The 57,671-nt window shown below is 43.6% G+C and carries 46 protein-coding genes and 1 tRNA gene (2 of these 47 only partly in view); 24 read left to right on the top strand and 23 right to left on the bottom strand.

Annotation, left to right across the window (positions count from 1 at the left end; translation table 11 throughout):
* On the top strand, nt 1-309 hold the end of the coding sequence (locus PNC201_RS04735; protein ID WP_199539685.1) for a helix-turn-helix domain-containing protein. The gene continues 924 nt to the left of window position 1, outside the view; 309 of the gene's 1,233 nt are visible here — the last part of the coding sequence; the start codon falls outside the window, past its left edge; its stop codon occupies nt 307-309.
* Between the two features lie 14 nt (nt 310-323).
* Here the strand turns inward: PNC201_RS04735 and PNC201_RS04740 are convergent, their stop codons facing one another.
* Nucleotides 324-1,283 carry a hypothetical protein gene (locus PNC201_RS04740; RefSeq protein WP_102056338.1) on the bottom strand — a complete coding sequence of 320 codons (960 nt, stop codon included), beginning with the start codon at nt 1,281-1,283 and terminating at the stop codon, nt 324-326.
* Nucleotides 1,284-1,320: 37 nt separating this feature from the next.
* On the bottom strand, nt 1,321-2,091 hold the full coding sequence (locus tag PNC201_RS04745; protein WP_102056339.1) for an NAD(P)H-dependent oxidoreductase: 771 nt from the start codon (nt 2,089-2,091) through the stop codon (nt 1,321-1,323).
* 91 nt (nt 2,092-2,182) lie between these two features.
* Here PNC201_RS04745 and PNC201_RS04750 point away from each other — a divergent pair, with 91 nt between their 5' ends.
* Nucleotides 2,183-3,088, top strand: coding sequence for a LysR family transcriptional regulator (locus PNC201_RS04750; protein WP_102056340.1), 906 nt, complete (start codon nt 2,183-2,185; stop codon nt 3,086-3,088).
* Here the strand turns inward: PNC201_RS04750 and PNC201_RS04755 are convergent.
* Nucleotides 3,069-4,418 (bottom strand): MFS transporter, encoded by a 1,350-nt coding sequence (locus PNC201_RS04755; RefSeq protein ID WP_010607839.1) that lies wholly within the window; start codon nt 4,416-4,418, stop codon nt 3,069-3,071. The genes PNC201_RS04750 and PNC201_RS04755 overlap by 20 nt on opposite strands.
* A gap of 384 nt (nt 4,419-4,802) precedes the next feature.
* Between PNC201_RS04755 and PNC201_RS04760 the strand changes: the two genes are divergently transcribed.
* Both PNC201_RS04760 and PNC201_RS04765 read left to right on the top strand, forming a co-directional pair.
* On the top strand, nt 4,803-5,591 hold the full coding sequence (locus PNC201_RS04760; RefSeq protein ID WP_102056341.1) for a CPBP family intramembrane glutamic endopeptidase: 789 nt from the start codon (nt 4,803-4,805) through the stop codon (nt 5,589-5,591).
* Complete coding sequence (locus PNC201_RS04765) at nt 5,588-6,652, top strand: helix-turn-helix domain-containing protein (RefSeq protein WP_102056342.1); 1,065 nt, start codon at nt 5,588-5,590, stop codon at nt 6,650-6,652. The genes PNC201_RS04760 and PNC201_RS04765 overlap by 4 nt, the downstream gene beginning before the upstream one ends.
* A 266-nt stretch (nt 6,653-6,918) precedes the next feature.
* On the opposite strand, the gene PNC201_RS04770 is transcribed toward PNC201_RS04765, so the two are convergent.
* Nucleotides 6,919-9,471, bottom strand: coding sequence for an Ig-like domain-containing protein (locus tag PNC201_RS04770; protein ID WP_102056343.1), 2,553 nt, complete (start codon nt 9,469-9,471; stop codon nt 6,919-6,921).
* 197 nt (nt 9,472-9,668) lie between these two features.
* On the opposite strand from PNC201_RS04770, the gene PNC201_RS04775 reads away from it, so the two are divergent.
* The 3 genes from PNC201_RS04775 (at nt 9,669) to PNC201_RS23390 (ending at nt 10,824) form a co-directional block, all read left to right on the top strand.
* Nucleotides 9,669-10,142, top strand: a complete 474-nt coding sequence (locus PNC201_RS04775; RefSeq protein WP_010607842.1) for a VOC family protein — start codon at nt 9,669-9,671, stop codon at nt 10,140-10,142.
* Nucleotides 10,143-10,386: 244 nt separating this feature from the next.
* On the top strand, nt 10,387-10,554 hold the full coding sequence (locus tag PNC201_RS23385; RefSeq protein ID WP_017217813.1) for a hypothetical protein: 168 nt from the start codon (nt 10,387-10,389) through the stop codon (nt 10,552-10,554).
* A gap of 111 nt (nt 10,555-10,665) precedes the next feature.
* Entirely contained in the window at nt 10,666-10,824 is a 159-nt protein-coding gene (locus PNC201_RS23390) for a hypothetical protein (RefSeq protein ID WP_167310207.1), read from the top strand.
* Nucleotides 10,825-10,893: 69 nt separating this feature from the next.
* Here the strand turns inward: PNC201_RS23390 and PNC201_RS04780 are convergent, their stop codons facing one another.
* Nucleotides 10,894-11,910: a UDP-N-acetylglucosamine 2-epimerase gene (locus PNC201_RS04780; RefSeq protein ID WP_102056344.1), complete on the bottom strand. Its 1,017-nt coding sequence runs from the start codon at nt 11,908-11,910 to the stop codon at nt 10,894-10,896.
* 113 nt (nt 11,911-12,023) lie between these two features.
* The gene (locus tag PNC201_RS04785; RefSeq protein WP_199539695.1) at nt 12,024-13,061 is read right to left on the bottom strand and encodes an NAD(P)H-dependent flavin oxidoreductase; all 1,038 of its coding nucleotides are present in this window, start codon (nt 13,059-13,061) and stop codon (nt 12,024-12,026) included.
* A gap of 100 nt (nt 13,062-13,161) precedes the next feature.
* On the opposite strand from PNC201_RS04785, the gene PNC201_RS04790 reads away from it, so the two are divergent.
* Nucleotides 13,162-13,341 (top strand): hypothetical protein, encoded by a 180-nt coding sequence (locus PNC201_RS04790; RefSeq protein ID WP_095727329.1) that lies wholly within the window; start codon nt 13,162-13,164, stop codon nt 13,339-13,341.
* Nucleotides 13,342-13,352: 11 nt separating this feature from the next.
* On the opposite strand, the gene pgsB is transcribed toward PNC201_RS04790, so the two are convergent.
* Genes pgsB through PNC201_RS04825 form a run of 7 tightly spaced genes read right to left on the bottom strand, consistent with a single transcriptional unit; the run spans nt 13,353 to nt 31,886 of the window.
* Nucleotides 13,353-17,420 carry a poly-gamma-glutamate synthase PgsB gene (gene pgsB, locus PNC201_RS04795; RefSeq protein WP_102056346.1) on the bottom strand — a complete coding sequence of 1,356 codons (4,068 nt, stop codon included), beginning with the start codon at nt 17,418-17,420 and terminating at the stop codon, nt 13,353-13,355.
* Nucleotides 17,410-21,633: a hypothetical protein gene (locus tag PNC201_RS04800; protein WP_102056347.1), complete on the bottom strand. Its 4,224-nt coding sequence runs from the start codon at nt 21,631-21,633 to the stop codon at nt 17,410-17,412. The genes pgsB and PNC201_RS04800 overlap by 11 nt, the downstream gene beginning before the upstream one ends.
* A complete protein-coding gene (locus PNC201_RS04805; protein ID WP_019647400.1) occupies nt 21,612-22,364 on the bottom strand; it encodes a hypothetical protein in 753 nt (250 codons plus the stop codon). The genes PNC201_RS04800 and PNC201_RS04805 overlap by 22 nt, the downstream gene beginning before the upstream one ends.
* Nucleotides 22,351-24,603, bottom strand: coding sequence for a hypothetical protein (locus PNC201_RS04810; RefSeq protein ID WP_102056348.1), 2,253 nt, complete (start codon nt 24,601-24,603; stop codon nt 22,351-22,353). Before PNC201_RS04810 ends, PNC201_RS04805 begins: the two co-directional genes overlap by 14 nt.
* Entirely contained in the window at nt 24,590-27,694 is a 3,105-nt protein-coding gene (locus tag PNC201_RS04815; protein WP_102056349.1) for a poly-gamma-glutamate biosynthesis protein PgsC/CapC, read from the bottom strand. Before PNC201_RS04815 ends, PNC201_RS04810 begins: the two co-directional genes overlap by 14 nt.
* Nucleotides 27,695-29,668, bottom strand: coding sequence for a hypothetical protein (locus PNC201_RS04820; protein ID WP_102056350.1), 1,974 nt, complete (start codon nt 29,666-29,668; stop codon nt 27,695-27,697). It lies immediately after the preceding gene.
* A gap of 13 nt (nt 29,669-29,681) precedes the next feature.
* Nucleotides 29,682-31,886 carry a CapA family protein gene (locus PNC201_RS04825; RefSeq protein WP_199539686.1) on the bottom strand — a complete coding sequence of 735 codons (2,205 nt, stop codon included), beginning with the start codon at nt 31,884-31,886 and terminating at the stop codon, nt 29,682-29,684.
* A 290-nt stretch (nt 31,887-32,176) separates the two neighbouring features.
* Here PNC201_RS04825 and tyrR point away from each other — a divergent pair, with 290 nt between their 5' ends.
* The gene (gene tyrR, locus PNC201_RS04830; RefSeq protein WP_010607852.1) at nt 32,177-33,733 is read left to right on the top strand and encodes a transcriptional regulator TyrR; all 1,557 of its coding nucleotides are present in this window, start codon (nt 32,177-32,179) and stop codon (nt 33,731-33,733) included.
* A gap of 29 nt (nt 33,734-33,762) precedes the next feature.
* Here tyrR and PNC201_RS04835 read toward each other — a convergent pair whose 3' ends face one another.
* On the bottom strand, nt 33,763-34,329 hold the full coding sequence (locus PNC201_RS04835; protein ID WP_102056351.1) for a hypothetical protein: 567 nt from the start codon (nt 34,327-34,329) through the stop codon (nt 33,763-33,765).
* A 199-nt stretch (nt 34,330-34,528) separates the two neighbouring features.
* Between PNC201_RS04835 and PNC201_RS04840 the strand changes: the two genes are divergently transcribed.
* Entirely contained in the window at nt 34,529-35,062 is a 534-nt protein-coding gene (locus PNC201_RS04840) for an acyl-CoA thioesterase (RefSeq protein ID WP_102056352.1), read from the top strand.
* A gap of 74 nt (nt 35,063-35,136) precedes the next feature.
* Here PNC201_RS04840 and PNC201_RS04845 read toward each other — a convergent pair whose 3' ends face one another.
* Nucleotides 35,137-35,787: an OmpW/AlkL family protein gene (locus tag PNC201_RS04845; RefSeq protein ID WP_102056353.1), complete on the bottom strand. Its 651-nt coding sequence runs from the start codon at nt 35,785-35,787 to the stop codon at nt 35,137-35,139.
* A gap of 259 nt (nt 35,788-36,046) precedes the next feature.
* Here PNC201_RS04845 and dapE point away from each other — a divergent pair, with 259 nt between their 5' ends.
* The 4 genes from dapE (at nt 36,047) to PNC201_RS04865 (ending at nt 39,087) form a co-directional block, all read left to right on the top strand.
* Nucleotides 36,047-37,228, top strand: coding sequence for a succinyl-diaminopimelate desuccinylase (gene dapE, locus PNC201_RS04850; protein WP_010607856.1), 1,182 nt, complete (start codon nt 36,047-36,049; stop codon nt 37,226-37,228).
* Between the two features lie 156 nt (nt 37,229-37,384).
* Nucleotides 37,385-37,831 carry an Hsp20 family protein gene (locus PNC201_RS04855; protein ID WP_010607857.1) on the top strand — a complete coding sequence of 149 codons (447 nt, stop codon included), beginning with the start codon at nt 37,385-37,387 and terminating at the stop codon, nt 37,829-37,831.
* Nucleotides 37,832-38,094: 263 nt separating this feature from the next.
* Complete coding sequence (locus PNC201_RS04860; protein ID WP_010607858.1) at nt 38,095-38,391, top strand: hypothetical protein; 297 nt, start codon at nt 38,095-38,097, stop codon at nt 38,389-38,391.
* A gap of 27 nt (nt 38,392-38,418) precedes the next feature.
* Entirely contained in the window at nt 38,419-39,087 is a 669-nt protein-coding gene (locus PNC201_RS04865; protein WP_102056354.1) for a hypothetical protein, read from the top strand.
* A 56-nt stretch (nt 39,088-39,143) separates the two neighbouring features.
* On the opposite strand, the gene PNC201_RS04870 is transcribed toward PNC201_RS04865, so the two are convergent.
* The 3 genes from PNC201_RS04870 to PNC201_RS04880 are packed head-to-tail and all read right to left on the bottom strand — an operon-like array spanning nt 39,144 to nt 41,850.
* The gene (locus PNC201_RS04870) at nt 39,144-39,665 is read right to left on the bottom strand and encodes a hypothetical protein (RefSeq protein WP_102056355.1); all 522 of its coding nucleotides are present in this window, start codon (nt 39,663-39,665) and stop codon (nt 39,144-39,146) included.
* Complete coding sequence (locus PNC201_RS04875; RefSeq protein WP_102056356.1) at nt 39,662-40,840, bottom strand: peptidyl-prolyl cis-trans isomerase; 1,179 nt, start codon at nt 40,838-40,840, stop codon at nt 39,662-39,664. Before PNC201_RS04875 ends, PNC201_RS04870 begins: the two co-directional genes overlap by 4 nt.
* Nucleotides 40,840-41,850 (bottom strand): phospholipase, encoded by a 1,011-nt coding sequence (locus PNC201_RS04880; RefSeq protein WP_102056357.1) that lies wholly within the window; start codon nt 41,848-41,850, stop codon nt 40,840-40,842. The genes PNC201_RS04875 and PNC201_RS04880 overlap by 1 nt, the downstream gene beginning before the upstream one ends.
* Before the next feature lie 212 nt (nt 41,851-42,062).
* Here PNC201_RS04880 and PNC201_RS04885 point away from each other — a divergent pair, with 212 nt between their 5' ends.
* Nucleotides 42,063-42,878, top strand: a complete 816-nt coding sequence (locus PNC201_RS04885; RefSeq protein WP_010607863.1) for a MipA/OmpV family protein — start codon at nt 42,063-42,065, stop codon at nt 42,876-42,878.
* Nucleotides 42,868-43,266, top strand: a complete 399-nt coding sequence (locus PNC201_RS04890) for a DUF3019 domain-containing protein (RefSeq protein ID WP_010607864.1) — start codon at nt 42,868-42,870, stop codon at nt 43,264-43,266. Before PNC201_RS04885 ends, PNC201_RS04890 begins: the two co-directional genes overlap by 11 nt.
* Before the next feature lie 25 nt (nt 43,267-43,291).
* Here the strand turns inward: PNC201_RS04890 and PNC201_RS04895 are convergent, their stop codons facing one another.
* The 5 genes from PNC201_RS04895 to PNC201_RS04915 form a co-directional block, all read right to left on the bottom strand.
* Nucleotides 43,292-44,851 (bottom strand): cryptochrome/photolyase family protein, encoded by a 1,560-nt coding sequence (locus PNC201_RS04895; protein ID WP_010607865.1) that lies wholly within the window; start codon nt 44,849-44,851, stop codon nt 43,292-43,294.
* The gene (locus tag PNC201_RS04900; protein WP_102056358.1) at nt 44,851-46,155 is read right to left on the bottom strand and encodes a DASH family cryptochrome; all 1,305 of its coding nucleotides are present in this window, start codon (nt 46,153-46,155) and stop codon (nt 44,851-44,853) included. Before PNC201_RS04900 ends, PNC201_RS04895 begins: the two co-directional genes overlap by 1 nt.
* A gap of 59 nt (nt 46,156-46,214) precedes the next feature.
* Nucleotides 46,215-46,727, bottom strand: a complete 513-nt coding sequence (locus PNC201_RS04905) for a hypothetical protein (protein WP_010607867.1) — start codon at nt 46,725-46,727, stop codon at nt 46,215-46,217.
* Nucleotides 46,728-46,875: 148 nt separating this feature from the next.
* Complete coding sequence (locus tag PNC201_RS04910) at nt 46,876-47,346, bottom strand: hypothetical protein (RefSeq protein ID WP_102056359.1); 471 nt, start codon at nt 47,344-47,346, stop codon at nt 46,876-46,878.
* A 209-nt stretch (nt 47,347-47,555) separates the two neighbouring features.
* Nucleotides 47,556-48,335, bottom strand: a complete 780-nt coding sequence (locus tag PNC201_RS04915; RefSeq protein WP_102056360.1) for a delta-class carbonic anhydrase — start codon at nt 48,333-48,335, stop codon at nt 47,556-47,558.
* A 366-nt stretch (nt 48,336-48,701) separates the two neighbouring features.
* Between PNC201_RS04915 and PNC201_RS04920 the strand changes: the two genes are divergently transcribed.
* From PNC201_RS04920 to pnp, 8 genes are all read left to right on the top strand, one after another.
* Nucleotides 48,702-48,778 (top strand) — tRNA-Met (locus PNC201_RS04920).
* Nucleotides 48,779-49,048: 270 nt separating this feature from the next.
* Nucleotides 49,049-49,504: a ribosome maturation factor RimP gene (gene rimP, locus PNC201_RS04925; RefSeq protein ID WP_010370818.1), complete on the top strand. Its 456-nt coding sequence runs from the start codon at nt 49,049-49,051 to the stop codon at nt 49,502-49,504.
* A 39-nt stretch (nt 49,505-49,543) separates the two neighbouring features.
* On the top strand, nt 49,544-51,043 hold the full coding sequence (nusA, locus tag PNC201_RS04930) for a transcription termination factor NusA (RefSeq protein WP_010607870.1): 1,500 nt from the start codon (nt 49,544-49,546) through the stop codon (nt 51,041-51,043).
* A 25-nt stretch (nt 51,044-51,068) separates the two neighbouring features.
* The gene (gene infB, locus PNC201_RS04935) at nt 51,069-53,756 is read left to right on the top strand and encodes a translation initiation factor IF-2 (RefSeq protein WP_010607871.1); all 2,688 of its coding nucleotides are present in this window, start codon (nt 51,069-51,071) and stop codon (nt 53,754-53,756) included.
* An 82-nt stretch (nt 53,757-53,838) separates the two neighbouring features.
* Nucleotides 53,839-54,243 (top strand): 30S ribosome-binding factor RbfA, encoded by a 405-nt coding sequence (rbfA, locus tag PNC201_RS04940; RefSeq protein ID WP_010370823.1) that lies wholly within the window; start codon nt 53,839-53,841, stop codon nt 54,241-54,243.
* Nucleotides 54,243-55,190, top strand: coding sequence for a tRNA pseudouridine(55) synthase TruB (gene truB, locus PNC201_RS04945; protein ID WP_102056361.1), 948 nt, complete (start codon nt 54,243-54,245; stop codon nt 55,188-55,190). The genes rbfA and truB overlap by 1 nt, the downstream gene beginning before the upstream one ends.
* Nucleotides 55,191-55,295: 105 nt before the next feature.
* The gene (gene rpsO, locus PNC201_RS04950) at nt 55,296-55,565 is read left to right on the top strand and encodes a 30S ribosomal protein S15 (RefSeq protein ID WP_010370825.1); all 270 of its coding nucleotides are present in this window, start codon (nt 55,296-55,298) and stop codon (nt 55,563-55,565) included.
* A 224-nt stretch (nt 55,566-55,789) separates the two neighbouring features.
* Nucleotides 55,790-57,671, top strand: the 5' portion of a protein-coding gene (gene pnp, locus PNC201_RS04955; protein ID WP_010370826.1) for a polyribonucleotide nucleotidyltransferase. 245 nt of this gene lie beyond the right edge of the window; only the first 1,882 of its 2,127 coding nucleotides appear in the window; it begins with the start codon at nt 55,790-55,792; its stop codon lies off the right edge, out of view.

Genomic DNA, 57,671 nt, shown 5'->3' on the forward strand with positions numbered 1-57,671 from the left:
GGGTTAAAAGTTGCTGACTTAGCTCAGCAATTTAATGAACCTGAATACAAGATAAGTCGAGTGATACGACAAAACCTGCAAGCGCGAAATTTCAGCCAATTGGTCAATGAGTTGAGGGTTGAACATGCCAAAGTGCTGTTACAAGACCCCGCTAAACAGCATTGGCCAGTACTTGTCGTTGGACTGGAAAGTGGTTTTGCGTCGGTTGGACCATTTACTAGAGCATTTAAAATCGCCACTGGAACCACGCCAAATCAATTTAGAAAGCAAAATGGTCAAACGCAAGTGCTACGTGAAGCACAAGAGTAAGTGGCAATTAGGGCCTAATCTAGCTTAGTCAGTTTGTATTGTAGCTGCTGAATAGGCAGCTCTATCGTCTGTGGGTCAAGCTCTGGCGTAATATCACTGACAGGAAAGACGTTATCTATTTCCACCGAATTCGCGATAGCGTTAGTATCGCCATTGGATAAAAAAGTAAGTTGGGTGTAATCACTGGGCTGTAAGTCATACCGAGCCAGCGTTGCCTTTAAGTCTATACTGTATTCGTATGCGGCTAATAGGCTACCTGCGTTATCGTTGTATCTGCAGATCCGCCATTGATAGCTACTTTTGATAAACTCCAGCGCCCAAATCCCACCTTTATCTTGGATCATTTGTTGTGGTTGTTGGCAGGGCTGTGGTAGGGGCAGTAAACGGCTATGAGACCAAAGCCCCTCGTGGTTTTGGCACAATAAGTCGCCCTTACCAAGGTCGATAATATGCGAGCTTAGACCATATTGGCAAAACTGGGAGGCGGGAATGAAAAAGGGAGCGCTGTGCTTGTTAAGCGCGCCAAACGCAATATAGCCCATTAATACCTCAGTGTTGGTCATCCAGCCAAGGTAAACATATTCATCATCTTGCCAGTTTATTGATGCGATTTTCCCCTGTTTAACGGTGTTAGTCAGCGTGAAGTGGTCGCTTTTACCATTAAATGTACAAGTCAAACTGCCTTGTGTAGCGTCGATGTTGCATGATTGCTGAACTTGCTCCTGTGATAACCGCTTTATTTTAGAATTTGGCGTTTGATGGGTTAGCGCTGAGGTGAACTTAGCCGCAGCAGACAACAGGCCGGTTTGATCTTGTTTAAAACGACATTTAGGCTGTATCTTTGAGGAATTGAGCACGACACTACCATCAAGTACAGCAAGCTCACAGCTATTGGCTATGGTACAAGCCGCGAGCAACATAACGCCACCAAAGGCAATCCAAGTGTTTTGCAAATCACAATACCCATCAGTCATCAGCTACATTCTATAAACATAGCTGATAACACCTTGATTAAGCAATATGTGCAGCAATACCCGATTTTCCCATAGCGACTTCGGCTTTTAGTACTTGGCCGTTGATGTAATCGCCACTATTTTGCTTTCGGTAGGGGATTGGCTTTTCACTAAATACGTGTGTTAAGCGCTCTGACCAATTGGCAATTTCATCAGTTATACGTTGATTAGGCTCGCCTTTTGCGTCGAAAATAACATGGTTTTGTAGAACGTCCATACCTGGGAAAAACAAAGTCCCGTGCGTGATCGGAAATAGTAATTCGTCCATTGTGCCGTTTATCCCTAAAGGAGAGTAATCCTCATATCCACCACCTGTGGTTACACAAATTAACGCTCGTTTTCCCTGTAAAACTCCCTCGCCGTAGCGCAATTGGTTCCCTTTGTTTTGATAACCGTAAGCAAAGCCATAGGCATAGACTCTATCGAACCAGCCTTTAAGTATGGCAGGCACGCTGTACCACCAAAGCGGAAAATGAAAAATAACCAAGTCGGCAGCCAGCAATTTTTGCTGCTCTTGAATAACGTCTTCGGTTAGGGTGTTTGAGTGATATGCCTTGCCAGACGCTGCAATAATCGCAAGTGGTGCTTGAGAGTCATCTTGCGGGAAGTCGGTTGCGTCAACCACAGCCTTCCAGTCCATTTGGTATAGATCTGAAGTTTGAACTTGCAAGCCCATGCGCGTTAAGGTTTCGACACTTGTTTTGGCGAGTGTCTGGGTTAAGGAAGTCGGCTCTGGATGTGCCGATACCACTAGTGCGGATTTGGTCATGATAAGTGCTCTGTAACGAATAGGAGTTGTTACTATCTCTCTAATCTTGCTATAAATGAAATTGAATATTTTTACCCTAGGTATAAATTAAATGGATAGCAAAAAGGTGGACTTAAACCTGCTTCAGGCTTTGGTGGTGCTACTGGAAGAGTGCAATGTGACCAAAGCGGCAGATAGGCTGAACCTCAGCCAGCCAGCAGTAAGCACTCAGCTAAGTCGGCTGCGCGGGCTATTTGGTGATCAGTTATTAGTCCCTATTCATAAAGGCATGCTACCAACTGCCAAAGCGCTTGCTTTGCTGCCGGAACTTCGCGCTGCGATGAAGCTTGTAAGTAACGTGTTAGTAGAGCATCAAGACTTTATCCCTGAAACGGCCAATTTAACCTTTAAAGTGGCATGTACCGACTATTTACAGCTGGTGGTGATGACAGAGGTGATACGGCGTTTAAAAATAGCTGCGCCCAATATCAAGGTCGTGCTTTGCCACTTAACAATAGCAACACTTGCAGCCCAGCTACAACACTCAGAACTCGATTTGGCATTAATGTCGCCGGAATGTGGGCCTGATTCGTTAAGATTTAAAACCTTATATCAAGAGAAGTATGTCTTGATTGGCAGAAAACACCATCCACAGCTAACGCCAGAAATGACAATAGCAGATTATGTAAAGCTTGAGCATATTGTGGTGTCTTTTGAAGGAAATAGCACCTCAACATTCGTTGATTCAATCTTGCAGCAATATGGTGTATCGAGGCAGGTGATGACGTCAGTGCCCTCATTTTTATTGGTGCCGGAACTAGTGAGAAATACCGAGTTGGTTGCACTGATTCCGGCTCGTCAGGCATCAAAACTCGAAGCAGATTTTACCCTCGTTGAAAATCCGATACCTGACTGTGCTTTTGACGTCGCTATGGTGTGGCACGAAGTACAGCATCAATATCCTGCACTTCGTTGGTTACGAGCGTTTATCAGTCAGACTATGGCTGAGGTTTGTTAGTTATTTCGTCCAACTCCTCGGTTGGCTCGCTATTTTGCTCATTGTCGTCGAGTTCATCGTCGTTATCGCGAGGCGTGTCTTCGTCAACGACAAGCAGCTGTTCGTGTGCTGTTTTTTCTTCGATACGCGGGTCCATGGTGGCTGCGAGCGGTGAGCTGGTAATATCAGAAGTCGCAGCAACATAGTCGCTAGGCTCTGGTTGCTCAGCTTTTTGTCTGGCGTTGATAAAGTGGAGCAGTAAGAACATGACAACGGTTAGTGCGCTTAACGAAGCATATAGGGCTTGATGACCAAAATGGGACATGATCTGTGCAATAGCGGCCGAGCCAACACAGGCACCTCCGCCAAATGCCACCAACAGTGCAGAAGAAACGCCAACACGGTCTTCATCATCAACGCGGGAGTTTGCTAGTGCCGAAGAAAGTGGATACATGGTAAATGCGAATAACCCAAAGCCAAAAGTCAGCCAGAGACTGTAGCTTGGACTCAGTGGAAGCAAAAATATACAAAGAGAAATCAAACCGATAAAAACAGCGTTACTGCGCAGTAAGATACTTCTGCGAACTCGGTCAGAGATAATGCCCATTGGCCACTGCGCAAGCAAACCTGCAAAAATCGTTACCGACATATACATAGCAATTTCTTCGGCATTAAATCCTGACTGGCTGGCAAAAGTCGGGGCAAGGCCATAAAAACTACCATTAATCACTCCGGCAAAACAGACCGCCGTGAGAGACTGAGGCACTTTTTTGAAGTAGGTAAACAGACTTACTTGAATAGGCTTAAGTGGCTTAGGGTGGATCCGCCTCGTCGTTGAAATAGGGATAATTCCAAAGGATAAGGCAACAACAATTAAAAACAGCGGCGCATAGCCAAGCTCAGGAAAATTAGAAAGCGCAAATTGCCCTGTTACCATACCGAGGTAGGAGGTGAGCATGTAAAAAGAAAATACTCGTCCCCGCTGCTCAGGCGCTGCTTGTTCATTTAGCCAGCTTTCGAGCACCATAAAGTTACACATCATGCCAAGACCCACCACAAGTCGTAGTCCAAGCCAAAGATAGATATTGTCACTCACCCCATGTATTGCTACGCAGGCTGTCACTGCCGCTGTGCTTGCCGCAAACGCGCGAATATGTCCAACTGATTTGATCAGGTGATAGCCTAATTTGGCACCGAGCAACAAACCTAAGTAATAAAACGAGGTAAGCAAGCCAATCCAAAACGTACTGACGCCGTGCTGGCCTAAATAAAGCGCTAAGTAAGTAGTCAGCAGGCCTGTCCCACCGACTAAGAATAGATTTGTTAAATAAAGCGATGGAAAAGATTTCATATCGACCTTGGGACTCATTATGGATTTGCGTGTAACGCTATAATAGTAGGGGACAAATAGTTTATTTCCAAGCAATCTTTGGTGTTTGGCTTAGGTTCTACCTAGTACATTTTTGTTCAGGTTTTCAGCTTGTGGCTGGGGGGATCTGATAAGGCGTTGAATAACGAGAGTGAGCCTTCTTTATTTAGGGCTAGCATTTAAAAATAACTGTGCTCAAAAACCAAAGTAACGAGTGCATAGGCGGAGAAAATGTATGAGTTAAAGCTCTTTTAACTAATTGAAATAGAAAGTTACTTTTTTATATTTACTCCAATTAACTAGCAGGACGTATAAATTGAGCTAGTGCGGTAGATTCATTGCTCAAGTTTATAAAGGAGTAACAGAATGCGTTTCAATTTTTCGCAGCGAGCAATTTATATTCAGGTCTTTCTAGCATATCTTGGAGCTATTTTAGTACAGCGACTAGGGTGGGAGTTAGCAGGATGGTTTAGTGGATCTCCACATTGGCGTAACTTTACTGAGAATTTACTCGGTGTAGTGTTTGTCATTTTAATTGCTAGATACTTAAAAGTCTGGGAAAAAATATATTGGTTAACCGTAGATGCCAAACAATACTGGTATCTTTTTGTATTGCCACTGGCATACGTATCAATCAATATTTCTCAGTGGTACCCGCATTCGTTTTCGGAAATTGCTATTGGTAGTATCTCAACCCTTTTCACTGGAATTTTAGAAGAGGTGTTATGCCGAGGTATTGTAGTGTACATATTACTTTGCTGTTATGTCAGTGGTGGCGCTCGGCGTCCAGTGTTGAAAGCTGCATTCTTCTCTGCGCTTTCGTTTGGTATAGTTCATTTGGTGAACGTGTTTGAAAAACCGGATTCAATTGGTGTAATAATTGGACAGGTTATTTATGCGACCTTTATTGGTATGGGGTTTGCGGCATGTTACCTAAGAACTAGAAGCTTAATTCCGCTTATTGTTATACATATACTCATTAATTGGTTTAGCTTTATGGGTCATGATCCTACGAAGGCTGAAGCTGCCTCTTTTATTGCCACCGTTCCTGCTATCATTGTGTGTTTTCCGCTGTTTGTTTACGGCGTGATGATCCTTTATAAATCGGAAGAAGCGGTGCTCAAGCGTTGGTTAGTGAATAAGGAAGTAAATTGATAGATTGGAAGACCTTGCCGCTATTTATTGCCAGTATTTTATACATACTACTTGCTGTGCGACTAATGCGATTGAGGTATGCTCAGCTTGATGATGAGCATACCTCGGGTCACCTGATTGGACTGTTTGTTGTTTTGGCTACTTTGTTGGCGGATGAGTTTTTTGTTCAAAACAGACTTTTGACGGAAGGTCAGGGTTATTGGGCGTTACTTATTACCAGCCTAAACCTAGTACTCGGGCCTTTGACCTATTTATATGCATCGGCACTATGTAAACGTTTTAGTTGGAGTAAAGTGGTACTGCACTTAAGTCCGATTATGATGTTTTTCATACTGAGTATTTGCGCTCAAAAGATATATCCAGAATTACAGCAAAATAGGTTGTTTCTCACTTTTTTTAGTTTACTTTTTTTGGGAAGCTTATTGCCATATCTCATGTTTACGTTTGCACTATTGAAGGAATATCTCGACTCTATTAAGGCACACTTCTCAAACGTGCAACGTCATGATGTTAGCTGGTTTAAGTGGTGGCTCTACTTAATTACGGCGATGGCGATTTTAGTCTGTACATCGCCATTTATGCCTCAGCTCTTTTGGCTTGATACACATTGGCTGTTGTTTATTTTTGCTCTGTTACTAAGCACCAAAGTTGATTTTATTGCTCCTTCTGCAATTGCCCCTTTAGATACTCAAGTGACGGTAGAAAAGGAGGCGTTAAAGGGCATTGAGAAGGTGTTCACTAAAATAGATAGCGAAGTTAAGAAACAGAAATTGTATCTGCGCAACGGTTTAACGCTTAACGAGTTAGCCAATGCGTGTGTGATGACTACCCACGAAGTGTCTCAAGCGATAAACCTGATCTATCATTCAAACTTTTATGATTATATGAACAACCTTAGGGTAGAAGAGTCAAAGCGTTTATTACTGCGAACACCAGCCCAACAAGTTACAACAATAGCTTATGAATCAGGGTTTAACTCTAAATCTTGTTTCTATAATATTTTTAAGCAGCGAGTGGGTTGCACGCCCACAGAGTATCGTAAAAAGTCGGTATTGAATTAGCTTAAGATGACAGGCTAGTTTGCAAATTTCAAGAGCTGTGCTTGATTGGCATTTCTACATTTTGCCAGCCTGCCGGGCTGAGTGGACTGTTGTAAAAGCCAGCTTGAAAATGAACACTTCCTTGTGTTCATAAACAATAGTGATATTTATGTGGCTTAGTATCAGTCCTGTTCGAGGAATAATACCAATTGAAGTAATTCTCCAATACTTAAAATAGCTGGTATAAAAATCACACAATCAGGGCATCTCACCCTGAGCAGTTGGTATTAATTCCCCTGATTCATCTGCGTTAATTTATCACCAATGGGTTGAGAGAAGTTATAGCCATCGTATTTGTCCCAGTTAATCGACCATGTCATCACGCCACCAAAGTTCGGATAAGTCTTACTTGGTTGGATAGTGCCACATCCTGTACCTTTGGTTAAACAATCTAAGGCATTGATGATATTGCCGATAGGCGCTTGACCTGAATTTGCCGACTGTGGACCAGAAGGTAGACCGATGGCTACTTGGTCATCCCTAAGTGGTGCAAAGCGGGTGCCATCAGCAAGATCAAATCCCTCAATCAACATTTTTGCATGGGCAACCATCATGTTCACTGAGCCCTCAGGGGCGCTTCCCGGTTCGTATGGGTTAGGTAGGCCGCCATTGTTGTATAGCTGTACGTGAAGTAAATCTAATGTATCGCGTAGCTCGTTTATAAGTGGAATATAAGCGCCCCAAATACCTGAATAGGCAATCATGCCACCATGTACATAGGGATGCTCGGGGGCCATGGTAAGTACCATATTGCCACCAATATTTTGTTCAATTTGCTTTAATGCTCTAGGCAGCCGAGCTTGGATCTGAGAGCCATGCACAAGGTTCGAGCCACTCTCTAAGTCGATATCGAGCCCGTCAAATCCCCATTGTTGAATAATATCGGTGAGGCTACTAACAAATGCCGCTTCATCGGCATCCGTATTGAGGGTAATTGTGCCTTCTGCACCACCAAGGCTTAGCACAAAAACTTTACCTTGCGCTTGTAGTGCCTGCATGTCGGATTTGAATTTTACCGGATCGATAGGCGGGCAGTTAGAGCGAATGTCTTTTTCAAATGGTGTGAAGTGCACTGTACCATTCGAGTTTCTATCATTTTCAGCAAAGGCAATATCTATGATGTCCCAAGCAGTAGACATCTGATCAAGTGGAATAGGGCAACCAGCTGGATTGACAAAGTTATGCCAATAGCCAATCAGTTTGTGCTTTTTACCGATGGGTTTGTCGATGACTTGAACAGTCACGCCGCTACTGGACAGCTGATCATTATTGTCGTTGATGGCCGTGGCATAAAGTGTTTTTGTGCCGATTGAGGCCGGTGCATAACTATATTCGTAGGGTGGCGTTGTGTCTGTATTGAGTAACACGCCATCAGCATAAAACTGTACTTGAGTGATTTGTCCAACAAAAGAGGATGCTTGTGCAATCAATTGAGTGGAATTACCCAAGGTAATTTGGCTGCCGCTAGTGGGGGCGAGTAAATCAACGGCAATCGGTTTATCTGTAACATTCACTGTAATTGTTTGCTCGCTTTGATTACTTTCGTTATCCACGGCAATGGCTTTTAAACTCACCGGATTGAGGGCTGTCGGTGTCCAGCTGTGACTAAGTGTTCCTTGATTGGCTGTGGCAAGGAGTGTGTTGCCGGCATAGAGTGACAGTGTAGCAATACTGCCGTCTGTATCTTGAGCACTGACAGAGATAGTGGTGGGCGCATTGACCAAAACAGTACCATTATTGGACGGGCTTTCGAACGTTACGGTTGGCGCGATTGCACAGATCCCTAAATCGCTCCATGCATCGCTCCAATACTGGCCTGCACCTGGCTCATATGCCCATTGCGCGTTTGAGCTACACCAACCTGCAATATCACAGCGATATTTATGATTATTATGAGCGACGAGTTCACCAGCCTGGTAATTTTGTCCAGCGCTATATGCTCTAAGGCCTAGGCAGCCACCTCCCACTTTTGTTAGCACATCGATGGCAAGGTTTGCCTCACTTACCAAGCCTTGATTGTCCATCGCTTTTACATTTAGTTGGTTCACGCCAACTTGCTCCGCTTGGAATTGGAACTCAAAAGGAGAGGTTGTTAGGTTCGCGACAAGCTGATTGTTCAGGCTAATTTCCACTCTCGCAATAGTACCGTCGCTATCTTCAGCTGTGACGCTGATCCCTACCATATCGCCTTGATAGAACTGCTGGCCGTTGGTTGGCGCTACAATGGATACGTTCGGTGGTAAATTTCCTCCGCCCGGTTTTACTGTGATCCGTGCTGATTGCGAACTTCCGGTTAGCCCTTGGGCATCGGTGGCAATTGCACTGATATCGTATTCGCCAAGTACTGCGTTCCAAGTGGTTTGAAATGGCGCGGTAGTGTCCGTAGCGATAACTTGCCCATTTACTAAGAATTCGACATAAGCCAGGTCACCATCGACATCATTGGCATTAGCGGAAAAAACAGCGCTGTCATTTTCGCCCAGCACAGCGCCATTATTTGGGCTGGTGAGTACGACACTCGGTGCTTGACCTGACCCCGTTGCACAAGTCCCCAATGACCGCCAGACATCATAAGGACCGGAGTGGCCTGCTGGATTGTCGTTCTGACTATACCACTTTGCTTCATATGCTTGGTTTTGGGACTGTGTGATATCCCCTTGTCTGTAGACTTGTTGTTCAGACCAAGGGCTTAAATTACTACAGTCGTAGGAGTTTGCTTGGCCTGCGAGGATGAGAGCACCACTCGTCCAAGCCAATCGTAATATAGAAGTTGGTTTCATACTGATCCCTTACATGTTGTTGTGTGTTTTATGAACAAAACCAAATTAGCATATAGGTAAATAATTCGTTAATCAACACTCGAGTTATGAGTAAATCTCATCGCTGCAATAACCTGAGCATCGCAATTTTAATTCGCATATTTCAAATAATCGGCTAGGTTTAGAGGGAATTTAACGGACTTTATAGGATCCATATAATGGCGACTTCTTCAATTCCCTCCGGTTATCATTCACTCACGCCTTACCTCATTGTGGCTGGTGCAGCAAAAGCTATCGAATTTTACCGAGCTGCTTTTGGCGCGAGCGTAAAGCTTCAGTTACCTATACCAGATGGAGGAATAGCACATGCGGAGCTGCTGATTGGTAACTCTTATGTGATGCTTTCAGATATGTGCCCTGATATGCACTTTAAAGATCCCAGTGAGCTTGGTGGTACGCCCGTTAGCTTGATGTTGTATGTTGACGATGTGGACACTGTGTTTGCGGGGGCAATTGAATTGGGGGCACAGCAAGTCACGCCCGTTTGTGATCAGTTTTATGGTGATAGGGCGGGAACGCTACGAGACCCATTTGGTCATGTCTGGACGATTGGCACGCATAAAGAAGATCTCACAGAAACCGAGTTACTCGCGCGTATGGCTGATTTTATGGATAAGCAACAAGATGCCTAGTTGAGGTAAGCTTATCTCATTAGATTGCAGATTTATTAATTTTTTGTTTGTTTTTGACGGTGCGTTTCTTTGAGGTGCTTGGTTAGAAGTTATTATTTAACATGTGGTTAAGTGTTGTATTTGTGGTGAGTGAATTTTAAAGTTGATTTTATTGTTAATAATGTTGAATTTTTTATTTTTTCATGGCAGCTTAAGAATTAGTGATAAATTTTGATCACTAAACGACTATTTCAAGGAAATGATAATGAAATTAAAATTAAAAAAATCAGCGTTGAAGCAACTAGATAAAAACCAAAACCTACCTTTACAGCAAACCCCTCAAGTAGCTGGCGGTGCTGAGCCAAATACCAGAATCCCATGCCGTTTAACGGAAACGTTGACTGGTACGGATTATGGTCAGTGCCGTTGTTAGTATAGTCGAGCAGTGTTTTAGGTTAGCCTGATGAGGTGGAGAATCTACTTGTTGGACTATCAACCTTAAACAACATAATTTATAAATTAAGATTAACTCAAGGATAATAAGATGAAATTGAAATTTAAAAAAACAGCATTAAAACAATTAGATAAACAACAAAGCTTGCCTCAAGAGCAAACACCAAACATCGCTGGTGGTGCGACAGGTATTCGTTGTCGTCCGCCTTTGACGGAAACTGGTAACCAATACTGGCAGTGTGAGTGTTAAGGTTAGTGATAAATTAACTTGCATAAGCTCACAGTAAAGTGAGCTTTTTTATTTCCGAAAGTTACCAGTTTATTTTATTTTCATATAATTCAATGATTTACGTATTTTGTAACGCCTCAATAAGTTAAGCGGTTTACGCTTTAATCCAGCAGCAATTACGGTCTCTGTTGCAGCGAGTATGCGCTCGGCGCTTTTACCATCGCGGTAAGGGTGCACTTGCTGAATATATTGCTCAATACGTTCACTTTGTGCGTCGGAGAGGTTGAGTGCTTGTTCAACCGCTGCAGATAATTGGCCTGCGTCGGTAATATTGATTAAGGCATCTTGAGGTTGGTGATTATTAAAAGTGATAACCGGTTTACCAATTAATAGTGACTCATCAACGGCGCTAGAGGTATCAGAAATCACCACATCGGCTTGCTGAATGAGTGGAATAAGATTGTCATTTCCGGCGATTTCAAAGTCGCTGATGGTTTCAAGTTCTATGTACATCTGTTGCCACTGCTGTTTCGTCTTAGGATGAAACTTAAGTTGGACTTTGTATTTTCCTGATTCTGCGAGCTGTTTGATTTGTGCATGTAATGCTTCAAGCGACGTGAGATTGGGTGAAAAAGTGGGAGCGTACAGTATGACTGGCTTTTCATTCTCTTGCTTGGTGTAATCAAAATAAGGGTCGAGTTTTGGCCAGCCAGTTTCAATCACTGAGAAATAACCATGTTTTTGTGCAAGTTGGTTAAATGGCGCAGTGGTAATTGGGCCGTGAGTACAATACAAATCGAAGAAACCGCGGATCCCAAAGTGACCTTTCTTTTTATATTCCAATCCGTGAAATACTTGCACTTTGGCGCCTGGAAAAAAGTCAGGAACAACGTTTCCAGGTACAAATACTGCTCTGGGGTTAAACGCCTTGACGTCCTCTACGCTCAGTAACTCTGATTCGTCTGGTGCAAGTGAACTTGAGTTTACATCTTTACCTTTTAAAAACCATTTCACCACATCACCGTTTGCACGGATAGCATTTTGGAGGGGTCTTAGAATGGCAAAGCTATATGGCTGCTCAATGTAGAAAAGATAATGTTTAGGCATTGAAAGTCACTTATAAAATCAGAGTTTATGGCCAGCACTTGAATGGCGCAGCTAGGGCCAGAGCGATATTAAGCAAATAATACCGCTTTTACCGCATCAATACCAAACATCCGTTACTTGGCTGTACTGTTGCTGATACGTGAATGCACCTCAGTGGCTTGAGCCATCATGTTATCCATTAAGGTTTGTACTGATTCGATTTCTCGAATTAAGCCTTGAGATTGACCAATAAATTGCACGCCATGGTCTAAATCTCCGTGGATTGTGGCGGCTTCAAGCTTTTCGGTGGCGGCACCAAAGAGTGACAGCATCTTAATTTTATCGAATTGAGATAACAGTCCTAGTAGTAGCTTCCATAAGGGCATGTCGACCATTTTTGCAGCCTTGAATGATTTTATGATGGCCATGAAAAAGTTCATCGGGCGGCGCGTTGCCTTTTCAGCCATGGGGGTTTTCATTACTCGAGCATAAAGACCATCGAAGTTTTTGGAATAAATCGTCTGTTCAACGTCTTTTTCCACAACGGTATTTTTGACATGTTGATGCAAAGGGCTTTCTTTAGATGTTGCAAAACGAGAGCCCATCGCAATGCCCTCTGCGCCAAGCGCTAGCGCGGCGATAAGTCCTCGACCATCGGCAAATCCCCCTGCGGCAATTACAGGTATATTGACGATATCGACTATGCTCGGCACTAAACACAGTGAAGTCACTTCACCACCATGGGCTGCGGCCTCATGACCTGTAACTAATAGCGCATCAACGCCAGATTTTTGTGCTGCTAATGCATGCTTTTGCGTCACCACTGTGGCAATGACTTTTCCGCCGTAGGCTTTAGCTGCTTGTACTAGCCAATCGCCTTTTCCTAAAGAAAAATTGATAACAGGCACTTGCTCTTCTAATGCGACTTTGGCATTTTCTTTGGCGCCTGGCATCATTAACGTCACACCAATACCAAAAGGTTTATCGGTGAGTGCACGAATTTTTCGTATTGCTTGACGTGTCTCGTCCTGACTGAGCGGGCCCGTGGCTAAAATACCTAAGCCACCAGCATTGCTCACTGCCGCAACAAGCTCAGGGACAGAAATCCAGCTCATGCCGGGTAATATAATGGGTTTTTCGATGCCAAATAATTCGGTGATAGCAGTTTTCATCATTGTTATTCTACTGGTCAGATGTGTTTATGAGCATAGCTGGAATTTTGCGTGAAGTGAATACTGGTTGTAAGATACCTGTTTAGAAAGAGGAGCTAAGATGAACGTAGTTATATTATTAGTGAGTTTAGTCATCGCATTGGTTGTCTTGATACCGCTGTTGGAAAAGTATCAGCAGCGCTTAGGGCTAGATAAAATGCAAAAGTATGCCAAATATGTACTGCCTTTATTAATGGTGACGCTGATCATTAAACTTATCTACGTTTTGGTGGCCGGGTAACAAGCGCCGAGCTATTTTTTGCGGCGCTTACCATTTTGTAACTTCAACCATCCCGGTTTTTGCGAACGATTTAATTCACTTAAAATAAGGGTTGCCTTTTCTATTGTGATCCTAAAGTCGGCGATATCTTTGTATACCTGAACTGCTATTTTCTTTCTTTTTACCGCCGCGCCGGCATCTAAAAATGACTCGACCAATTTATTCAAAAAGCGTGTTAGCGGCGAGCGAGCTCGGGTATTATCTTTACTTCCTAAGCGTTGTATTTGTTGCTCTAGTTTGCGCTTTATTTGCGTTAATTCGGCTTGGCTAAATTCGCTTTGGGCATTGGGCAACGCTTCGAACAAGTCGAGCTTGTCAGCTAAGTATTGGCATTCAATCGCGCTGAGTTCCTCTTGTTGTAAAATTCTACTTAAGCCATTTCTAAACTCAGTTTGTGTCACGTTGCGGTGGCTCAGACGCTCGCAATGCTGATTAAACAACTGCCACTTTTGCCACATGTAAACATAGCCCAGTCCCGCGCCTTTGATATTTTGCATGCCGACGATAATTTGGTGTTCATTTGGCAGTGCTTGTTTTGCAATGATTTGGTTTAAAGCATCAGGCTTGATGTCGCTATCATGCACTAACGTACATTTGAGAGAGGCAAGTTGCTCTGCAAGCGCTGCGGTTTGCGAAAGCCTAGTGCTCAGGTCTTCAACTTCCAAAAGCGACTGGGCAATTGTCCACGCTTCAAAACGCTTTAGAGTAGGATGATGTGTGTCGTCCTCATTATTAAGTTGCGACTGCAGCGAGTCGAGGCTTGAAAACGCAGACTCAGGTAGCTTGTCTGTCGTAGTATTTAATGATGCGATCAGCGCATCTCGCGATAATGTGAGCCTAAGGCGCCTGAGTAAATCGCGCAGTGCGTTGTGGTCGTTATTGCTGAAAATACTGTGTAAGAGATTTTCCAGTGCAACCATAAAGTACTTAAAGAAGCCATCGATATTGGTGCCGATCACCACAATGGCATCAAAATGCAGATCATTGGCCAGAATGTTCGCAAATACTTGCGAGCGCGCTACACGGTCGTTACGATTATTAATTAATGCAACAATTTGCGCCTGCTTTCCCTGTTCGACGATGTTTAAGCGTTTCCAATTTTCTATCGTTGCTAGGCGTTCGTTGGCAGACATGCTGTTGATAAAGCTTTGACTGATTGCACCAATCTTTGCAGTCGTAAACTGCTGAAGCACGCCAACATCGGGAATAACCCTAGAAGCCGTTTCTTTGAACACATAGTCTTTATTGATGCCAATATATTGCGCCATTTTGCAGACTAAGGCGATGTTATCCGGATGCTCAACATAGGGATATTTTGCGAGAATGTCAGGCGTTATTTGATACCCATCACCCCAATGAATCTGAATGAGTGACGTGTTTTTTTGCTCCGCCGCCAAGTTGAGTACTGAAGCCATATTCTGCTCGGCGGTGAACACTTGGGTGTTGTAACCCAAAAAGGCAGACATCTCTTTTGCTACATCCAAGCCTGTTGGGCCTAAAATATCTTCATGATCTGGGTAGGCATTAGTAATGGTGGCGAAGTTATCTTTCATCCAGCGCACTAGAATTTTTACATATCTCGGAGTCAGGCCCATACATTCCCACAGGAAAACGTCCGCTTTTACCTGCTTTGCAAAATGTAGCACATCAGCTTGCTCCCAAATACTCGCTTTGTCGAAAGGCCGAAATAGTGGGATCTCATATTGCTCACCAGAAATTTTTGAATAGATAAGCATTGCTTCACAGCCCGTGGTCTTGCTCACGACTCTCAGCGCCAAACTGCTAAATAAGGCCGACTTCAGCCTCTCGGTTCCTGATTTTCCTCGTGTTCCCCAGCCGCCAATGGACACCGGAATGTGTTTTCGATTTTGTTTTATTCTTTTACTGACATAAATATGCCGAGTCCAAAAGTAGCTAATAAATGCAAGCACAAAGAAAACCAGCTGCGAAATACTATTTTGATAAATGGCATCGACGTATTCTTTAAAACTGCTCCAAATGGTGAGTAGCGCAGAGGTGACACCAGAGCGAGTATAAAGTTGCTGAATGTCTTTCGCGACAGGAAAAGGCGTTTTTGCGATGTCGCCATAGGCACTAAAGTGTAGAGAAAACCCCAGCGTGTTAAGTGCATCCAAATACTTACCTTGCTCAAGTTCGTTGCCCTTTCGTAAGCGGTCTAGTTCTGCAAACTGCCATGTTATGGTCCAGTACGCCTTAAGGCGTCGCCACAAAGTCGATGGCGGAGTAACGGCTAAAATACCATCCGGCGTATAGGTTTTGGCGTCTTCTTTACTGTGGTCATTAGTCAGTACACTTAGCAAAAAGTCGAGTAATGGTAGATGTGGTCGACTCGTTTGTTCGGCGATATTAAAGAGCAACTCCCCCGGCACTTTTGTTTCGCTAATTTCCGCGGTAGTGCAGCTAGGGACGTGGATCGATACGCTGGGCTTTTTCGCTTTGGTATGGGAATAGCTTTGACGTTTATCGGTACTTGGTTGTCTTATTTCGTGTATTACTCGCCATAATCTTCTTGCTTGACGATATCCTTGTTGGATACGCCAGCCAGCTTTTGTTTTTGAGGCATTAAGACTTTGACCGCGCTGTGCAATATAAGAAAGTGAGCGGCCCAGTTCATCACGAGACCAAGTTGCCAATGCGTCACTTTGTTCGTTGGCTTCAAGAGAAGCATTGAGCTGCGCGATGATGGCTTGATGATAGAAGCTACCTAGCTGTTCCCTGGCTCTGGTGATATAACGGCAAACGGCGATGTTTGTTTCGTTCGATAAGCAGTCATTTAAGGTATCAATAAACCGTTTGAAGCAGAGTTCGGCTTGATTTGATTCAAGTTGCATATTCAGCATAATACGTGCGCTTTGCTCAAGCGCTAAGCGCTTGAGCTGCATACTAAAGTCGCCTGTTAGCACACGTTGCCACAGTAAAAATGCAAAGTCCTGCTGGCAAAAGCGGTCTGCGGATAACTGTTTTATCAAGGTGAAAAGTACGGCATTTTCACTCTCTTGCTCAAACCGTTTGGCGATTAACTCTTGTGCAAAGGATGTGGGATAAAACTCGACAAACTCTAGCGTAACCTGGCGCACCCTAGGTAAGGTGTGCTCGCTGAGTGCACAAAGCATATTGAGGTCTTTTTCTGTAAGCTTTGGCTGGCTGACAATAATTTTAGGGAAGATACTCAAAATATAGAGCACTTCTGCATCAACTTGCTGACTATTTTCAATGTCGTTCGCTTCTTCAAGCAAAGCCCACATGTAGGCACGAATAAAGGTGGGGCGTTGATGTATTAAGATCTCTAGAATATCGACGGTGGCTTGATAGGGCATATTGTCAGACTCAAGCAACTCAATAAGTTTGGCGATAAGCTCTGCGTCTAATTCCGAGTCAACCTCATAGTTGTTCAAGGTTGCGACCATATTCACCAATGCGCGGATCAAGCCATGACGAATATGTTGATTTTGGCTATGGGCGAGTAAGTTTAAGCAAAATGGCTGCAAATCCAAACGTTGCCAAGCATTTTCTAGAGTATCGTGATGAGCACGTAAATATCGGTTAGTTAGGGCGCCAAGTTTGGCAATTAAAAACTTAATTTGCTGTTCTATCGTGGCAACTTGATGTTGATATCGAGCAACTACAGCGCCTTCGTCAAACCATCGTGAAAATGCTTTTTTATCTTGTTCTAACGCGACTTTAGTGGTGCCAAGTTCTTGAGCATAGGCGATAATATGTAGCTCTTTTTCGCTGGCAAATTCAGACTTAGCGATACGCTGTACAAATCCGGTGTGGGATACCTCGAGCAGCAAAATTTGCTCATGTAGGGTCTCAATTTTATGCCGCAAAAAGGCGATAGATTGAAGTACCAGCCAGTCGGTTTCATCCTCGTTTTCAGGGCGATTGTAAATGAGTTCCCATGCACACAATTCGTCGATCAACGCACTGTATTTATGTTGATACAAGTTCAGCCAAAACTTTTCAGTTTCGGCAAAAAATAGGGCTTCTAATTGACTCTTTAAGGCTTCAACGCTCATGTAAATCTTGCTCTAATAAATGACTTAGCTGTAACGATTCAAAAATAATTTCATCGTGAGCATAGGGGGCAAAAGCGGTTTGCTGTAAATTGCCTAAACGTACTTGTAGCCCAACCTGATGGGTATTGTTAAACCAGTCTTGAGTCCAAGTTACACCTAACCAACCCGCTGTGTTATGACTAAAGTCAAAACCCGTTTGCCAACCCAATTGAGTTAAGTATTGCCATGTTGGATTAGGACGGTTCTGATCGGCAAATACATAGCTTGATGTTAATCCAGCGTGGAAAATATGGCCTTGATAAAATTGATACCAATCAAATGAAAACAGTGCATTGTCGAGCGTTTGCCAATCTTGATTTGACGTCAGTGTAACGCCGGAGCTGAAGTAACTATCAACCCAAGGCTGATAGCGCAGCCCAGCATGCGCTTGCCAGCCGTGCTTATGATTATTACGGTAAAAGGTGTACATATCAGGGCCAATTTGCTCATCTGCAATAAATTCGTCCTTGCTGATACTGGTGTAAGTGTAAAAAGGCTGCCACCACCAAATGCTTCTAAAACCGCTGTTATAACGGTGAATTTGGCCAAACTTTGTCGAAATACTAGAGCTTAAATGGGTTTCACTGATAGCCGTTGCATCCTGCCAACGATTGCGTACCCTCGCTTCTGCAAACCAGTTCGACTGCTGCGAGAGCCAATCGTATTGACCATTGATAGAGAAGGTGTCTTGGTGATGATTATCCATCGTGTAGAAAGTATCGATGCGGTACCAGTTATTCTCATCCTTCACTCTCAACGATAAACCTAAATCGAGTGTAGTACGGCTAGGGCTAGGCTCCGTTGTTTGCACAATGTCGTCGCTATCAATATTCAAGAATCCTTCGACGCCAGTGCGACTTTCATCAGTTTCAATGCGAGCTTGCTGAAATTTGGGCTCAGCATTTGTTGGTGTTAACTGTTGTTTGGCTTTTAAGAACATTGGCACTTCAGGTACTAGGTTAACGCGATGCAATGTTGGACTTAACGCCCAGATAGACATGCGTGCTAACGTTTGCTGTTGTTGGCCGGTTAGTGAGACTTGTCCTGCCGGGTGAAAATAGGTGGCTTCATTTCTAATACCATTGGCAAAGGTTTCAATTTTAATCAGACTATCTCTAGTTAATTTCGCCGTGATTGGGGTTGTTTCATCAGAGCGATAAAAAATTTGCCTCGTATCCAATGGGATATCATGCCATTGACCTTGGCCAAAGTATTGCGGACGTACGCTAACGCTTTGCCCCGATAAAGGGTTGAGCCAACGCAATTGCAATAGTCCTTGTCGCGTCTCAACTTGTTTAATGCCGTAATAGAGCGGTTGCGTTGGCTGCAGCGAGATCACATCACCTTGACTTGGCCCCACCAGCTCTACATTAGCAGGCGGTGCCACGATTTGCTTGGCAGCAGAGTAGGCAAACTTTACTCTTACTTGAACTTGTTGATACTCAGAAAAATCAATAGTCAGTATTTCGTTTGCTCTGAGTGGCAGGCCTGACGGCTGATTTTCTGTGAGGTGTGCGGTGATCTGGTCACCAACGCTTTGCGCCGCAAGCGTATCAACTTTTACCTTTTGTGTGCCCACATAACTCGTGTATTGTTCCGCAGCAAGCCATTGACCATAGCGCATCAAGCGGGCATATAAATCGGTTAAAACGGCATCATCCGATAAACTGGGGTGCAGACGTTGAAGGACCCTGTTGTAGCTTTCGTTAGACAATGTTTGCTGACTCAGTTGATACAAGGCATTTATCGCAATTTCTTTAGCACTGAGCTCATCTGCTATGTTCGCATCAGTGCTACTAACCAAGTGCGCAGACTTATCTGCAAAAGCCGGAGTGTTAGCGGTTTCTGGTTGCACCCGGATCTCTACAAACAACTCATTACTACTGAAAAGTGTGAGGCTTTCATTTGCCGCTAATTGAATATATTGCTGCGATGCAACAGATAATCGAGTCGCTTGTGGCTGCAATTGCAAGTTTGCTGCAATATCACTAAATATGGGTAAAATCCGGGTTTTGGCGTTGTGTTCATATAGCAGCCATTGAGTATTTTTGTATTCTTGTCCTTGGTACGCAGCACGTGCACTTAGCTTGACCGTCAAAGGCGTTTTAGCAACCAGTTTGATGGGTTTACCTGAACCTAGCGGGTACAGCTCAGTTTGATTATCCAGTGACTCCACGGCTTGTAGGTCATAGTGATTAAGGCTGTATTGAGGCTGGGTCAGTTCGTTTGTTTGAATTGCCGCGACTTGTTCGGCCTGTTTTGGTGTTAATGCCATTTGCTGGCTTGTCCACAGCGCTTCTTGCTGAAGCCCGGAATCAAGTAGGTACGTCAACAGGATATCATCGCATTGATATTGCGTGATATCGGTTTCGTGGGCAGCGCATAATAGGCTAGCTTGGATATATTCATTCTGTGCTAAATATCTCGTGAGTAGTTCATTGGCAGCGTACTCTCTTAAAGATTGAGCGGTGCTTTTTAGCAGTGATTTTAGTAATACCTCGGCGTTTCCACTGCGTTCTAGCTGAGTCAAAATAGTAATATTCAGTTGCCAAGCCATTAACGCAACTTGCTCACTATGCCCACTCAAATACGGCTTCAGTTTCGCAAGTGCCATGAGTGGTTTGGTCTTTGCTACGATTTGCAGCTCCGCAAGCACTTTGGTGGCGGTAAACTGGCCGTGGCTGTCTGTCTTAACACTTAGTTCCGGTGCACTCAGCCCGCTAAGAGATAAATAGTAAGTGTCCGCTCGATTTTGTTTGCTTCTCGCCAGCAGACCTTGAACCAATGACCCTTGGCCTAGCGCTTCTTGCGTCATGGTTAAGAAGTCGGGAAATGGTTGTAAGCGGTTTATTGCTACAGCGATATCAAGCGCTTGCTTAGCCCCTTCAATCATCACAACTTTGGATGCTGGATTCATGTGTAGGGTAAGTCTTTGAAAATGACTGCTAGGCGCAACAAGCAGCGTATGTTGGCCATGCTCGCTGGTGATGGTTAAGCGTTCTGGCGTTCTTGCTCGAACATACAAGGTAATTGCATTATCAATTCTCAGTATGTTCTCAAGATGATACTTCAGTGGCTGAGGCGATGTAATGTAATTGACTCGCTGAGCGCTTGAAGTGAGCAGCACTTGCCCAGCGGCGCTGCGGCTGCCCAGTGTTACTCCACTTATCGCAACATGATGAGTGAGCGGTTGAGGGGAGCTTGGCGTTAAAAAATACACCGTAGAGGCAATATCGTTAAGCATTTGCTTACGTTTGACCGCTAACGCCGTGTCAGAAGCGTTAAAAGTGAGTGGAGAAGTATCACCATTCATGTAAAGGGCGCTGAGCTGCTCGTTCAGCTGTTTATTCCAATACGGACTAAATAGCGACTCTTGCTGCTTTATTCCTGCATTATCGTCGTAAATACCACGGTGCATTTGTAGTAAGTTAAGGTAGGCAGGCACCGATGTTGTGATAGTGAGATAACTACCTTGCGGGACAGCAATATAATCTTGGTTAGACAAGCCGACTTTAGGCTCAAGGTACTCATCCGCTTGGATGTCTGATATTGCAATGGTGCTTATAACCTCACCGTTGACTTTAATTGTGACAGTACCATTTTGCGCAATCGCGTGTAGATCTTTTCGAACTTCTAGTTTGAGCTTTTTGGCGTGCTCAAAGAACAAGCTTGTCATTTGTGTAGGTTGTAGGTGAAACCAGCGCTCTGTATCTTGCGCTAATTGCAGTGTTTGGTCGTCAAGCCCTGGCAGTCTAAGTGCGCTTCGATACGGATCTCTGTGGCTATGCATGCTGCCTTGCCAAAGCGCGAGAGATTGAGCGTTATCACCGGTGTAAGCAACCTGAATTAAGCGGTTTTGTGCTATTGCACTCAGTTGGCAGCGGGATTGAATACATAACCAATCGGATGTTGGAATGGCACGTCGTAGTTCTGGGGTTTGCCCCGCAAAAAATTCGAATGTGTCGAGGGCACTTGGCGTTGTGACTAACCACGCGTGACTTGGCAAAAACAGCCACGCTTTTTGCTGCGGTGCAAAGTGCTTGTTAGCATTGGCTTGGATAAATTGCATACGTGACAGATCAATCCATTGGGCAGCCGTTTGTATCCCTACCTCATTGGCTCGGGATATCGTTGCAAACAGCAGTAGTGTCATTATAAAAGTGATTGCACGCATTTAGTAAACTGCTCTAGTTGTTGATTGTTATTAATTAATTGCTTTCTTGTTTGATAGCTTAGCTCAATATGGATAAAGCTATATTCAGGAAGCGCAAGCTGATGCATGATATTTTGCGTCCCGCCAAGTTCTTGCACTTCTTGAGGGTAAATCAGCGCCCGATAACCTTGCTTAACAAGACAAGACTTCAACTTCCATAGTGTGTCGTCATTTGTTTTGCCTTGGCTTAAAATTATTTCGCTTAGTTTACCGGCGTCGGTTTTTCGCTTCTTCTGACTAAACCCATGTATTTGGAACACTTTTGCTATTGGGTGTAAAGATGTAAAAGCTATGATAGCTGACGCGTGAATATTGTGAGGTTGCTTGGCGTAATCATAGGTTTTACCAGTGTCATTGTTATCGTATCTGTGTTTTGTGTTGTTCAGTAACACTTGGCAACTGTGCTGGAAAATGTGCTCACCAATGGTCAGCGTATGTTTATCATGAAAGCGATGTGGAACAGACACCACGCAAGGCCGATGCGTTGGCGCATACGTGACTTCGCCGTGCGCGTCACTTTGAGGCTTTGGCGTCAGTGTAAATTGCTCTGCTTGGTGCGTAAATTGCCAGCCATCGAGCGCTACAGGTTGGTTAAACCATTGCGCCATCTTGCTGCTGTCGGGAATCGCAGCGTTAACATTCAATGACAGGCACAATGTAATGTAAAGTGCGTAGCGACTAAGGTGTCTCATCTTGCCACCAGTTTAATGTTGCATCAGGCTGTTCATTTTCCTCTAGTACACTTATCCAAACATCATGTGAAAAGCGAAGCGTCATGGTTTTAGGCGATGTTAAGTCTTGAAACAGCGGCAAAGTAATACTTGGGTACTCGTACAGCTCCGCGTGATTAGGGTTAAAAAACATCCTCGTTTGTGCTGGGTTTAGATGTAGTACAAAGTGTTTAGTTAAAATGGTGTATTCATCGCTTGGGGTGATTACCTTAGTGCTATCCAGAGCGGTTGCTACCGTAATTTCATCTTCAGGGTCGGCACTAAACACTTTGACGACCAAAGCGTTAGGTTGCAAGTTATCCTCGCTAACAGCAACAGTGAGTGGCGTTGCTTTCGCTACTTTGTACAGGCGGATCTTCCGCACGGTTCTTGGGATCCCTTGATTGATGAAAAGTGCTTGGGTATTAGCTAACTCCTCTATTTGTAAGCTGTTTAGCGGAACTTCAAATAGTGTTGGTTTACGCTTTTGCTTCACAATCACACTGCTTGGGTAGCTTGTTGCTTCACCGAGCTTAAAGAGCGCAGATTTGGCTACCTGACGATATTCAAACTCCATTTGCGGTACTGAGTTATCAAAGTAAGCTTGCTCAATGGGCACCAACGCGATATCCGAGACAGCTAAAAGCTGCTCTAAGTCTTTGGAGCGGTATTGAGGCAGCAACTCAGGTACTTCTGGTGGTGCTTCAAATAAGCGCACCGATGCTATCTGCTTTTGTGTGTGAAAGAGGTAATGGTTGTCGGCCTTTTGGCTAAACCATGCGTCAATACCTTGATAAATTGGACTTTCAGGGTCACACACTGGGTAGCAACGATGGCTCAGGTAATTAAATGTTGGGCTGCGGGCTTGCAGCTTCACCATCGCATCTTCGGCTTCAATTTTGATTTGATTAACGTTATCTGGTATTGCCAAATAACGCTTCTCTGCGGTTGGTAAGGTTTGTCGCTCCGTGGTTTCAGTTATCAGTCTATCGAACAAAGCTTGCTCCGCCGTTGCGGTAAAAACGTAGTCCTTGATCCGCTCACTGTTGTTATAGAGGCTCACAGAGAGAGTGCTGCCCATGGGCGCGCGCCACTCTAAAGCGACATCGCTTTTAGGAGAGACTTGATAGTAAACCGGCGTTTGCGCGTTGAGCATATAATAATAACTATGCAGCGGGACTATAGGGTCGACGCCATTGCTAAATACCCGAATGCTGGTGGGGGCGTTTGCGCTAATGGTAACAAGGCCTGTAGGTAAGTTGCTCAGTCTAGATTGGGTAGTGGCTAGCATCTCAGGAGTTAGTCGCTTAGGCGCGCTGAGTTGGCGTAAATCATGCCAAACAAAAGTAAGATTTGCATTTTCGGGATGGCTTAATAAATATTCAGTGTGTTCATAGACACGAAAACTGGCGCTTAGCTGCTCCGAAATCAACAAACTGTCTAAGTCTAGCTGGGTCGAAAAATCATGATTAAGCACATTGTAGGGGAGTGACTCATATAACAAGTCAGCACGAAAGTCGATGTTAGGCACGCCCTGTGGCGCTAGCTTTTGCCAATCTAACATGACCGAATTGTATTTTTCTTCGTTGGTTAAGGCGTTTTCACCTATGGTGTGGTAATTCGTCATGCGTTCACGCCACTCAGTTGGCCTTTTCAGCCATGCTTTGGCAGGGTCGATAATACTGTTACTGGTTTGGGCATGGACGCGTACTACCACGCCTTTAAGCTGAGCATTTTCTGGTATTAGCTTTAACGTGATGGTTGCAGCCTGTTGTAACTCTTCACGATTTAAATAAAAGGATTGTCCAGACGCCACGGCCAACGCTTCACGGTTTTCAATGATCTGTTTTACTTGTTGCTGAAAGTCGTTCGAGGCGGCTTTAGCTGCATGGTGATAAGTACCGCGATAAATAATCGCTCCTTTTGCATCAAGTAACTGATATTCAATAGCATAGTTGACGGGCTGATCATCCAGTGGTTGCGATTCGAATATCCCATTGGACAACACCCGAACAGACATGGTCCGAGACGGAGAAAAGGAAAACTTCAGTGCACTGTCGGTTTTTAGCCAATGAACATTGGAGCGAATATTAAACAAGGTCGAGGTATTTGAAGGCTCCGCCGATTTTACCCACACAAATAAAGTGACGGCGAACCAAACAAAAAGTAGCAGCAAAGCCGTAAAAATAGCAAATCGTAATACCTGCTTAATCCAGTACATAACGCCCCTCATGAACCGCTTTTGCATAAGTGGCTAAATCAATAATGCGATTTCTTCTTGGTAAGTATAGCGCGAGCAGTGCGTTGTCACGGGTAAACATTAATCCCAGCTCACCATTTCTATGCGTGCTAAAGGCGCTTATTTTACATTGGCTTTCAAATTGACAAAGTGCTTGGAGCACCGGTAAATGTTGGGTGGTGGCATAACGCCCAGTGGCCACATTAAGTGCGTCAATAAATTGTGCACTGGCCTCATGCCAATCATTTGGAGAGAGGGCAAGCAAATCGATTATTTTGAGTTTAGGTGTGTGTGCAACGGCTAAAAGGCGTTGCAATAAAGCATCGTTGGTAATGGCAAAGTGCGATTTAAAATCTGATGCCAACCACAGTGCTGCTAACTCACTTTTTGGCGCGAACAGCTGATACCCCGACTGCGGTGTGGTACCGAGTTCTAATCCTCTGGTTGCTTGTTGTCCTGAAACGGTTTGAGTATTAACACCAAGATCAGCTAGCACCCTTTGAAGTTTAGCAATAGTGTCATTATGAATAGGGTTAGGCGTTGTGAATTGGTATGCAAGCGCTGAAGGTCTGATGCTTGCTGGCGCGCTATGACTGCGGATCTGTAAATTAAGTAAGGGGTTATCATAAAAGTAGCGCTGTGCACTTTGATACACCACATTAAATAATGACCGCACGTTGTCGGCTGCCATTACATTTGCATCTATGCTGGTATACGGATGAGCACCAGCGATTGCCAGTAACTTTGCATGGGTGGCCGTAAACAACTGCCCAGAGAACTCCAAGGTGTTACTTTCAAAGAGTGGTCTAGGCACCGCAATGGTGAGGGATGGTTTAGCCAGCAAGGCAATAAAGTACACCCCTTGACCCAAATTATAGGCAGATTTGGTATCTAAAGGAGAAATTGCAACGAATTGCCCTTGGTTATTTTCAACTAAAGTTAATTGATACTGTAATAGGTTTGCTACGCGATTTATCTGGCTCAACCTTACCTCAAGCGTTTCCGGCGTTGTTACTATCTCGAGGTTTTGGGTGATGGCAAATAGCGGCCTTAACACTTCATATTCCCACAGTGCAGCACTGGTATCGCTCAGTGCGCTAAATGCACCGCTACCCTTGGCGCTAATGTGACTAGAAAATGCTTCAATAAGTGCCTGTATGCTCTCATCACTTGTGCTTATTCTATCTATGTCTTTGTCGATACGTTGCAGGCCATATGCGCTTAGCAACGACGAATAGCTATCCGAGTTTAAATACGCCTCAATCATCTGGCCATGGAACTGGTTGTAAGGTAAAGGTGCATTTGCCGCGAGACCAAAGTGTGCATCGTTGATGTTAAACAAGGTAGCAAGTTCAGATTGTTGTACTGAGCTTGGCACACTGTTAAATATCCACATCTGTGCGTCTTCTTTTAAACTGTGTTGGTGCATCAACTGGCTTACTTGCCGATTAATTTCTCTGAGTTGGACGACCTCTGGAATATCCATCGCCATAAAAAAGTCACTATAGAACTCGCTTTGTTTACCGTTCTTATCGCCACTTTGGTTAGGTCGCGCATTGCCAAACGCCATTGCCTGGCTTTGCCAATAGGAAAACAATATCCCACCCGCCTCACTGGCAAGCCGCTCTGCAGTGGGGTAGGGGACGCTGATGATATGGGCTTTTTGAGCAGTTAAATTAATGATAAACAGACCGCGCTTGTGATCTTGTTGATTGTCTTTTATTACTAAAAATTGTGTTGTACGTTGCAAAGAAAAGTCGGCTTGACGCAGTAAGGTGGCGGCCTCGACATAGTGTGACTCACTATCCTGCTTAAGCAACCTAATTGCTTGTTTAAAGTGGCTACGTTGCTGCTCGGTCACATATTGACTGACATTAACGTTAGCCGCATTTTGAGTATACAGCTGGCTCTTGTAATTACTGATCACTTGGCCGAGCGTTAAATCGCTGGCTGTTTCATTTATCGCTAATGTATTACTTTGTACGAATAGGCTTGGAATAACCATAATTGCAAAACCGATACAGATGGCGATAAAGCCACCAACAATTGAAGTTTGAAAAGTTGCACGGATCACAAGGCCTAGCGCATTTTTTTGGTAAATTTTAAGGGCGAGTAAGGTCGATAGCATGTAGCCAAAAGCAAAGGTATCGGTCACTTTTAAGGTTGGGAAGTAACCGACGACGACGTAGTTTAAAATCAGTTTGTAGACAAAGCCGATATTAAAAAACAGCAGCATGAGTCGCGCGCCTTCGATATTGGCGTGTTTTAAACGGGTAAAGTTTAAGACTACATATCCAAAGACCAAAATAATCGCTGTTTCTACGAATGATGTGAGCAGCTTAGTGGGTTGCATCAGTTGTAGTGCTAGCAGCGCTGGCAGCATAATGCCATTGAATTCCCAGCCGTACTTTAAATTAGCCCTTGATGCGATAAAAGCGGTGATCACCAAGATAATATAAGCTTTAGGGGCTGCAATAATTGAGGCTGCAACAGCTTCGTACATGACGGCAAGATTGGCAATGCTAAAGTTGGTAAACGCCATCAATCCAAAACGAATGATGATATAGGTAACAACCAACTGAATAGCGGTGACTTTTATGCCATATTTAAAGCCACCATTCCACATTACATTGGCGGTCAAGGCGATGATAATCAGCCCGAGGCTATACAGCTGTGCGGCGTAATCAAAAGTGATGTCCCATTGTGTTAAGTACGCGGCGACCAGCGGCCAAAACAGCACATCCATGGTAACTCGAACAATAATGCTTAACAAAACGATGGCAAAAAATCGGTCACGGCCAAACATTTCTGCATAGCCCAGTCGCTCAACAAGTGTTTTGGCAAAAAACCGCATTAAGCTATAAACAACAATGGCCTCAACAATGATCACCCAAGCCGATGTTGGGCTCACGATAAATAAAGGGACTAGGTAACCTGGCACCACTAAACCAGTTAACGGGAAACCAAACCTTAGATTGAAAAATGCGACAACCGCGATGCCTATCCAAACACACGTGATAACGGATTGCCCAAGTCCGCCCGCGCTTGGGAATAGCGTCAGCGTCCAGTCCATCTATTCCTCATCCCACTCTTCAGGCAAAAGTTGCTCGTTAACCGCAAGCTGCTCTGACAAGTGTGTTAAAAAGGCTTCTTTATCATCTAGCTGAGATAACTGCTCGCCAAGGTCAATAAATTCAAACAACACCCCGCTGGTTTCAAATGGGGTGCTGGCGTTAAGGCTGGTTGATTGTTTGAGTAAGGCGCGAATGCTCAGTAAATAAGTTCGATTGTCTAAATATACGGGTAATACGATTTTGCCACGTTTTAAGGTTAAATAGCGCAGCTTTCCTTTAGCTTGTTCACTATCCATCTCGGTACAGCGACAAAGTAAGTCTAAGGCGGACATGTCGAAAATAGACAGCTTATGTTCTCTAGCAAAGCGTTCAAGAGATTCATTTACCTGCACAATTTGGCCAAATAAGTTATATAAAATACTGGCACTGTGAAGCTGGTTGAAGACATGCTCCAGTGAGGTGAGTTTTTGATCCATCTCATTAATTGCATTTTTGATTTTATGACTTAGTGGCTCTTTCAGAGAAAAGGTCAGCGCCCGAGTCAGTGTGCTTTTGAGGTTTTTTTGCTCAGCAGAAAACACTTTATAGTGGAATAATAATTCACCGATTTGATGTGCAAAGAGATTTACATTTTTAATAAATGCTTGCTCATCAAAGTTGTCTTGAGGAGTGACGGTTAGCGCCCAAAAACCCCGAACATCACCTGCGTACATCAAAGGCGCGATATACTGCTGCTCATCTTCCGCTAGATGTTGGAAGAAAGGGCGGGTAATTTTGATAGCACCAAACGCTTTGATTGCATCGGAATAAGGTACTCGCTCGTAGTCTCGTCGCATCTCTAAGATATCACTGAGCTGACAGTGTATTGCGCGTATTTCAGTTACTCTGTGGTCACCCTCTAAGCGAGTGAGAAAGATACTTCTTCTCAGATTAAGCTGCTGATTAACCAGTTGGATGATTGCATCCCAAGGTTCATTATGCTCAAGAAAGTGCCGTGGTAGATATCGACCCATCATACGTTGTTGGATCAGGGCTATGAGAGATTTTAAGTTTTCTTCTTCTGACCATTTCAAAGAGATAAACACCCAAAGTAGCGTCAGCCATATCAAAGATAGCAGCTCACCAAGCGGCAATAACACGGAGTACCAATGATGCGCAGCAAGGCCACTTATGATCAGTAATATGCTGGTGGATATCGCAATGATGACATTGGTCTTGGTCGCATTTCTTTGGTACCACACTAAGAAAAATATTGATGCTAGTACCATGAGTGCGACTATCGTCACTTTATTTAAAGGCTGAATAAAGCTGTCGGATGCAAAGCTATTGGCAATAAATGCTTGTAGGTAAACAGGCGGAAGTTCTTGCGCACCAAAATAAGCATTACTATTCAAGCGTGAAAATTTTGAGTGCTGAGCAACTAAGATGACCTTTTCGCTAAGTTGTGCGGTGAATAAGTCACCATCAAGCACTCTCTGCGCACTGAATTTTGGTAGTGAATAATAAGGCAGCGAGTAGTCTATGATTTTGTTGAGGTATTCACCATGCTGCGGAAATATTTTATCCCACAATATGTCACACGCGCCTGCTGGTGGTGCGAGGCTGATTGCACTGCCGTACCAATTTTCTGTTTCCAACAGACAAACCGATTGCGTATTGAATGGATAGTAAATTGAGTCATTGTTTTGTTGTGGTGAAAGTTCGGTATTTGCAAAGAACACAATGGCTTTTGGTTGATAGCCAGAGAGTATTTTTGCTAACTGCTGATGTTGTTGCTGTAAGTTTTCCGCTTCAATCACGACTACTTGCGTTGCTTGCGTGGTGTTGAGCTTGGAAAACCATTGTAACCCAATTAGGTTTACCTGTTTATATAAGCCTGATGCTGACGCGATCAACAAAATAGCGAATAAACTCATAAATAGCCAAAACTCATGTTGGCGTTTTATAAAGTTTAATTGACTAAAAATCGACATGCTTTTCACTCTCTTATTGCTGGCTGAAAGTGAGAGTCAGCTCAGTCGTCTTCGTTGCTTTTACTTTAATAAATTCTAAGCCATGAATTTGCTCGCTTTGCCACTGACCGCTCTGAAGTTGCACTGGACGCTGCCACGAAATCATCGCAATATCATCTAAAAATAAGGCACTTTCACCGCTGCTTGGTGGCGACATGGAGAGGCCAAACTGGACGCCACGAGCAGGCAGCCCTTCATCGCCAAGCACAACGGAATCGTCAGGTAAGGTAATATCTTGTCTAAACGTTTGCCACTCATAACTACCCGCAGGCTTTAATTGGGGCGTTGACTCAGAAAAGATAAGGCTATCTTCTGATGTTAAGATACGAATATCAGCCTTAAACTCACCAGCGTTCTCTCCTTTGGCATAACCAAAGAGCGAGAGCTCATGGTAAGCCTGTGCCGTGCTCGGCGCTGGCGTAATAGGCATGGTACGAATTGTGTGTTTGAACGGCACACGCGTTGGTGTTTCGTTAAATTGCGTTCGTTGTAGACAAAGTCCTTGTACGCCACGATATTTACCGACTAAACATGGCGCGATATCGTCGGCCTCAATTAACCAACGAGAGACTTCCCCTTTTTCGTTATCGCTATCCCAGTCTTCAAAATCCCCAAAGAACAATAAGTCTCGACCAAGCACAATCTCTGCTTGAGCATCACTAGCCGTGAGTTTGCTAAGGAACTCAGCACTGCTTGAATATTGGCGTAAATCGACAATATGCTCACCGGCTTCTAAGGTAATAACTTGTTGCTCGGTTGCTTTTGCTTGAACCGGTTTATCAAAGGTGACTTCTGCAAATCCCGGGCGCAATGAGATACCAACTTCGGGTGAAGAAAATTCAGCGATACGTTTTAGTAGGGCATTGGCAAGATCGCCACTTACAAACTTAGGAACATAGTCTTCTAGATAAACGGGATAGGCTTTTAGTGCACTGATTTTAGGTGAGCCTGCAGTTTCTAACTCTACCACAGCTATCAGTCCCAAAAAGGTTTCAAGACGATTTTGCTCAAACACAAAGTTGCCTAGTCCAAGTATGCTTGGTACGCCATTGTATAAGCCAAACCCTTGCGCAACGTGAGGATGATGCGCAATCATCAAGTTAGCGCCATTTTTGGAAAGTAAATCAAAGCGGTTTGAAATATACGCCGTTGGTGCGTATGAATACTCATCACCGCCGTGAAGCTGAGCCACAACAAAGTGGCCGTTGTTACTGGCTTGCATCACCGTTTCTTTCATGCCATTGGTATCTGTTAGATCGGCAGCTCCCCCTTTAGCGTCTGATGCCACATAAGTGACGGTATGTTGATCGCCTGTAATGGAAGTCGCAGACACAAAATCTATCGGTGTTTCACCAAGGCTTAGGCTGTAGGGCTTAAATGCCTCTGCCGCACTTGTACCCGCGCCACTGTATTTAAACCCTGCCTGCTCGACATACTTCAAGGTATCGTTCAGTCCAGGTGCTCGATAGTCATAGACGTGGTTATTGCCAAGTGCTACATAGTCAATACCCAAATCATTGAGGGCAATTAATGACTCCGGCAGACTAAAAAATGCGAACTCTTTGCTTGGGTGGACCGTGGTTGGGTTTTTTAGGATTGGAGATTCCAAGTTAACCGAAGCGAAATCGACATGTTTAAATAAAGGATGCATAAACTGCACTAGGGCTTGGGCATCAGGTCCTGCGCTTTGGGGCTGGATAAGTCCGTCAGGGGTGCTGGGCAATGAATTCCCCATAGTAATGAGAGCAGGGTTGAAATAACGACGCCCAAACATGGTATCACCGGCAAAAAGTAAGGTTTTTAGCGTGCTCGACTTAGCTTTTAGTTCAAGCGTGAGCTGCTGCTCATTGTTATTTTGATTCGCTAAGGTAAAAACCAAGGGCAAATAATCTGGGTGGGATATTTCTGCGACATAAGCGCCGTATGCTAAAGCCGACAGGTCAAAGATACCATTGTTATTTGAGGTAAATAACTGATCATTTATCGTGAGGCTAGCATTGGCAATGGGGGTTGCATTTGCGTCGTGCAAACGTATGCTTAAATTGGGCGTCTCGCTATCCCTATCTTGTTGGCTTTTATCTTCATCCTTATCTATTTGTGAAGGACCTGTTTCATTTGGGTCCTCGACTGAGCAGGCTGTGAGTGCAAATAGCAATACTACATTTAAGATTTTTTTCATTGTGGCCAGCCTGCTTTCAAAAAAGATACATTATTTAATTCTTTAGTATTATATCTGTAACTCTTTATGTGTTGCAATCCTTTGAAATGGAATGTAAGTTTCCAAATCAAAAACTTAACAAGCGCTGAAAAATGCCTTGAAAAACAACTTTTTTCAGTTCTTCATTAGTATAGGACAAGAATTTACGAAGATAGCTAAAATTCTGTTCAATATTCTTTACGTTTTTCTAGTCGGACAGCTATTCTTAGAGTATGATCTCGTCAATTGTGAAAACCCGCTTTGAGGAACAAATGCGTCTAGAGATACATTGCGCTGACCGTATTGGTATTGCCCAAGAAATTCTCAATATCTTGGTGAGTTACCGTGTCGACTTGAAAGGTATAGAAGTCGATTCAGTAAATTGTCGAATGTACGTGAGCTTTCCACCCATCGAATTTGAACAGTTTCAGAAAATTATGCCTGAGATCCGCTTAATCGATGGCGTTGAAGATGTTCGTACTACAGCGTTTTTACCGTCAGAACGTGAACATAATGAGCTGAATACTTTGCTCAGTGCGTTGCCTGATGGTGTAATTTCTATCGACGCTAAAGGCTGGGTACGTCATTGCAATGACGCAGCTTGTCGCGACCTTAACATGGTTGAAAAGGAAGTGATCGGTGCCAACATTAACAACCTTTTGAAAGGGTTTAACTTTACTCGTTGGTTAGAAGGTAAAGAGGTGTTAGGCCAGACAACCCGTGTCGAAGTGGGCGGGGAAGATTTTATTGCTGATATTTTGCCAATTTCGGTGCCCCAAGGGATTGAAGGCGATGTATTAGCCGGTGCGGTGATTAACATTAAATCGCAGTCGCGATTAGGACAGCAAGTCAGCGCATTTCGTCGTTATGGACAAGAAAGTTTTGCGACCATCCATAATCACAGCACTGCCATGCGTAGAGTCGTGCGTGAAGCCAGAAAAATGGCGCAGTTAGAAGCGCCAATTCTGATCACAGGTGAAACAGGTACTGGTAAGGAACTGCTTGCCAGAGCATGTCATTATGCTTCCAACCGGTCATTAAAGCCTTTTATCGCACTTTCTTGTGCTTCGCTGCCTGATGACGTTGCTGAGTCCGAGTTGTTTGGGTATGCAGGATATGAAGAAAATGCAGCGCCAAAACGCGGTGTATTAGAGCAAGCGGATGGCGGCACGGTATTCCTCGACGAAGTGGGTGAAATGTCAACCCAGTTACAGACTAAGTTACTGCGTTTCTTACAAGACGGTACTTTCCGAAAAGTCGGTGATGAGAATGAAGTTAAGGTCAATGTTCGCATCATAGCTGCAACGCAAAAAGACTTGCCAGCAATGGTTCAAGAAGGTGTATTTAGAGAAGATCTCTACTATCGTATTAACGTGCTAACGCTCGAAATTTCACCGCTGAGAGATAGAAAAGCGGATATCGGTCCTTTGGCTGAACACTTTGTGCAAAAATATGCCCAGCAAAATGGTCATCCAGCGCCAACATTTGCCAGAGAATGCATTGAATTTTTAGAGAATTACCCGTGGCCTGGTAATGTGAGGCAGTTAGAAAACGCTATTTATCGTGCGGTTTCGTTGCTTGATGATAAAGAGCTTCGTACTGAGCATCTAAACCTACCGACCTTTACCCATGACTTAGGTTATTTGGAGTCTGATTTTGAAGGGACGTTAGATCAAGCCGTGAAGAGATTTGAAGCAACCTTGTTGCGCAAGCTTTACCCCGCTTATCCGAGCTCAAGGCAACTGGCTAAACGTTTGGGATTAAGCCACACAGCCGTTGCCAACAAGCTGCGTGAGTATGGGATAAATAGAAAAACAGTCAAAGTATGATATATAAGGCTACGCAATGAGTGTGGCCTTTATGATTTAGTTCCCATGTCTTTTGTCACGCCATCTACCTTAATATTCTTAACGCCATCTTCTTCAAAAGAGAGTGTGATACTCACGTTATCTCGCGCAAAGAAGTAATCTATCCCATTTACCGTCAAGACGTAATTACCCTTTACAGAGTCGCTAAATTCTTTTTTCACAAGAGAGATTTGATGATCTGCAATTTGCCACTTAAATTCAGAAATAAAACCTTGATTGAATTCTTGGATCCACACGCGGGTATCGTCTTTACTCAGTGTAATGGCAACTGAGTAAGACTCTGGTAGTTCAGACATGTCATAATGATTTGCACCGATGCGAAACTGTTCAGTCTGTTTGTTCCAAGCAAAACCAAACTCAAACGCTTTCTCTACACCGGTTGGGTAGGTTAGCGTGCCTTCTCCTTTAAAGTCGAAGTCTGCGTAGCACATACTGGAAAAGACAAATAAGGTGGAACAGGTAACAAGGGATAATTTTTTCATTGACTTCACTTCAGCTATTTTACTTAATTTGAGGTTCGCGTATGTAGTAACCGAACTCATTGTTTTTAAGCTCATTTTATGGTCTTTTCTTGTCATGCTAGAAAGGCGTTCATTTTTTGAAGCTCAGGTTATTAATCTAGTTTACTGACAGCATTACCGCAACTAAGGGCAAAGTAATGTATCAGTTATAGACGTAAGCGTAGCAAAATAATCACTTTAGAATATGAATTGCTATGCTAGAATCGAAAAATTATAAACTGGTAAGACCATTGTTATGAATTTATATTTTCGTTTACTGCTGCTGTTTTGGAGAATAAGACAAAATAAACAAATCGCAGATTCCATTTTGTCTCCGATAGATATCGAGTACCGCGCCCTGCCAAGTGATTGCGATATCAATATGCACTTGACCAATTCACGATACTTAGCATTTATGGATTTGGCGCGCACTTGGATGACAGAGCGAGTTGGGTTATTTGCAGCTGTGATGAAACGCCGCTGGTTTCCAATTGTTAACGCGACGGCAATTACTTATATTCGCGATATCAAACCACTGCAAAAATTTACTATTACCACTAAAGTTGTTGGGTGGGATCACAAATATTTTTACATTGAACAGCGCTTTCATTCTAAGCGTGGGCTGCATGCAATTGCCTATGTTCGTGGGGTATTCAAGCGTAAGGGTGGTGTAGTTTCTGTTGAGGAAATGCTAGAAGTGGCTGGGTTTAACGGTGAAGCACCTATTTTATCTCCTGAGATTATGCATTGGAAAGCTATGTTAGAAGCAAAGAAAAACAGTAATCTATAAACTATAAAGGCCACATCAGTGGCCTTGGGGATTGAGAAAGTAACAGTAAATCTGTGATTTAAACCATTTAGGTGTTAGAACTTATATTTCACACCGAACATGGCCACAATTGGGTCAAGCTCTACGTCTGAAGTTAATGCTTTTACGCCATTTGCGTATACAGTTGCATCGGTATTGATATCCATTTTAGAGATCATACCGTGTAGACCCCATTTTTCATTTAAGTCGTAGTTAAAGCCGATTTGTAATGCGATACCAAAAGAACTATCCAAATCAACTTCGACATCGTTAGTCTTTAGTGTTGCTTTTAGTGCTGCACTTGGCTCTTCATCGAAGAATACTGTGTAGTTTAGACCAGCACCGATAAATGGGCGGAACTTAGCACTCGCATCAAAGAAGTGATACTGCGCAAGTAGCGTTGGTGGCAAGTGTTTGATGTCAGCGATTTCCGCCCCTGCTAAGCCACCAGCACCGTCTACGGTGTGAGAAAATGGTGTTGCCGCAACTAGCTCAAATACGATGTTATCGCTGTAGTGGTAATCAAGAGTGATACCAAGCTGGGTGTTTGAATCAGCGACTAAGCCTAGCGAGTTATCTTGATCAATGGCAGAAGCCGTGTTGTCAGGGTTTACATTAATAGCACCAACATTAACACTGAAATTTGCGTGTGCGAAGGGAGCAGCAACTAGCAGAGTAGATAAAAGTGCAGCGCTTAAAGTTTTCATTTTCTTCTCCTAACCCTATGTGAGGACATTTTTAAACTGTGAAACAGTGTGTGTTTTCAATGAAGCCATCTTAAAAGGGTTCAAAAAATGAAAAACTGTTCTAGATCAATTTTTAAATTGTAAGATTTCAGAAATTTTTGAAAGTTTGATTTAGATTAAGTTTTCTCGATGTCATTAATTTGCATTAAAACTGCAATGCTGTGGTCAAAGTTTCATCTTTAAATAATTGCTAGATTTCACCTACAAGTCATTCTCAGTTATGTCATTAGCAACACAGAATCAAAATCTTAGCGCGTCTCACGCAACCGAGATATTAACGCATTTGATCCAAGCGCCTTCGGTTACACCGTGTGATGCAGGCACTATCGCTTTTATGTCAGAGCAACTCGCCGCGCTGGGTTTTACTATTGAGCAGTTTGAGGTGCAGGGAGTAAAAAACTTGATTGCAAGTTATCGTTTCTCTTTGGGACCAACTTTTGCTTTTTCTGGTCATGTGGATGTCGTGCCTGCAAACAATAAAGGCTGGATTGTGCCGCCATTTAGTGCGCAGATTATTGATGGCGTGATGTATGGACGTGGTGCTGCTGATATGAAAGGTGGCGTTGCGGCAATGCTTGCTGCAACCAAAACATTACTACAGCATCGTGAAAAATTACGAGGAAGCTTTTACTGGTTACTCACTTCTGACGAGGAAGGTGAAGCGGAGTTTGGTTCCAAATTGATTGCAGAGCGACTAGCTGAAAATGGCATCGAGCTAGATGCTTGTTTGGTAGGTGAACCGACTTCACATCAAGTAGTGGGAGATACGGTTAAAAATGGTCGTCGCGGTGCGATTTCTGGGCGTATTCAGGTTAAAGGAAGAACGGGGCATGTGGCTTATCCAGAACAAACGGTTAATGCAGCTCACATCGCAGGCCAGTTGGTTAGTCAACTCGCGCTTTTACCTTGGTGGAAAGATGAAGCGGGATCGCAAACCACGCTGCAAGTTACTGGGATCACAGTTCCAAATATCGTGGATAATTTAGTACCAGCAGAGTGTGAAATCACCTTTAATATTCGTTACAGCCATGCCTATAAGAGCCAAGAAGTTGTGCACTATATTCAAGAGTCGCTGGCTAAATCCGGTGCTATGTTAGCGATCAGTTGGGAGCGGCCTTGTGAGTCGTTTTATACCGGCGCGAGGCAAGAAAACTGTTTCTTAACGCTGGTAGAGCAAGCAATCCAGGAAACAACGGGGCAGTATCCGAGTTTAAGTACTGCAGGCGGCACCTCCGATGGTCGCTTCTTTGCGACCGGAAAAACGCAAGTGATCGAATGTGGGGTAAAGAATGATTCAATTCATCAAGTGAATGAACATCTATCCCTCAGCGATCTACATGCGATAGAAAAAATATACTTATCTGTTTTAAATAGGTTTTTTAAAAAAGTTGAAAATTTTTAAAAGAATTTTCTTGAAAATAAATTTGCTGACCATAAATAGCTTTATGAGGACGCCGACAGGGCCTCATGAATTAAATAACTATTTGTTTTAAAAGTGCTTATTGGTTCTTTTTTGAAGAGTGAGCACCTATGTATAGCTTTAAGAGGATACAAAATTATGCGTACAGTAGATTTATCACCATTATATCGTTCATTTATCGGTTTTGATCATTTAGCTTCTATGATGGATGCTGCTGCAAGAACAGATAAACAACCTAGCTATCCACCATACAACATCGAAGCGCTAGGTAAAGACAAGTACCAAATTACCATGGCTGTTGCAGGGTTTACCGAGCAAGAGCTAACGCTGGAATCAGAAAACAATACGTTGACCGTAAAGGGACAAAAGCAAGCAACTGAAGAAGCCAACGAGCGTAAATTTATTCATCAAGGGATCGCCGAGCGCGGGTTCGAGCGCAAATTCCAACTTGGCGATCACGTCAAAGTATTAGGTGCAGACTTAGCGCACGGCTTACTGGTTATTGACCTTGAACGCGAGATCCCAGAAGCACTGAAGCCAAGAAAAATAGAAATTGGCTCGGGCAACTTGCTTGAAAGCAAGTAATATCAATCTAATTTATTGATTTCCAACCCGCCGCCGTCAGGCGGCTTTTTTTTGCCTAAATACAAAGCATTTGTTATTAGTAAAGTTATGCTTCAGTCGTTATCCCCCAGAAAATGAAACTTGGACTAAGACAATACGTAAAAAGACGAAATGGTGTACCACTGGGTCATAGTCAGTCACTAGGAAACATGTTTCGGCGGGCTTTCGGCGCTCGGTCTTTCGATGGTTTCTGGGTGTATTGGAATCCTATCTGGAGTTATTACTTGGCGCGCTTCGTATTTCGTCCATGCGCAGCGAAAGTGGGGGAAAAACTTGGCTATTGGTTTACTTTCATAGTGAGTGGCGCATTGCATGACGTCATTGTTGGATTAGTGGTGGGAGAAGCGATTTTTACATTTACCCCATTCTTTGCTGTACTTGGGGCTACTGCGCTTGGATTTAAAGTGACGGGCTATCGTTATTCGAGTCAGCACTTTCTCATTGCACCTTTGTTTAACGGTTCGATCATTGTGTTTAGTTTTTATCTAAGTAGTGTTTTTAGCGAGTTACTTGTATGGTAGAAGAAAAATATTGCGTTGAGATGAAGAATGGAATTAAAAGATAAGCTGATATTGTTGTTGAAATCAGGTGGGTTATCGTTACTCATCGCGGGTGGATTTTATACTTTGTTGTTTTACATGTCTGCACAATTTCATCACCAAGTGCAATTTTCGCCCTTCTCGCAGGATATTGGCGTAAACGCGATGCTAATTTATAGCTTCTTGGTTTTTCTATTTAGTGCCATTTTTAGCTATTTCTTTTTGAAAATGCATGCTGCCCGTCATGATATGCATGTCGATGGCTTAGTTCTGAGCATAAAATATACACACTTAGTACTTTGGGGAGGTGTTGTCAACATTGCGATTTATATCTTATTACACATGAATCAACATGTTTTGGTGTTAAAACAAGCCAAAGACAGCCACACTTCAGCTCAGCAACTTGAAGCGTTGGTTTCTTATCTGCCTGAAAGTGGTGATGTGATAGATCTTGCTGTTGCACAAAATCCCGCGACGGCACCAAACACGCTAACTTACTTGAGTCTAAAACGAGACTTTGCTACGCACTTAGCACTTGCCATGAATCCAAGTACTCCCAAAAAAGTGCTAGAAGAAATTATTGGCTATTATCACGGAGGACAACAAGATGTAGTCCTCAATGCGGTGATGAAAAACCCTAATGTGGCTAGCGGCAAGGTTCAGCTGCAGGTACGTTAATCGTTTTGTTCTATGACTGAGCGTATGGGAGACGCGAGAGGAGCCACTGCCTAACTTTATTTGTTATCACGTTCGCTCAATTCAGTACGTAGTTTACTTTGCATGTCTTTAAGTGCTGTGATTTTATCTCTTGCTTCTTGTAACTGTTGCTGTGGTAATCCCTCTTTAATCCCACGTGCTAGCAGCGTTTCTATTTGTTCTACTTTGCCATCAACAGCCGCAATATACTGTTGTTTTAGCTTGGTGTCTTTTTGATCCAAATATGCTTGGTAAGCTTCGGTATCCGACAAATCGCCCTGAAAATCATCTATTTGCTTTTCGGCTTGGCTTATTGGCGGCAGATATTCAGGTTTCGTGATTGGCTTAACGGCTTTGCGTGAGGTCTCGGCATTTGGTTTGATAGCAGTATAAGTATTGATAGGGGGACTTAATGCTACAACTTTTTCCTCTTGCTCAAGCTCAGCCTGCGAGGGGGCGTTATATGTGGGGTTTTGCCAACCTATGTTGGCAAAACGCAGTGTGAATACCGCGATCACTGCTCCAAGGAGTATGACAATCAATGCTTGCCAGTACTTCATATCACCGCTCCGTTGTTTGCCGCTTTCCAAGCCATATAATCTCGCTCGAATTTGTGCTGAGCAAACTCTTGGGTCAGTGCTCGCAGCGCTTGGTAGCGTACTGTCTCACTTTTCACATCGTAGTAATCATATACCGCTGACTGGCTATACAATACTAGCCACTCGCCATTTGGCGTGCGAATACTAGGCGTGATCTTGCCCTGTTTACTACTAAATGCCAGTTGTGTTTCCCATTTCGGCGTGCTTTGGCGTGTCAGCGGAATTAATTCAGTCTGCCATATTAATGTAGGGGTATATTTAGCGACGGCTTGTTGCCATGAGTGTGCATTTGCATATTCGTTAAATTGCTGTGCGGTTTTTTGTTCGGGAAATTTCGCTGCGCTCGCACTCACTTGCTTGACGTATTTAAACCTCTTCTTATGACGCTCATAATACTTCGCGATGGCACTATCAGGAATTTCACTTTTTAGGGTATCGACATACTGGCTCGTTGCACCATGCATCTCTTCCTTAACACCAAGAAATGCCAGCATGCTTGGCCTCAATAGTTCTGCGGTTACCACTTGTCGTAACTGTTCTATTGTCAGACCTTGCTTTGCCACATAAGGTTTTGCGGCGGTAAATAGCGCCTGTTGATTGAGATGTTGATTGACAATAGCTTGAAATAACGAGAGTTCTCCTTGGTGAAGTTTAAAGCGGTTTTGCATTGATTGGCTATGTAATACTTGAGCAAGTGTCAGTGGCGCTGATTTTGTTAGTTGCAGCTGTTGCCATTTGAGTAATTGCTCAGCAGTGTATTGCCCGTCAGCGGGGTACTGTCCTAGTAAAGACAGCATCTGATCCTTATCAAATACCAAAGGGTAGTGCTTCTTTTCAAGCTGAGTAAGTGCAGGAAACCAGTGAAGGAGTGAACTGGCGAGAAACTTATCGACATGATATTGGGTGCTGAAACCGACTCTGGATTGGCGCTCTAAAATACTTGGATTAAGTTGCTTTGCTTGGAATAGCAAGAATTGATTTTCAAGCAATTGCGCAGTAGTTTGCTTTTTTGATAACTCTCGGCCTTGCTCAAGATAGAGTTGATGAACTAAATGCGTCAGAGATTTAGGTATGCTCGGTGAGGCAAAACTTGGTAAGCAAAAGCTACTTACCAAGAAAAATAGAACTAGACGCATTACCTAACGTCCATCGCATGATTTATCAAATGAACGACCATGGCTATTGCGTGAGGGATCACTTGCTTACCTGTATTTACACGATCGTAATGATCCTCTGAATTTAACACGATACCACCTTGTGAATAAGAGAAAGAACCGCCTTGTGTTAGTAATGGGCGAATATCTGTTGAGTTGCTATCAACAGCGCTGAAACTATTCATCGCTTGCTTTACTAAGGTAAAATCGTTCAATGATTCTTGGTCATAGTAGTCTTTCACCCAAGACTCCCAACCTGCATGATTCAAATCTGATGTTGTCCAAGTATGATGCGGTTGAAGTAAATCTGTAGTGTGAAAAACAAAGCCTAGTACCTGTGGGTTACCGCTCTGTACATAGCTTTGATACCAGTACTGGCCTAAGTTATCAATTGGCTGAAAAGGCATTTCTTCAAAATCATCGTACATGCTATACGTTGAGTGGCTATCGATACGATAGTGTTTTTCTGTGATCCCATAACTATCATATTCAGTATCATCAGCGCTAAACCAACCTGTTTCGCCGCCATGACCATCGTCTAAATAATCGCCTTTCAGCCAAGTGGCAGCCATTGAATCAACAGAGCCTGATACGGTAAGTTTCTGATAATTATAACCACCGAAGTCATTGCCGTGAGTATCAGCACCTTGAGTATGGTTTTGGAAGTGCCAGTAACTGGTGTATTTCACGATGCTTTCAGCTGCACCCCAAAGCGGTGCTTGTACACAGTCACCCGTAATGGCGCCACAGAAGAATGTATCCTCAAAATCATCAACATCATACGCAGCTTGGCCCAGCAAATTGGCTAGTTGAGAAACTGACATGCCGTTAGCTTGAGCATATGCTTGTAACTTTGCGTACTGTGTTGTAGTTGGATTCTGTGCCATGTAATTTACGGCGTCGATGACGATGCGCTTATGTGTCTCTTGACTAAACGCGTGGCTTTGCCCTGCTGCGACTAAAAGGGCTATAGGAAGTAAATAATTTTTCATGAGTTGCCTCTATAAATTTTAATTTGTGTGAACGCAATTTTTCTACTTAAAAAACGAAGTGCGCTATTTAAAATAATTTATGTGAATTTTTGATTAAAATAAAGTTAAATTTTGATTGTGTTAAAATTCAAAGAAGATGCTTGTTGGTCACAAATGGGTCAGGTATGATCTCGGGGAGAATTTAGGCACACCTGCGCTAAACGAATGGAACTATGAAAAAACTACTTATAATAATCAGTTTATTGTTACCGTTTTATGGAATTTGCGAAGAACAAAGTGACGAACTTGATGACGAGTTTGCTTGGCAGCTGAGTGTCGGTGCCTTTTACGTTGATATGACAATGCCTGCTTTAATTGGCACGGACTCGACATTCAAACATGGCACTTTTTTAGTCGATGCAAAGATAGAGTATAAAAGCTTTTACTTGAATACCCATTCAGGTGATTTTTTTGGTGGCTCGGATATAGGTTACCAAATTATCAATAATGGAGAATGGGGTATAGATGCTATCTATGGCAGTTATATGTTGCCTTTTTCTGAACGTGGTTACTATGACACTGATGATGTCGTGCCTGAACTGAGAGGAATACGCAAACGCGATCAAGATAATTCATTGGGCTTTTCCTATTACCGTCATGTTGGTGAATTTCTTGCTGTTGCTGAGATTGTTTACGATGTCTTTGGGGAAACAAACGGTTGGGTTTTTCACCTCGAAGCGACACGTAATTTTGAACTGAGAAACTGGGATTTATGGCTTAATTTTGGCGCTAACTATTACTCTAGTAATTTTCATAATTACTTTTATGGTGTTTTAGAATCCGAAGTCAATGATTATTTAACCCCCTATAAACCTGGTGCTTCAGCTTCTGCGTTTATGCAAATGCAACTTAATTACCCAATTGCAGAGGATTGGGTGTTTAGCGCAGGTGCATCGTGGTTAGTTGGTTCTCAAGATACGTTAGATAGCCCCTTAGTTCGCTCTCGTCACGCCAGAGTATTCTTTACTGGGGTGAAATATGTTTTCTAAATTAATCACATGGACAGTGCTGTTTTGGAGTATTTCACTGAGCCAACAACTCCGTGCTGCTGAAACTAATCCAGTGGGAATACTTCATGCCGTGCCGAGCAAGTGTGTAGCCCTGAACCAAGGGCGAACTTGCTATGCGGATGTCAAAGTAACGGTGAATGCGCCTTCTGAAGGGGATTACTGCATTCGAGAAAGTTTATCGAAGAAGATCCTGCAGTGTTGGGCCAAAGCGGATACCTTTAAATATGAGCTAGACTTTAGTTCGGATGAAAGTTTGAGCTATGAGCTTATCTCAAAGCAGTCTCGAGATGTGCTAGCTGTGACCACTATTGAGGTGAATTGGGTTCACAAAGTAAAAACAAAAAAAAGGCGTTGGCGCCTCTTTTGATCCGAAGGCTGCGTGCGAGCGTAGCCTAAAGTTGCTCGATGTTATCTAAACACCACTGAGCCCTTGCAAGCACCTCTTGCCGTGTTTTCTCATCTTGTTTTTGCCAATTTCGATAGATCATACCAATACGGTGGTTATTGGCAAACTTATCCTCATGGCGGTGCATAAAATGCCAATATAGGCTGTTAAGGGGACATGCATCATTGCTTGATTTTTGCTTGACGTCGTAGTGGCAGTGCTGACAATAATCACTCATTTTTTGTATGTAGTTACCACTTGCGGAGTAGGGTTTGGTTGCCACTATGCCGTGGTCTGCAAATTGTGTCATGCCTCTGGTGTTTGGCATTTCGACCCATTCAATGGCGTCGATGTATATACCTAAATACCATTCATCCACTTGATCAGGGTGTATTCCGGTTAGCAGACAAAAGTTTCCCGTGACCATTAATCTTTGAATGTGGTGAGCGTAGGCATAATCAAGGCTTTGATTGATAGCTTCACTTAAACAGCGCATCTTCGTTTTTCCATGCCAAAAATAGCCTGGCAAATTGCGCTGAGCAAGCAAGTAATTTTTATGACGGTAGTCCGGCATATTGAGCCAATAGACGGCTCGGATATACTCTCGCCAGCCCAATATTTGCCTAACAAATCCCTCAATCTGTGCAATATCAATTTGTGAGTTGTCTTGGTAAGCCGCTATCGCGCTATCGATAACGTGTTTGGGGTGAAGCATTTTTGTATTCAACGCAAAAGAGAGTCGTGAGTGATACAGTGTCCATTTATCGACACTTTTACAGGTCATTGCATCTTGAAATTGACCGAATAAAGGCAATAGGTGTTCACAGAAAAAGGCCAAAAGATCGTGAGCTTGCGCACGGTTAGCCGGCCACAGCAATGATTCTTCGCTGTTACCAATGGTCTTCACTTTATGCCGTTTTATCCGCTTTAAAATGTCACTAACATCGTTGGCAAAACAAAGCGGCTGTGGGATAGCGTCGATGTCTTTTGACTTGAGCTTATTACGGTTTTTACTGTCGAAATTCCATTGCTTGCCAAGCGGTTCACCGTCGTCCATTAATACATTAAAACGGCGCCTGAGCTTGCGATAAAAAAACTCCATTGTGGTGTGTTTTCCTGGCGTTAAATAATCATCCAACTCTTCGTAAGGGACTAGAAAATGCTCAGTGTCATAGCAACGAACCTGTAACTGGTCGAGTGTTAATTCCATCATTTGCTTCAGTAAGCGATATTCATCAGGTCGTTGATAGTCAAAGCTCGACACTTGATATTTATCACATAAATGAGCAATTAAAGCGGGGAGATCAGAATAGTCCTGAGTCTCATCGAGGGTGAGATGTAGCACATGAAAGCCTACCTTATTCAGTGCGATGGCGAAATTTTCCATGGCTTTGAAGAATGCGCATACTTTTTGTATATGATGTTTGGTGTAGTCGGCCTCTTGTTTGAGTTCTGCAATCAGATAAAGGTACTCAGCTTTATCGTCAGCAAACCAACTATGCTTGGCGTTGAGTTGGTCGCCAAGAATTAATCTGAGGCCTTTATATTGAGGCTTTTGTTGTGTCATTAGTTATCCTCCAAAGGCCAACCAACATGATCTTGGCTGTCGAGTTGTAGAGTGGCTTCTCCTTGCCATAATTTTATATATTCACCATCTGGGTCAAATAGTGCTTGTTGCTTTGTGATATTGAAATGGCGACCGCCACGAGGATCAGCTCCAACACCAGCGATATACTGCCAATTTCCCCAATTTGCCGCGACGTCATAATCGATCAGATGTTGCTCGAAAAAAGCGGCGCCGTAGCGCCAATCTAGCTGTAGCTCATTAACACAGTAGCTCGCAGCTATTTGTCTCGCTCTGTTGGAAATCCAGCCAGTTTTAGTCAATTCGTGCATAATGGCATTGACCAGTGCGCTGGGTGTTCGGCCTTGGCACCACTTTAAAAAGCGCTCTGGATAGAAACTGGTTTTTGGTGTTTTGGCTTTGACGCCTGAAAAGCAAAATAGCGTGTGTTGATGTTTGAGGGCATACCAATAAAAATACTCACGCCACAACAGTTCAAACCAAATCCAATAGGTTGATTCATTTGCGCCTCTTTGTAGCTCAAATTGAGTAAGAGATTGCTTGATCTGTCTAGGACTGATAGCGCCAGAAGCAAGTATTGGACTAAACCGAGTGGAAAAATGCTCACCGAACAAGGCATTTCGAGTTTCTTTGTATTTGAGAGCCGCATCCGTTTGGAAGTATTGTTGTAGCTGTTGCTGGGCTTGCGCTTCGCCTGCGGCTACTTTGATATTGTATGAAGAGTTTGCTTTAAATTCAGCTAAATCTAAAACCCGCTTCGGTCTTGGTGGAAGCGTAGCGGTTGCAATAGGTGATTTAGGTTCAATTTCCTCTACAGCTTTGCGAAATGGCGTAAAGCTCGGTGGCAGCTCACTGATTTTGAGTGGTAGTGTATCTGGTTCAAACAGCGTACTAGAATAAGCGCTAACGTATTGAATGTAAGGAAAGTTATCTTGTAATTTTAACCAAAGCTTTTGTTCATCGAATCCTGGATGAGCTGCGCGGCCAATATGAGTTACCTGCTGTGTATGAATAATCTCAGTCAGTGCTTTGAGCTGAGCTGTGTTACGTAGCATATACAGCTTCTGTTGTTGTGGCGTTAGTGACTGATGCAAGGCGTTGAGCGTCTGATTGCGATAACATTCGACAGCAAAAGAAGTTGAGCACTGCGCTTTGCGAGCCGTCCAAAGGTTTACAGTGGGTAGATAAATGCAGATAAGTGTATCAACTAGAGACGCCAGCTTTGTAAGTGCGGGGTTATCACTAAGGCGGCAGTCGTTTGCAAATAAATAGAGTCCTACTTTCACGTTTATTCTTAACAGTCATGAACGAATAAGACTCTATACGTAACGATCAACTAAATTGCTCAGTTAGTTTGGCAAGATTCTATAAGTGTACGCAAGTGAGCACCAACGTCTTGTGTTTTGGTTTGGCCTTGCTCAAGTAAGTGGCTCGCTTGCTGTTTTAGTTCCGCCAAATCATACTGCTCGAGCAAAGTTCTTAAATATCTAACTGTATCAGCACCTTGCTGAAGCAAATCAGGAAATTGTTCGATGGAAATTTCCTGTTGGCTTAGGCGAGAAATAGAGTTGAGTAGGTCGCTTAAATTTGCACTGTCTTGCAATGCGCCTTCAACCGCAATAAGCGCGCCCATCGGATCGGCATCTAGATTATTTGCAACGCAAGCTGCAACACTGCCAGCCTCTGCTGATGCTTGCACTGACTCAATTCCTTTATCACGGATCTGCTCAACCACTTGTTGTAGTTCTTGATGTTCAGATAAATATTGTGCCTCGATTTGGGCTTTAGAGTCTTCCAGCATATCGCATGCGGTAAGTGAAACGACCATAGTAGACGCAAAGGCAATCGCTCTTAGCATTTTATCACTTCCTATATAAAGATTTTGTGAAAGTCTAAAGAGCTGAGAGCCAGAAGTCACGCAGAGTTTGGTTTTGTAAGCTCTGCATGACTTTGATCTTAGAGTAATGTTTAGTGGCTACCGTTGTCTCTTCGTTTAGCAGCTCAAGTTAGTTTGCTTGTTGCTGCGCTCTTTTGAACTCTTGTAGACCAACAATATTGGTTTTTTTGAATAATTCAAAGCGCAGCATATTTTCGATGAGTAACAGTGCTTTGTTCCAAGCGTTTTTTGCTGCTGTGGTAAAATGCCTGCCAAGATGACTTTTCAGCGTTGCTGTAAAGGTAAACAACAAGACACTGATATCTTTTTCTGACGTTCCCATAAATAACAGCGTACAGCGTTGTTTTTGCAGATAATGTAATAAGTTTGACTGCTGTGGGATACGCATCACACAATTTTGAACAAAATCAAATATTTGATGCTCCCAGATTATGAGTTGTCCCACATTTGTTGGAATTTGCATGCGCAAATCGTAATGTTGAATTTGGTTGTACCAAGAAGTGCAAAAGCCATGGAAATTCGGACGAATACTCGCAAGCGTTTGAGTTAAAAGTTGATATTGATAGGGAGTAATGCTCATAGACGCCTCTTCAAACTGATGAAGAGCGGATCCTTTGCTCAAAAACAAATAGCCTAAGTCTGAGTATAGCTGTTTTTTTAAAATGCGAGACTTTTTAATATTTTTTTGTGAGCTTTTTCTTACGTTGCAATAATCAATTGAATTTCAATATGCTGGACCTAGCTATAGTAGGCCGAGATTGAGTAACGGCCCACATTGATTTAAAAATATTAGTGCTTAATTGGTGAAAGCAACTGTGGATCTGTCACGAGTTTACGAATGCCATGCGCATGGTCCTCTTCAAAAGCATTGTCTTTACACCAACGCGCGAGACTATTTATATCAACTTTGGCACAGCTTGGGCGTACACTCCAACTTACCTGTAAAGGTGAGCACTGTTGGTTGTTATAGCTAGGTCCAGTCGTCGAACCTAAAAACTCAACTGGTGTGCCTGTATCACTTGGTAAAACACCTGCTTGATGGTAACCGCCAACTTGGCCTTGATAATCAAGCTCAGTGAAGTCTTGCGCATTTTCATCATTAACCACTAAAAACACCTGAGTTTCGACGCGTAGATCGGGGTTGGCGCAGCTGTCATTTAAGCAAGCACCGAGGGTCGGGCCCGGTTTTACATCACAAGAGCTATGAACCCAGTGTACTTCAATCGTATCGCCGGGCTTTACGTTGTTACATACTTTATCTTCTACAGGAGCAAGCTCTGCTGGGGTGAGGCTTGCAGTTGCATTACATTGGAATCCGCCGTACTTTGGGTCATTGGAAACGACAGAGAAGTCTTTGGCTTTATGTTCTGCATTTTTATGAAAGTGGATGTTACATAGGTTGAGTTTTTCTTTTGGTGGAGCCATAGCAAAAACCCGTTTGTTGTGACCCTGCAAACTATCAATATCTCTCGGTGTTTGTGGTCCTGCTGATTCACATTGCGCTGCAAACGCTTCAAAACTAAATATAGACAGCGCTGTCAATTTGCTTGATTTTATAACCGTTCTCATTTGGTTTTCCTTTCTTTCGTGATTTTCTTGTCCCCAATTATGGATTAAATATTTCTTTTTTGTTACAAAAAAATGAAAGGAGACGAAACTGGACCGATGAGTTGGGCATCACGGTGTTGTATGTGAAAAGTAAAATACCTGATTACATCTCAGCAACGAGCTGAAACGTCAGAAGATAGTTCTAAATCAAGGTTGCTATCTAGGCATACTGTCTTTATAATACGCAGCATATTTAGTCAATCGAACTGAAACTTTCGTTTTTCAGTATAATTGGCTTTAAGCATGGGCAATACATTGCCCATTAAAATGGCATTTTTTAGATGCCACTTCTTTGAAAAGTAGAAGTAAAACAATTTTATGTGTTGGCGCGGGATGGAGCAGCCTGGTAGCTCGTCGGGCTCATAACCCGAAGGTCGTCGGTTCAAATCCGGCTCCCGCAACCAAGTTAAAGATTGAGTTCTTTGATTTCGCGCATTCCTTGTAATGCGCGTTTTGCGTTTAAGCATCGGCTTTTTTGTTTAAGTTGATGATTAATTTGGCTGAGATAGCTCGCAAACCAAGCACGGCCTTTGGCCACACAGTTTGTTATTCGTGTGACGCCCCGCTTGGTTCGGGGCGTTGTTGTATCTGGCGCAAGGTGTATTCTGAGCCCAAGATCAAGCAGCTATGATTTGGGGCTTTAGGCCCTTTTTTTGTTTGTATGGAGGAGTTCTGTGTCAAAACTCGAGCAAGATTTGACTGAAATGTTGGAGCCTGCAGTTGCTGCGTGTGGCTTTGAATTACTCGGTCTTGAGTTTGTGCAAGCTGGTCGTCATTCTACACTTCGTGTATATATCGATCATGAAAACGGCATTAATGTAGATGACTGTGCGGAAGTGAGTCGTCAAGTTAGTGCAATTTTAGATGTCGAAGACCCGATTACGAACGAATATAGTTTGGAAGTATCTTCTCCTGGTGTTGACAGACCATTATTCAAACAAGCTCACTATGAAGCAGCAGTGGGAGAGGAAGTACGTTTGCGTACTAAACTTCCGCAAGAAGGTCGCCGTAATTTTAAAGGCGACTTAGTAGCAGTTAATGGCGATATGATCACGTTAAAAGTTGACGCTCAGGACTTTATCCTGATGTTAAGCAACATTGAGCGTGCCAATATCATCGCAAAATTCTAACTTTGAGTGCGAAGGACAAGGGCAAGCGAGGCATTACCTATGGCAAAAGAAATATTGTTGGTGGCAGAAGCTGTTTCCAATGAAAAAGCGGTCCCAAGAGAAAAGATTTTTGAAGCATTAGAGTTCGCACTAGCGACAGCAACAAAAAAGAAGCACGGCGGTGAGATCGAAGTACGCGTTACTATCGACCGTAAAACGGGCGAGTACGATACTTTTCGTCGTTGGAAAGCGGTTGAACCACAAGAAGACGGTTCACTAGAAAATCCATATGCGGAAATCACTATTGAAGCGGCGCAAGTTGATGAGCCTGACGTTCAATTAGGTGATTACGTTGAAGAGCAGATCGAATCAATTAAATTTGACCGTATCACCACACAGATGGCGAAACAGGTAATCGTACAAAAAGTACGTGAAGCTGAGCGCGCATTAGTTGTTGATGCATATAAAGATCAAAAAGGCGAGCTAGTGACAGGTGTTGTTAAAAAAGCAACGCGTGACGCTATCGTTATCGACCTTGGTAACAATGCTGAAGCGGTAATTTACCGTGAAGACATGCTACCACGTGAAAGCTTCCGTCCGGGTGACCGTGTACGTGGTCTACTTTACGAAGTGAAGCCTGAAGCGCGTGGTGCTCAGCTATTTGTTACGCGTTCTAAGCCTGAAATGTTGATGGAACTATTCCGTATTGAAGTTCCGGAAATCGGCGAAGAAATGATTGAACTTAGAGGTGCTGCACGCGACCCTGGTTCTCGTGCTAAAATCGCTGTAAAATCAAACGACAAGCGTATCGACCCTGTAGGTGCATGTGTTGGTATGCGTGGCGCACGTGTACAAGCTGTGTCTTCAGAACTTGGCGGTGAGCGTGTTGACATTGTACTTTACGATGATAATCCAGCACAGTTCGTAATCAACGCAATGGCACCGGCTGAAGTAGCTTCAATCGTAATGGATGAAGATACGCGCACGATGGAAATTGCAGTTGAAGCTGACAACCTAGCGCAAGCGATTGGTCGTAATGGTCAAAACGTACGTTTAGCTAGCCAACTTACTGGTTGGGAACTAAATGTAATGACAGTGGAAGAGATGGAGCGTAAGAGCTCGGAAGAATCAGATAAATTGGTTAATCTATTCACTGAAAATCTAGACATCGACGATGATTTTGCAACACTACTGATTAACGAAGGTTTCTCTTCACTTGAAGAGGTGGCTTATGTACCAGTAGCTGAATTTTTAGAAATCGACGGTCTAGACGAAGAAACCGTTGAAGAGCTACGTAACCGTGCGAAAGATGCACTGACTACGAAAGCACTTCGCGATGAAGAAAGTCTTGAAAATGCAGAACCTGCAGAAGACCTACTAGCACTTGAAGGACTTGAGCGTCATACCGCTTTTGTTTTTGCTAGCAAAGGTATCGTTACACTTGAAGACCTTGCAGAGCAAGGTATTGATGACTTAGTTGAAATTTCTGAGTTATCAGAAGAGCAAGCTGGTGAGTTAATCATGGCTGCACGTAACATTTGCTGGTTCAGCGAAGAGTAATTTATTAACGGAGGTAACATCACATATGGCAGAAGTGAGCATTAACAAACTAGCCGAGAGTATTGGTACAACTGTTGATAAATTACTACAACAGTTAAAAGATGCAGGGATCACCAAAGCCGAGGGCGACCAAGTTACTGAATCCGAAAAGGCGACGTTGCTTGATCACCTAAGCAAGCAACACGGTGGCACTGGTTCAACCGGCCCTGAGCGTATGACTCTACAGCGTAAGAGTAAAAGCACGTTAAGTGTTAACTCATCTGGTAAAGCAAAGTCTGTATCTGTAGAAGTCCGTAAGAAGCGCACTTACGTTAAAAAGAGCGCAATCGAGCAGCAGAGAGAGGAAGAACGCTTAGCTGCAGAGGAAGCTGCGCGCAAAGAAGCAGAGTTAATGGCTCAGCAACAAGCAGAGCAACAGGCCAAAGTAGAAGCTGAGCGCAATGCGCGCGAAGAAGCGGAACGCAAGGCCGATGAGGAAGCCGAGCGCAAAGCTAAAGAAGAGGCGAAGCGACAAGCGGATGCTGAACGTCAAGCCAAAGATAAGCAGAGTAAAGAAGTGGATAGCGCGCAACAAATTAAAGAACGTCAAGAAGCTGAGCGTCTGCGTCAAGAAGCAGAAGCAGCAGCCCTGAAAAAGGCAGAAGAAGAAGCGAAACGTCAAGCGGAAGAAGCTCGCCGTCTAGCGGAAGAAAACGAAGCACGTTGGAAGGCGGAAGAAGAAGAGCGTCTTCGTCGAGAAGAAAGTGCTGATCACCACCTAACAACTTCTACTTACGCTCGTGAAGCGGAAGATGAGTCTGACGCACGTGAAGAGAAAAGCGCACGTCGTAAGAAGAAGAAAAAGCCAAGTGCGAAAGAAGAAGCAGCAGAAGCGAATGCGAAGAGGCTGAAAGGCAAAAAAGGTCGCTTAAAAGCGCCAACTTCATTACAGCATGGTTTCCAAAAGCCAGCGGCAGAAGTTAAACAAGAAGTACGTATCAGTGAAACTATCACTGTTGCAGAACTTGCTTCTCGTATGGCAGTTAAAGGCGCTGAAGTTGTTAAGACAATGATGAAGATGGGTGACATGGTTACCATTAACCAAGTTATCGATCAAGAAACTGCGCAGCTAGTGGCAGAAGAAATGGGTCACAAAGTTATTCTAGTGAAAGAAAACGAGCTGGAAGAAAAAGTACTAAGTGACCGCAGTGAAGAAGGTTCTCTTGAGCCACGAGCGCCGGTAGTAACGGTAATGGGTCACGTTGACCACGGTAAAACGTCAACGCTTGACTACATTCGTAAAGCAAAAGTTGCTGACGGCGAGGCCGGTGGTATTACTCAGCATATCGGTGCTTACCATGTTGAGACGGACAGTGGCATGGTCACTTTCCTAGATACTCCTGGACACGCGGCGTTTACGTCGATGCGTGCTCGTGGTGCGAAAGCAACCGACATCGTTGTACTTGTTGTTGCAGCGGACGATGGTGTAATGCCTCAGACGAAAGAAGCGGTACAACACGCGAAAGCGGCCGAAGTACCACTTATCGTTGCTGTGAACAAAATGGATAAAGAGGGTATTGACCCTGACCGCGTTAAGAATGAGCTTGCTCAACTAGATGTAATCCCAGAAGACTGGGGTGGTGAAACGCAGTTTGTTCATATCTCAGCGAAGACTGGTCTTGGTATTGATGAGCTACTAGAAGCTATCTTAATGCAATCTGAGCTATTAGAATTACAAGCTTCTAAAGAAGGCATGGCGTCTGGTGTGGTAATCGAATCTCGCCTTGATAAAGGTCGTGGTCCAATCGCTTCTGTACTTGTTCAATCAGGTACCCTAAACCAAGGTGATATCGTACTTTGCGGTCTTGAATATGGTCGTGTTCGCGCGATGAAAGACGAAAACGGTAAAGACATTAAATCAGCGGGTCCTTCAATTCCAGTAGAGATCTTAGGTCTTTCTGGCGTACCAGCTGCTGGTGACGAAGCGACAGTAGTTCGTGATGAGCGTAAAGCACGTGAAGTGGCACTATACCGTCAAGGTAAGTTCCGCGAAGTGAAGCTTGCTCGTCAGCAGAAAGCGAAGCTTGAGAACATGTTCTCTAACATGACTGAGGGCGACGTATCTGAAGTGAACATCGTACTTAAAGCAGACGTTCAAGGTTCTATCGAAGCAATCGCTGATTCATTGACTAAACTGTCTACAGATGAAGTTAAAGTGAAGATCGTAGGCTCTGGTGTTGGTGGTATTACTGAAACGGATGCAACACTTGCAGCGGCTTCTAACGCTATTATGGTTGGCTTTAACGTACGTGCGGACGCTTCGGCACGTAAAGTTATTGATACTGAGAACCTAGACTTACGTTACTACAGCGTTATCTACAACCTAATCGAAGAAGTAAAACAAGCAATGACAGGTATGCTTGCACCAGAATTTAAGCAAGAGATCATTGGTCTTGCTGAAGTTCGTGACGTGTTCAAGTCGCCTAAGATCGGTGCTGTTGCAGGTTGTATGGTAACTGAAGGTGTGGTTAAACGTAGTGCGCCAATCCGTGTACTTCGTGATAATGTTGTTATTTACGAAGGTGAGCTTGAGTCACTACGTCGCTTTAAAGATGACGTTGCTGAAGTTCGTAGCGGTATGGAATGTGGTATCGGCGTTAAGAACTACAACGACGTTAAAGTCGGTGACCAAATCGAAGTATTTGAAACTGTACAGGTAGAGCGTACGCTTTAATTGTAAGTTATTAAAATACTTGAGATGGGGGCACTAGCCCCCATTTGTGATCTCATAGATTTTGAAATTTTAAGTGGTGAAAATGAGAGAATTTTCTCGTACAGATCGCGTAGCACAGCAAATTCAAAAAGAAATTGCGGTGATCCTACAGCGCGAAATTAAAGATCCAAGATTGGGTATGGTAACAGTGTCAGCTGTTGAGGTATCACGCGATCTTTCTTATGCAAAAGTATTCATTACTGTGTTGAATACGAGTGATGAAGACAAAACTAAGCAAAGTGCGGCTATTCTGAATGAAGCAACCGGTTATATCCGCTCGCTTCTTGGCAAGCGTATCCGTGCGCGTATCATGCCTGAGCTTAAATTTGTTATTGATAACTCCCTAATGGAAGGTATGCGTATTTCTAACTTGGTTGACTCTGTGATCAGAGAAGACAACGCAAAGCGTGGTCCTGAGTCTGGAGATAAAGACCAAGAGGAAGAGTAATGGCGCGTCGCACCAAAGGCCGTGCGATCGACGGCATTCTGTTATTAAATAAACCGCAAGGTATTTCTTCTAACAAAGCACTACAGCAAGCAAAGGGCATTTATTTCGCTCAAAAAGCGGGCCACACCGGTGCTTTGGATCCGCTGGCAACAGGTATGTTGCCAATTTGCTTTGGAGAAGCGACTAAGTTTACCCAGTTTTTGCTTGATACTGACAAAACCTACGTGGTGAGAGCGCAGCTGGGTGAGCGCACGACGACATCAGATTCTGATGGTGAAATTGTTGAAACGCGACCAGTAAATGTAACACTTGAGCAGTTAGAGCAAGAAATTGCCAGCTTCTTGGGGGTATCTGATCAGTACCCTTCGATGTATTCGGCGCTCAAATATCAGGGCCAACCGCTATACAAATATGCCCGCGAAGGCATCGAAGTACCGCGAAAATGTCGCAAGATTAATGTTTATCGTATTACGTTAGATGAATATGACGAGCAAACTCAACAAATTCAAATGACGGTGCATGTGTCTAAAGGCACTTATATTCGTACGATAGTCGATGATTTGGGGGAAAAGCTTGGCTGTGGTGCGCATGTCATTATGTTACACCGTAGTGAAGTTGGTCATTACCCTAGCGACAAAATGATTACCTTAGTCGAGTTAGAAGCGTTACTTGAGAAAGCAAAAGCGGAAGAAGTTGCGCCTTCGACTTATCTCGATGAATTATTGTTGCCGATGGATACCGCTTTGGTCGATTTGAGCGTTGTTGATATTAGTGCTGAGCAAGGCGTTGCTTTTGGTCATGGGCAAACCGTTGCTGTCGAAAATTTACCAGACGGTATTGTTAAAGTGGTTGCTGATGGTAAGTTTGTTGGGATTGGCGAGCGTAATCCACAAGGATTATTGAAAGCAAAACGCGCGCTATCTTCCGCTCAGCCGGAATCACAATAAAATCTTCCTATGCAAGGGGAGTTTATGCTGGTATAATCCGCCAGCTTCCGCTTTGGCTGAATTAGTGATCGGCTGAAGCATTACTAAACTTATTTTGGAGTTATTATGTCACTAAGCAATCAAGAAAAAGCAGAAATCGTAGCAAAGTTCGCACGCGCAGAAGGTGATACAGGTTCACCAGAAGTACAAGTTGCACTTCTAACTGCTGACATCAACAAGCTACAAGGTCACTTCGCTAACCACAAGCAAGATTTCCACTCACGTCGTGGTCTTCTACGTAAAGTTAGCCAACGTCGTAACCTTCTTGACTACCTAAAAGGCAAGAGCGTTGACCGTTATGCTGCACTAATCAAAGAGCTTGGCCTACGTCGCTAATATTTTTGATTTCTTGTTGGAAATTTATCCAACAGTAAAAAAGGGGCTAATTAGCCCCTTTTTTTGTGGCTGTTCTATCAGTATACTTACAGCCGTTTAAAAATACTTTTAAACAAGCGTCAATCGGATTTCCAATTGTAGTGCTTAAGTAAATTATGGTGAGTTTATTTAAGACTGTGATTGGTCCCCGTTGACGTTGAAAACAATTTAGTAAGGAAAATATTGTGCAAGCAATTATTAAAGAATTTCAACTAGGTCAACACACGGTGACTCTAGAGACAGGTGCTATCGCACGTCAAGCTGACGGCGCAGTACTTGCAAGCATTGGTGATACTTCGGTACTTGTTACTGTTGTAGGAAGAAGAGAAGCGGCTCCTGGCCAAGACTTTTTCCCACTAACGGTTAACTACCAAGAAAAAATGTACGCTGCGGGTCGTATCCCTGGTGGTTTCTTGAAGCGTGAAGGTCGTCCTTCAGACGGTGAAACACTAACCGCTCGTCTAATCGACCGTCCAATTCGTCCTCTATTCCCAGACGGCTTTGTAAACGAAGTTCAGGTTATCGCGACAGTGGTTTCTGTAAACCCTGAGATCCAACCAGATATCGTTGCTTTGATTGGTACTTCAGCAGCGCTAGCTATCTCTGGCATTCCATTCAATGGCCCTCTAGGTGCCGCGCGCGTTGGTTTCATCGATGGTCAATACGTACTTAACCCTACGTTAAAAGAGCTAGAGACAAGTAAGCTTGACCTAGTTGTTGCTGGTACTGAAAACGCAGTACTAATGGTTGAATCAGAAGCTGAAGTGTTAACTGAAGAAGAAATGCTTGGCGCTGTTGTATATGGTCACGAGCAATCACAAGCTATCATCAAAGCAATCGAAGAATTCCGCGCTGAAGCTGGTAAAGCTGCATGGGATTGGACAGCACCTGAAAAAGATTTAACACTAGCTGAAAAAGTCGCTGCAATTGCAGAGCAAAAAGTAGGTGATGCTTACCGTATTACCGACAAAGTTGCACGTAAAGAAGCACTTTCTGAAGCAAAAGCAGAAGTCATTGAAAAGCTAGGCGCTGAAGTTGCTGAAGGCGAGTCACTAGACGAGCAAGTGGTAGGTAAAACATTCAGCTCACTTGAGAAGAAAATTGTACGTAGCCGTATCATTGCTGGCGAAAAACGTATCGACGGTCGTGAACCAGATATGGTTCGTGCGCTAGACGTGATGACGGGTGTACTGCCACGTACTCACGGTTCTGCAATCTTTACTCGTGGTGAAACTCAGGCACTTGTAACAGCAACCCTTGGTACTGAACGTGACGCGCAGATGCTAGATGACCTAACTGGTACTCACAAGCATCACTTTATGCTTCACTATAACTTCCCTCCATTCTGTGTAGGTGAAACGGGTTTTGTAGGGTCTCCTAAGCGTCGTGAAATCGGCCACGGTAACCTAGCTAAGCGTGGTATTGCGGCAGTAATGCCAACACTGGCTGAATTCCCATATTCAGTACGTGTAGTATCTGAAATCACTGAATCAAACGGTTCATCTTCAATGGCATCAGTATGTGGTACTTCACTTGCGCTAATGAACGCTGGTGTTCCAGTTAAAGCGTCAGTTGCTGGTATCGCGATGGGTCTAGTGAAAGAAGGCGAAGATTTCGTTGTACTTTCTGACATCCTTGGTGATGAAGATCACTTAGGTGATATGGACTTTAAAGTAGCGGGTACAGCAAACGGTGTAACTGCACTACAAATGGATATCAAGATTGAAGGTATCACCAAAGAAATCATGCAGATCGCGCTTCGCCAAGCGAAAGCAGCGCGTCTACACATCCTAGGTGTGATGGACCAAGCGATTTCTGCACCTTCTGAAGAGCTATCTGAGTTCGCTCCACGTATCTACACTATGAAGATCCCTGCGAAGAAGATTGCTGAAGTTATCGGTAAAGGTGGTGCAACAATTCGCCAGCTTACTGAAGAAACAGATACAACGATTGAAATTGAAGACGACGGTACTATCAAGATCGCTGCAACGAATGGTAATAGCGCACAAGCTGCTATTTCACGTATCGAAGCGCTTACAGCAGAACTTGAAGTTGGTACGCTTTACA

The sequence above is a fragment of the Pseudoalteromonas sp. NC201 genome, from assembly GCF_002850255.1.
GTDB lineage: Bacteria > Pseudomonadota > Gammaproteobacteria > Enterobacterales > Alteromonadaceae > Pseudoalteromonas.

What these genes read in the sequence shown, in the direction of transcription:
- PNC201_RS04740 (WP_102056338.1), bottom strand. Translation starts at nt 1,283, where the DNA reads ATGACTGATGGGTATTGTGATTTGCAAAACACTTGGATTGCCTTTGGT.
- PNC201_RS04745 (WP_102056339.1), bottom strand. Translation starts at nt 2,091, where the DNA reads ATGACCAAATCCGCACTAGTGGTATCGGCACATCCAGAGCCGACTTCC.
- PNC201_RS04750 (WP_102056340.1), top strand. Translation starts at nt 2,183, where the DNA reads ATGGATAGCAAAAAGGTGGACTTAAACCTGCTTCAGGCTTTGGTGGTG.
- PNC201_RS04755 (WP_010607839.1), bottom strand. Translation starts at nt 4,418, where the DNA reads ATGAAATCTTTTCCATCGCTTTATTTAACAAATCTATTCTTAGTCGGT.
- PNC201_RS04760 (WP_102056341.1), top strand. Translation starts at nt 4,803, where the DNA reads ATGCGTTTCAATTTTTCGCAGCGAGCAATTTATATTCAGGTCTTTCTA.
- PNC201_RS04770 (WP_102056343.1), bottom strand. Translation starts at nt 9,471, where the DNA reads ATGAAACCAACTTCTATATTACGATTGGCTTGGACGAGTGGTGCTCTC.
- PNC201_RS04775 (WP_010607842.1), top strand. Translation starts at nt 9,669, where the DNA reads ATGGCGACTTCTTCAATTCCCTCCGGTTATCATTCACTCACGCCTTAC.
- PNC201_RS23385 (WP_017217813.1), top strand. Translation starts at nt 10,387, where the DNA reads ATGAAATTAAAATTAAAAAAATCAGCGTTGAAGCAACTAGATAAAAAC.
- PNC201_RS23390 (WP_167310207.1), top strand. Translation starts at nt 10,666, where the DNA reads ATGAAATTGAAATTTAAAAAAACAGCATTAAAACAATTAGATAAACAA.
- PNC201_RS04780 (WP_102056344.1), bottom strand. Translation starts at nt 11,910, where the DNA reads ATGCCTAAACATTATCTTTTCTACATTGAGCAGCCATATAGCTTTGCC.
- PNC201_RS04785 (WP_199539695.1), bottom strand. Translation starts at nt 13,061, where the DNA reads ATGAAAACTGCTATCACCGAATTATTTGGCATCGAAAAACCCATTATA.
- PNC201_RS04790 (WP_095727329.1), top strand. Translation starts at nt 13,162, where the DNA reads ATGAACGTAGTTATATTATTAGTGAGTTTAGTCATCGCATTGGTTGTC.
- pgsB (WP_102056346.1), bottom strand. Translation starts at nt 17,420, where the DNA reads ATGAGCGTTGAAGCCTTAAAGAGTCAATTAGAAGCCCTATTTTTTGCC.
- PNC201_RS04800 (WP_102056347.1), bottom strand. Translation starts at nt 21,633, where the DNA reads ATGCGTGCAATCACTTTTATAATGACACTACTGCTGTTTGCAACGATA.
- PNC201_RS04805 (WP_019647400.1), bottom strand. Translation starts at nt 22,364, where the DNA reads ATGAGACACCTTAGTCGCTACGCACTTTACATTACATTGTGCCTGTCA.
- PNC201_RS04810 (WP_102056348.1), bottom strand. Translation starts at nt 24,603, where the DNA reads ATGTACTGGATTAAGCAGGTATTACGATTTGCTATTTTTACGGCTTTG.
- PNC201_RS04815 (WP_102056349.1), bottom strand. Translation starts at nt 27,694, where the DNA reads ATGGACTGGACGCTGACGCTATTCCCAAGCGCGGGCGGACTTGGGCAA.
- PNC201_RS04820 (WP_102056350.1), bottom strand. Translation starts at nt 29,668, where the DNA reads ATGTCGATTTTTAGTCAATTAAACTTTATAAAACGCCAACATGAGTTT.
- PNC201_RS04825 (WP_199539686.1), bottom strand. Translation starts at nt 31,886, where the DNA reads ATGAAAAAAATCTTAAATGTAGTATTGCTATTTGCACTCACAGCCTGC.
- tyrR (WP_010607852.1), top strand. Translation starts at nt 32,177, where the DNA reads ATGCGTCTAGAGATACATTGCGCTGACCGTATTGGTATTGCCCAAGAA.
- PNC201_RS04835 (WP_102056351.1), bottom strand. Translation starts at nt 34,329, where the DNA reads ATGAGCTTAAAAACAATGAGTTCGGTTACTACATACGCGAACCTCAAA.
- PNC201_RS04840 (WP_102056352.1), top strand. Translation starts at nt 34,529, where the DNA reads ATGAATTTATATTTTCGTTTACTGCTGCTGTTTTGGAGAATAAGACAA.
- PNC201_RS04845 (WP_102056353.1), bottom strand. Translation starts at nt 35,787, where the DNA reads ATGAAAACTTTAAGCGCTGCACTTTTATCTACTCTGCTAGTTGCTGCT.
- dapE (WP_010607856.1), top strand. Translation starts at nt 36,047, where the DNA reads ATGTCATTAGCAACACAGAATCAAAATCTTAGCGCGTCTCACGCAACC.
- PNC201_RS04855 (WP_010607857.1), top strand. Translation starts at nt 37,385, where the DNA reads ATGCGTACAGTAGATTTATCACCATTATATCGTTCATTTATCGGTTTT.
- PNC201_RS04865 (WP_102056354.1), top strand. Translation starts at nt 38,419, where the DNA reads ATGGAATTAAAAGATAAGCTGATATTGTTGTTGAAATCAGGTGGGTTA.
- PNC201_RS04870 (WP_102056355.1), bottom strand. Translation starts at nt 39,665, where the DNA reads ATGAAGTACTGGCAAGCATTGATTGTCATACTCCTTGGAGCAGTGATC.
- PNC201_RS04875 (WP_102056356.1), bottom strand. Translation starts at nt 40,840, where the DNA reads ATGCGTCTAGTTCTATTTTTCTTGGTAAGTAGCTTTTGCTTACCAAGT.
- PNC201_RS04880 (WP_102056357.1), bottom strand. Translation starts at nt 41,850, where the DNA reads ATGAAAAATTATTTACTTCCTATAGCCCTTTTAGTCGCAGCAGGGCAA.
- PNC201_RS04885 (WP_010607863.1), top strand. Translation starts at nt 42,063, where the DNA reads ATGAAAAAACTACTTATAATAATCAGTTTATTGTTACCGTTTTATGGA.
- PNC201_RS04890 (WP_010607864.1), top strand. Translation starts at nt 42,868, where the DNA reads ATGTTTTCTAAATTAATCACATGGACAGTGCTGTTTTGGAGTATTTCA.
- PNC201_RS04895 (WP_010607865.1), bottom strand. Translation starts at nt 44,851, where the DNA reads ATGACACAACAAAAGCCTCAATATAAAGGCCTCAGATTAATTCTTGGC.
- PNC201_RS04905 (WP_010607867.1), bottom strand. Translation starts at nt 46,727, where the DNA reads ATGCTAAGAGCGATTGCCTTTGCGTCTACTATGGTCGTTTCACTTACC.
- PNC201_RS04910 (WP_102056359.1), bottom strand. Translation starts at nt 47,346, where the DNA reads ATGAGCATTACTCCCTATCAATATCAACTTTTAACTCAAACGCTTGCG.
- PNC201_RS04915 (WP_102056360.1), bottom strand. Translation starts at nt 48,335, where the DNA reads ATGAGAACGGTTATAAAATCAAGCAAATTGACAGCGCTGTCTATATTT.
- nusA (WP_010607870.1), top strand. Translation starts at nt 49,544, where the DNA reads ATGGCAAAAGAAATATTGTTGGTGGCAGAAGCTGTTTCCAATGAAAAA.
- infB (WP_010607871.1), top strand. Translation starts at nt 51,069, where the DNA reads ATGGCAGAAGTGAGCATTAACAAACTAGCCGAGAGTATTGGTACAACT.
- rbfA (WP_010370823.1), top strand. Translation starts at nt 53,839, where the DNA reads ATGAGAGAATTTTCTCGTACAGATCGCGTAGCACAGCAAATTCAAAAA.
- truB (WP_102056361.1), top strand. Translation starts at nt 54,243, where the DNA reads ATGGCGCGTCGCACCAAAGGCCGTGCGATCGACGGCATTCTGTTATTA.
- rpsO (WP_010370825.1), top strand. Translation starts at nt 55,296, where the DNA reads ATGTCACTAAGCAATCAAGAAAAAGCAGAAATCGTAGCAAAGTTCGCA.